This window comes from Streptomyces sp. NPDC041796 (assembly GCF_055590785.1).
Genome location: NZ_JBVJAH010000010.1, coordinates 162,242 through 218,837, shown reverse-complemented (window position 1 = coordinate 218,837; position 56,596 = coordinate 162,242). Strand labels below are relative to the sequence as shown.

Here is a 56,596-nt window from a genome sequence, read left to right as displayed (position 1 = left end):
GGCCGCCGGTCCCCCGCCTCGGCGGTGAGCCAGGCGACCGGCCGGCGCAGCCCGGCGGCCCAGTCGGCGGCCAGCAGGGTCTTACCGGCTCCGGCCGCGCCGTTGAGCAGGGTCAGCGGGGTGTCGAGCGCCTGGTCGAGGTGGTCGACGAGCCGCTGCCGCCGCAGGAAGGTGGTCGGCCTCGCCGGGAGGGCGAACCGGGTGCGCAGAAACGGGTCTCCGAGGGGATCGGAGGAGGGAACGGTCGGTCTTCCGGTGTTGTCGTAGGTCTCGGCCACGGCGCTCATCACCCCCTGTCCGCCAGGGTCACGTCATGGGCAACGCGCTCTGCTCCCAGCATCCCAGCCTTCCCGCCCCGGCGCGCGGCACGCCGTGGCGGGACGGCTCGTACCGCCTTCACCTGCGCATACGCCAGGTCCACCGAGGCGCGTCCGCCCCGCGTGCGCCCGTCACCCGCCGCTCGGCCGGAAGGCGTGGAGCGTGTCCCCACCCGCCTGGATGACGCCGTAGCTGCTCTCCGGAACCTCGTTCCAGGCGCCGGGGAGGTCGCCCAGCGGTTCGGAGACGACGAGACGGGTCTCTGCGGAGATCTGCCGCAGGAACGAGGCATCCGGGTGGAGCGCCCGCAGGGAATCCACCTTGGTGCTGAAGTACAACGACCGCGAGTGTCCCTCGCTGGAGTACCGGAAGGCCCATACGCGTTCGCCGTCGGACACCGCGACGGTCATCTGCAGCGGGTGCTCGACGCCGTGCGCGCGCCCCGTCGTCTCCACCAGGCCCGCCATCCGCGCCACGGCCCCGGGCGGGTCCTCCGCCAGGCCGAACGTGAGGGCCAGGAAGAACATGAGCTCGGAGTCGGTCGACCCCTCGATGTCGGAGTACAGAGCCGGATCGACGGCCATGGCGAGCTCCCTGCGGAGCAGGGGGAAGCCGTTGATCATCCCGTTGTGCATCCACATCCAGCGTCCGTGCCGGAAGGGGTGGCAGTTGCTCTGCTGTACGGCCGTCCCGGTCGAGGCCCTGATGTGCCCGAAGAACAGACCGGAGCGGACGTGGTCGGCGACCTCCTGCAGATTGCGGTTGTTCCACGCGGGGCCGACGTCCCGCAGCACCGCCGGGGTGTCCGTGTCCTGCGTGTACCAGCCGATGCCGAAGCCGTCACCGTTGGTCGTCTCCACGCCCAGACGGGAGTGCAGGCTCTGGTCGATCAGGGAGTGTTCCGGCTGGAACAGGACCTGGCTGAGAAGGACGGGCGTACCCGAGTAGGCGATCCAACGGCACATCGCGGATCCCCCGTTCCTGTAGCGGGAGTTGGCAGGAGCCGTGCTTCCGGCCGGCCCGACGGCGCGGTCTCTGACCTCGCCGCGCGCCCCGGATGCGGCATACAAAAAGACCGGCGGCGTCGTTGTGCGAGCAATCTCAGTATCGCGTGGCGCCACCCCTTCGGCACGCCGGTCGCGACCGCCCTCCGCCGTCCGGTGAACCGACGACGATCTCGATCGCCCGCGGCGCCACTCCGGCGGGCGGCCGGCGGGAGACCACAGCGGGAGGCCACCGGCCATGGACGCCGGAAGACCACCTACGAAAACTCGTAGGTGGTCTTCTCGCTGGTGCCCCCGGCAGGATTCGAACCTGCGACACCCGCTTTAGGAGATCATCCGGCCGATCTGCTGGCCAGCGGTGAGGTTTGCCTGCCTCCTGCGTATGGTGTGCGACCGGTCCTACAGGTACGGCAACGTGCGCTGGTGTTGCCGTCAGAGACTGCCGTCACTCCACTGCTTCGCCCGGCCCGCTCTAACCTACCGATCATTGCCATGGCCTGACATGGGGCCCTGACACTCCCACAGCGGATTCCAGAAGCGTCGCGGCACGTCGACGGGAATGGGGTCTGGTGCAAGGTACTGCCGTTCTGCACTCGGATCCACCGTTCTGGCCCCCACATTGCCTACTTAGCGAGGGCAGAGCGGTTGCACCACCGAGAGCGCGCGTCACAGCGCTGCTCACGATCCGCTAAACGCTCGTGCTCAAACGTTAGAGAGCTCGCTCCCAATGGGCGGCTCATCCGCCTCGGCTACGGCCGGCGTGATGTGGTGGAGGCCCGTTGCAACTTCGAGCGTGGATGATCAACGTGCGCTGATCTCCATCGTGGAGCACTGTGGAGGAAGGGGATGCGAACCCGACAAGAAATCGCAGATTCAACAAATCTGGTGATCTCATGGCGACGGTAGTGGTCCAACTTCCAGGTTCCGACCTCAAAGTGGCGCTAGAGATAGATGACACCGCCGAAGTATGGGACGGCGGCTGGGTAGAAGTAGGCGTAGCCGACCGACTCCTGGACTCCGGAGTCGATGCCCTTAAGCGAGGGATACTCGCCGCATCGAATTTGGCACAGATAGCCAAAGAGCAGATGACCGCGAGCGCTCTTAGTTATGAATCGGCGGAACTTTGCTTCGGTATTACTTTCATCGGCGGGGCTGACGTCAAGCTGGTGAAGGGGGAGGCGCAGGCTTCCCTAAACTTCACCGTTCACTGGAGCGGAAGCGAGAATGCGTAATCGCAGCAGCGGATTCGTAACTGTTGCACGCCAGCACGAAGCGAAGCATCGCGGGTGCGGGATTTACACGGTCAACGGTTATATCTTTACGGCGCTCCACGTCATCGAAAAGATACTCGATCGACCTGTTCAGTCATCCGACCGAGATGTCGCGCAGGTAGACATAAGGTTTCCATACGCGGATAGCCCCGCAGTTACCCAGGCGGCCACCCTCGTAAGATGGGAATCCGAGCATGACGATGTGGCGACGCTGCAACTTGACGGGCGAGGTCCCGAGGGCGTCGAGCCCTGCCGCTTGGCTGCCGACGTCGAAGACCTCACCGGACGTGAGGTGCGAATACAGGGCTGGACTGAGGTGTCCGGTCCAGTTTTCGTGTCGAGTGTGATTCTCGGCCAGCGGCCCTACTTTAGATATCAACTTGACAATTCTAAAATGACGGGCTTTTCCGTGAGTGAGGGGTTCAGTGGCGGCCCGGTATGGCTTGATAGGGCCGGAGGGGAGGCTTTGGTTGTCGGTATGATGGTGCGCGTAAACAGGGCTGCCCATGGCGTATCTGAAATGCTCTCAAGTGAGAGGATGGTTCAGCATTTTCCACCGATCGGAATCAAAAGTGCAAAGTTGCTATGGTTTCGAGATGAGGCCGTCCATTCCCTGCTTAGAGACCTGGCTAGACTGGAGAAGGATGGCCTACCAGAGGAAACAGGCAGTGCTGTTGATGAAGCATTGAATCTAATGTACCTAGAATTCTCCGATCTCGATGAACTCGCAGGATGGAGTATATCGCCTGGTCGGCGGATGCGGGATCTTCGCGATGGCTATCGCATATGGAACTCAAAAGCAAACCGCATGGAGCGTCGTGCGGTTTATGACGTCCTCGTCGAAAGAAAGGATGCGCTGCGATCGGAACTTGCCCGCTTTCGCGGTTTGATGGTTCAATATGGAGACATGGACAGGGTTGTCGATAGATCGGTTGAGCATCTTGGGCATCTTTCCAATAGTTACCCCCGTGTATTCCCTGAGACCGCCAAAATGGCAGAATGCTATAGCGGCATGTACGCCCACCTGTCAGCCGCTCAGTGAGCCGTGGTTAAAACCGCCCGGGCCCCCAAGTGAAGCGCCTCACTTGTTACCGTTGCGGGGCGCCATTTGCTGCGGCGTCGCCAGGTCGAAACGGAGCTAGCCCCCGGGAGAGGGCTCGTGAAGGTGCTACCTCTGAGTTCGTAGCGACGTTGTCGCCATTGTGAGCCATTCCCACACATTGGGCCGCGTTGGCCACAGGTCGGCCAAAGCAGCCCATGCACGGCCTATGCGGAACCCAGGGCTTCGGCCACCGCGGCCATGGCGGTTACGACCACATCGGCGCCCGCACGAGACCCGCTTTGCGCCGCGTTCGTCTTGGCCATCGCCATGGGCCTGCGGCGCGGGGAACTGGTGGGCCTGCGCTGGTCGGACGTGGACCTGGACAACCGGGTGTTGCACGTACGCCAGCAGACGCAGCGCCAGCGCGGCACGCTCTATGACGACGACCCCAAGAGCCGCCGCCAACGCGTCTTTCCGATGCCCGCGTTGTGCGTCGCGCCGCTGCGCCGGCACCGGCTTTAGCAGTGGTAAGCGTCCGCACGCACCGGTCTCACATGGTCGGAGAAGGGCTACGTGTTCGCCACGAGGGACGGTCGGCCGGTGGATCCCCGGAATGTCTACCGGTCGTTCACGCGGGTGGCTGCCGATGCGGGGCTGCGGGTGGTCCGGCTGCACGACGCCCGGCATGGTTGCGCCACGCTGCTGACGGCGGCCGGCGTCGCGCCGCGCGTGATCATGGAGATCCCCGGCCATAGCCAGATCAGCATCACGATGGACGTGTACACGCACGTCGTGCACGACCCCCAGCGGGAGGCGATCAGCCACATGGACCGCCTGCTCAGGCGCCGGCGACCGGCCGCCTGAGGGACGACTGCCGTCAAATGGTGCCGTCAAAAAGGCCCGGACCATGATCGGTCCGGGCCGTTTTGCCTGGTGCCCCCGGCAGGATTCGAACCTGCGACACCCGCTTTAGGAGAGCGGTGCTCTATCCCCTGAGCTACGGAGGCGGGAGGCGGGACCCAGTTGAGGAGCGCTGAGCCGCCGCGGACAGTGTAGCGGGTGGGTCGCGGTCGACACGGGGGGTATTCGGGCGTCTGCTCCGGCGAGGACGAGCCGGCCGGGTGGGAAGCGGGCGGCCGGGGTGCGGTGCCGGGGCTCGTGGGGCCGGCGGTCAGGCGTCCGCCGGCGCCGGGCCGTCGGCGGGCGTCGTCACCGCGACGCGTACCGCGCCGGTGGCCCCGGCGGCGACCTGGGCGACCGTGCCGTCCGCGGGGTGCCGGGCGACGACGGCGGGGGTGCCCCCATGCGTCGGGAGGTGGCGCACGCTCCATCCGGCCCTCCCGAAGTACGCCCGCGCGCGTGCCAAGGCCCGTACCGCCTCGTCCTCCCGCAGCGGCTCGGTCGACCAGGTGTGATGGACCGAGGTCCCGGACTCGTCGTGGACCGTGCTGAGACCCTCCCCGGGCTGGGTGGGCGCCGAACCGAGCCGCAGGGCGTCGTAGATCCGGCTGGAGTGGCCGAGGGCGCGGTGCCGAGCGGGGTCGTCGTCCCGCGGGTCCGTCAGTGCGGCGGGTTCGGCCGAGGCGGCCGCCGAGGACTTCCCCGGCGGGAGGAAGCAGGGCGACTTCACGGCGAGGGAGGCGAGGCCCTCGCCCTTGGCGCGGTCCACGACGCCGGTCACGGCGTCCAGCCAGAAGTCGTCGGGCTCCGTACGCATGTAGACCGACGGAAAGGGGCCGGCCCAGTCGTCCTCACCGGACGAGTTGTACGTGTAGCCCTGTTTCAGCCAGGCGTCTCGGGCCTGCCGCACCAGCTTGTGGGCCTCGGACCCGGGAACACCGGTCAGTTTGTAGGCGACGGTCACCTGCACCCGGTCGTCCGGGCCGTGATCGTCCCTGGCGATGCAGGGGCCGACGGGCTGGGGGCCGATGCGCTCCAGTGTGGGCTTGGGGGACATGCCGTCCACCGCCTGGTGAATGATCTGCTCTGCCCGGTCGATCGCCTGCTGCTCGTTCATGGTGACCTGCTTCGGTGCTTCTCCGCCGGTTTCCTGTCCGTCTTCCTGCCCCCCGCACGCGGTGACCCCGGCCATCATGGTCAGCAGTGCGGCGGCCGCGATCACTGTGCGCCGATTCACGGCCGTCCTCCGGTGACGATCTTCGCCAGGCTGCCGAGGGGCTTTTCGTCCCAGTACTGGGAGTGAGCGGGCATGGTCTCCCAGTTCGCGCCCGGATGCTTACCGGCGGGGACGTCGAAGACCACGCCGCCGAAGTCGTCGGAGACCGGGTCGGTTCCGTGGACGATCGAGTGGTCGTCGAACAGCTCCATGTACGCCTTCGGGTTGAGAGGGGCCAGGGGGCCCGCCGGGGGCGGGGCGAGGTTGATGAGGTCGTTCTTGGCCGTGGCCGCGAAGACGTGGTCCGGCGGGATGTTCAGGTCTTTCGCGTGATCCACGCCCACGCCCGGGCTGCCCACCATGATCGCGTTGTCGACGGGCAGGTCGATGTGGGTTCGCATCGTCTGGCCTGCCACCAGGGACCCGTAGCTGTGACCCAGAAGTGTCTGGTTCACGTCCCGGTGGTTGGCTTCCTCGATGCCCTGCAGGAAGTTGCCCAGCGGCTCCTCCGCCTTGTCCGCCCACTTGGTCTCCGTCGCATCGGTGAAGATGCCCTGCGGGGCGTCGTAACCGAGCCACACGATCGATGCCGTCGAGTGGGTGGGATCCTGGCGCTCCGCTCGCAACTGGAGTGCCTCCGCCCTGCCGATGTCTCCGTCGATCGACTCGAGTTTGGCGAACGTCCCGGGCACGTACGTCACCACGTTGTCGGCGGTGTCCGGATTTCCGATGGAGACGATGGCGCGTCCCATGTTGTTCCCGTCGAACCCGAGCAGATAGGGGCGATTGCTCTCGCTCGTGTAGCTGTCGAACCGCTTCTGTATGTCGTCCATGCCCTTGTAGCCGTTTTCGAGCTGCTGCTTCTTCTCGTTCCACTCCTTCCACTCCTCGGTCGGCACCATCGCGCCCTTCACCTCACGACCGGTGACGGGGCTGATGTAGGGCCTGTAGTGCTCGGGTTCCTTCTTGAGCCAGGCGTCGTACTCCACTTGCCTGGCGGCGCGTTGTTCCGCGAGCACGGTGCGGTTGGCGTCGTCGCGTACGGCGGAGGGAAGGCCGTCGAGCGCCCCGACACTCGCGGGGTGCATGGAGACGTAGGCGGCGCGCTGCTCCTCCGAGAGGCCCTTCCACCAGTTGGCGTTGTCCTGGGGCCAATCGTTCTTGGGCGGTGCTTTGATCGTGTCGAGGTAGGCGTCGGCCGCCTGGCGCACGCCCCCCGTGTCCGACGTGACGTCCGTCCAGTCCGCGGCGGACACGGTGAGGTCGTCATCGGCCTTGAGCGCCCGCACCTTCGGCCCCCACTTGGCGTCCGCGTCCGTGGCTTCCTTCAGCGCGTCGGCGATCCGGTTGGCGTACCCCATCGCCTTGCCGTAATGCGGGTTCGGGTGGATGTTCGCCGCCTGGCGCTCGATGGCGTCGGAGGTCTGGTCGCCTCCGGCGCTCCCGGTCACCGTGCCACCGTCGGTGTCCTTCTCGTCCCCCGGCTTCCGACCCGCCGGATAGGTGACCGAGCCGTCCGCGGTCACGGTGCAGCCGTCCGCCTGGGCGTCGGCGATCGCCGCGTTCAGCTTCCGCTTGGCGGCTTCCATGTCGTACGCGAACCCGTTCAGGGCCGTGCTGACCACACCGCATTCGGTCCGGGTGTAGTGGAAGTTCTTCGCCAGGGCTTGGAGCTGCTTCTGCGCCGCGTCCGCCGCCTCGCCCTTCAGCGTCCTCCGCATGCCGGCGGCGACGGTGTTCTCGATGTGCTCCTGCGCCGCTTCGGCCATGCTGCCCATGGAGCGGTATCCGTCGGCGGCGTCCTCGAACTCCGAGGGCTTGAGGGCCTTGAGGGTGGCGTAGTCCATTCCGCCGTCACCGGTCCTTCGCCCGGCCGCCGACGGCGTCCGTGTCCGCGTACGTGAGCTTCAGCTTGTCCATCTCGCCCTTGACCGCCGAATCGGTCCTCAACAGGTCATGGCCCACCTGGTCCAGGATCTTCTGGAGTGAGCCGCACCTCTCGCGGACGCTTTCGGCGTACTTCTTCCATGAGGCGTACACGTCCTTCTGCGCTGCCGCGGTGAGGCAGCCCGTGGTCGCGCCGAGGCCCGCCTGACCGTCCTCCAGTGTGGTCAGCGCGGTGCTGACGCTCCGGCGAAGGGAGCCCACTCCTTCACCGGCCGTGGTCCATGCCTTCTTGCTGGACGCCAGGCCGCCGGTCACGGCGCTGGGCCCGGTGCCGGGCTCGACCGGAACCTGGTTGAGCCGCATGGCCACGGGCTGCCGATCGGACACGTCGGCTTTGATCTGTTCCCACTCGTCCCACGCCATGCGCAGCCCTCCCCCGCGGATCTTTCCGGCCAAGAAGATCACATCGCACGAGCATCACGCGCCCCACCCCATACCGGGCGCCTCATGAGTACGTGTACGTGGGCGAATGAGTACGGGTCCTCTGGTCAGGGGCTGAACGGCGCGAGGTGGCCGGTTCCGACCGGGGGCGGGGGACGGGGCCGTAGCGTAGAGGGCGTTCTTTTTGCTGCGGGAGAGGGAGGGTGGACGCGTGGCACAGCTCAAGCAGGAGCGGGCCGTGCAGACCCGGTTGGCGCTGATACGGGCGGCGGCCGAGGTGTTCGACGAGCACGGGTACGCGGGGGCCGGCATCAACAAGATCCTCAAGCGGGCGGGGCTGACCGCGGGGGCGCTCTACTTCCACTTCGGGTCGAAGGAGGGGCTCGCCAAGGCGGTGATGAACGCCCAGCAGGAGAGCATCGAACCGTTGCTGGAGTCGGAGGGGCTCCAGCGGCTGGTCGACATCACGCTCGTGTGGTCCCACCGGTTGCTCGAGGACCCGCTGCTGCGGGCCGGCGTGCAGCTGTCGATCGACCAGGAGCGGCTCGCGGAGGGGGCGCCGTTCGAGGGCTGGCGCGAGCTCATGGCCGGGCACCTGCGTCGGGCGCGGGAGCTGGGTCAGCTGCGCGAGGGGGCCGATCCGGAAGGGATCGCCCGGTTCCTGGTGGGCGCGTGCACGGGCGTACAGCTCTACTCGCGGCAGGTGGACGGCCGCAAGGAGCTGCCCCGGCGCGTGAAGGAGATGTGGGACTGCCTGCTTCCCGGGATCGCCGCACCCGGCACCGTGCAGGACTTCGACACCGGTGTCGCACGCGGTGAGCGGCTGTGCCGCCGGGGAGGTGAGGTGGCGTGACGCGGGACGGACGGACGTCGCGGCCCGTCGTGGCGGTCACCGGCGCCACCGGGACCGTCGGCAGGCTCGTCGCCCACGGACTCGCCGCCGGCGGGGTCGTGGGTGGGGGCGTGGACGGGCGCGTGGACGGACGCGTGGACGGGGGTGCCGACCGAGGCGGGCACGGGGTCGTCGACGGGGTCGCGAACGGGGGTGCCGACCGGGGCGGGCACGGGGTCGTCGACGGGGGCGTGGACGTACGGCTTCTGGTGCGGGATCCGGACAAGGCCGCGCGGCAGGGGCTGCGCGGACAAGCTGTGCGTGCCGACTTCGGCGACCCAGGCGGACTCAGGGACGCACTGAGGGGCACGGACGTCGTCCTCGTCATCACGGCCGACCCGTTGCGGCCGCAGCACGACGAGAACGTCCTCGCCGCCGCCCGTGCCGCCGGTGTGCGCCGGGTCGTCAAGCTCTCCGCCCTCGCCGTGCTCGACCCCGACGCCCAGGACGTGCTCACCCGCTGGCAGCGGGACAACGAGGAGCGGCTGCTCGCCTCGGGGCTCGCGTGGACGCTGCTGCGCCCCCGGGCCTTCATGTCGAACGCCCTCGGCTGGGCCGCCTCCGTACGGGAGGAGGGCACCGTCCGGGCCCTCCACGGTTCCGGGCGCAACGCCTGCGTCGACCCGCGTGACGTCGCCGACGCGGCGGTACGGGCGCTCCTCGACCCCGCGTGCGCCGGGCGGAGTTATGCCCTGACCGGCCCCGAGGCGCTGTCCGCCCGGGAGCAGGCCCGGGTGCTGGGCGAGGTGCTGGGACGACCCCTGCGGTTCGTGGAGTTGACGGAGGATCAGGCATTGGAGCGGTGGCGGGCCAGGTGGCCCGAGCCGCTGGTCCAGGCCCTCCTGGAGGGCGCCAGGCGGCAGCGTGACGGGGCGAAGGCCGCCGTGGCCGACGGCGTGCGGGAGGCCACCGGGCACGCCCCGCGCGGCTTCGCCGACTGGGCGCGGGCGCACGCGGAGGCGTTCGGCGGCGTTGCCGGGGCGGGGGTCGCCACTGGCGCGGGGGGCGCGTAACGCGCGGGCACCTGGGCGGGGCCGGCCGGTGGGGCGTACCGGTGGGGCGTACCGGTGGTGCGTACCGCCCGCCGGTGAGGGCGCGGAGCGAGGCGTCACGCTCCGGTGCTGCTGGGCTAAAGAACCGCGTAGATGGTTTGTTTGACCGGGGGTCAGGGTGGCAAACTGGCCCCTGGGACCGAGCTTTGGCTGAATGGGCGTTGTTCGAGCGCCCCGTTGACAAACCAAGAGGTTGGTTTCTAGGTTGGTTCTACTGTCGTGCCCGGCGAGAGGGGTGGGGGCTGTGGCGAAACAGGAGAGGGCCGAGCGGACCCGGGCGAATCTGATCCGGGCGGCCGCCGCGGTGTTCGACCAGGTCGGGTACGAGCGGGCCACACTCGCGGTGATCAGCGATCACGCGCAGGTCACCAAGGGCGCGCTGTCGTTCCACTTCGCCGCCAAGTCCGAGCTCGCCCGCGCCGTCCAGGTCGAGGCGTGCGCCACTTCGGGCGCCGCCCTGAAGTTGTGTGCGGAGCGCCCGGGGCCGGCTTTCCAGTCCGTCGTCGACATGACGTACACCCTGGTCGGATTGCTCGAGAGCGACGTGGTCACCCGGGCCGGCGTGCGGCTGGCCCGTGAGCTGGAGACACCTGAGGACCCGTCAATGCACTGCCATGTCAACTGGCTCGGCAGTCTGTTCAGAGCCCTGCGGCGCGCCGAGAGTGACGGCACGGCGCTGCCCGGGGCCGACGCCCGCTCCGCCGCCGCGCTCGTGATGTCGGTGATCGTGGGGGCCGAGACGATGGCCCGTACGCGCGCCGACATGGCCTTCGGCGAGGGGCTGCCCGGGCCGCGCGAGACGGCGCAGGAGTGGCTGGCCCGTATGTGGCTCGTCGTACGGCCCGTCCTGGCCCCTGCGGCATGAGGGCGGTGGCGGACCCGGGCTGGACCCGGGCTGTGCGTGCGGCGGACCCGGGCTGGACGCGGGGCGTCCGAGCGGCGGATCCCGGCTGGACCCGGGCTGTGCGTGCGGCGGACCCGGGCTGGACGCGGGGCATTCGAGCGGCGGATCCCGGGTGGACGTGGCGTGTGTGCGCGAGCGACCCGGGGTGGACGCGGCGTGTGTGCGCGGGCGACCCCGGGTGGACGCGCCGTGTGCGTGCGGGGGATCGCGGGTGGACGCGGAGTGTTTCCGCCGCCGACCCGGGGTGGACGAGATAAGTGGTGGATACACGAACCTTGACGGGGTGCGGTCGGGGCGCATAGCGTCGCCGGGAGGGACTGAGCAGGCGCTTAGGAAGAGGCGATCGTGCCGCACACCGATCCGTCCACGCACCACTCGGCGACGGCCGCCGCCGGGCCCGCCGATGCGGGACCCGACGCGAGGCACCTCGCGGTCCTCACCGCGCCCGGCGCGCCGTTCGCCGTGGTGACGGCCGAGGACGGACGGCGCGTGTACGCCGCCGGGCCGCGCACGCTGCGGGAGTTCGTCGAGGTCACCTGGGCGTACGGCGAGCGGCCGTTCCTCGTCGCCGAGAACCGGACGTACACCTACGGGGAGTTCTTCGCCGCCGCCTCCGCGCTGGCCCGCAGGTTCACCGACGTGTACGGGCTGCGCCCCGGAGACCGGGCCGTCGTCGCCATGCGCAACCACCCGGAATGGCAGGTCGCCTTCTGGGCCGCCCAGTTGGCCGGACTCGTCGCCGTACCTCTCAACGCCTGGTGGACGGAGGACGAGTTCACCTACGCCCTCGACGACTGCCGCCCGCGCGTGCTGCTCGTCGACGGGGAGCGGGTGGAGCGGGTGCGGGGATGGGTGCGCCGCAACCCGGTGGCGGCCTTGGTCTTCCACGGGGAGGCCGAGGAAGGGTTCGAGCGGTACGAGGACCTCCCCGTCGCAGATCCCGCGCTCGGCCCGCCCGACGTGGAGGTCCGGCCCGAGGACGACGCCACCATCATCTACACCTCCGGCACCACCGGGCGGCCCAAGGGGGCCGTCGCCACACACCTGGCCCAGGCCGGCGCCGCGACGAACCCCCGGTTCCACGCCGCCGTCGCCGCCCTGGAACGCGGGCAGATCCCCGGGCAGGGCCCGGCACCCGTGTCGCTGACGACGTTCCCCTTCTTCCACGTCGCCGCGTTCACGTCGTTCTACGCGGTGATGGCGGCGGGCGGCACGCTCGTCCTGATGCGCAAGTGGGACGCCGACAAGGCCCTGGAACTCATCCACACGCACGGAGTGACGCACTACGCCGGGGTGCCGACCACCGCGCTCCAACTGCTGGAGGCGGCCGGCGACAGGGGTCTCGGGACACTCGCCCACCTCAACACCGGAGGCGCCGCCGCACCGCCCGGACTCGTCGCCCGCTGCCCCGAGGGCGTCGAGCCCCGCAACGGGTACGGGCTGACCGAGACCAGCGGCGGTGTCATGGCCAACTTCGGCGCGTCCTACCGCCGCTTCCCGGGCAGCGTGGGGCGGCCCAGCCCCGTCACGGAGGTGCGGATCGCCGCCCCGGACGGGCGCCCCCTGCCCGACGGCGAGGTCGGTGAACTCTGGCTGCGCGGCCAGTCCCTGGTGCGCGGCTACTGGGACGACCCGGAGGCGACGGCCGCCGCGTTCACGCCCGACGGCTGGCTGCGCACCGGTGACCTGGCCACCGTGCACGACGGGCGGGTCAGCGTCGTGGACCGGCTGAAGGACATGGTGATCAGGGGTGGTGAGAACGTGTACTGCGTGGAGGTCGAGGCCTCGCTGTACGAGCATCCCGACGTGGCCGACGCGGCCGTGCTCGGTGTGCCCCACCCGGTGCTGGGCGAGGAGGTCGCGGCCGTGGTGCGGCTCCGGGAGGGAGCGACGGCGGGGGCCGAGGAGCTGCGGGCGCATGTGGCGCGGGGTCTCGCCGCCTTCAAGGTGCCGGCCCACGTCCTCGTACAGGACGGCCCGCTGCCGCGGAACGCCACGGGCAAGGTGCTGAAGCGGGACCTGCGGGAAGAGGTTGAGATGAAGCTGCAGGGCGGCTTCAGGCGCGGGTGACGCGGATCCGGTAGACGCCCGTTTCCGGGTCCTCGGACAGCACCGTGATCCGTACGCCGCTCTCGCGGTCGGTGAAGGACTCGCCGGGGCGGTAGGGGGCGTCCGACAGTTCGGCGTGCACGTTCGGGCGGCGTGTGCAGCCGCCGCTGTCACGGTCGCTGTCCACGACGGTGACCGGCCCGTGCCCGGTGTCCACGTCGGCCTGGACGTGGTAGACCAGCACACCCGGCTCGCACACCGCCTCGTCGTTGCCGTCCCGGGTGCGGACCTCCACGGCGTACCCGGACTCGGGGGTGAGCGGGACGAAGGCGAGCTTCGGCCCGCCCTTCCTGGCCAGCGGCGTGAGCGTGTACTCGCGGGTGCCGGACGCGGAGGCGCAGCGCACCTGGCCGTCGTCGAGCCAGCCCAGCTTCCACTTGTGCCAGGCCAGCAGGTCGTTGTTGGCGCCCCAGTCCTCGGACATGATGTCCCAGTGCCCCACCGCGGCGCCGCCCTCGGCGGTGTACAGGTCGGGCAGCCCGAAGACATGGCCGTTCTCGTGCGGCAGGACCCGGTAGCCCGTTTCGTGGTACGAGCCCGAACCGTCGTCCTGGCGGCTGTAGACGAACGAGGTGTTGGCGAGCGGCGTGCCGTCGGCGTGCGGGGCCTCGCCGTTGCCGGAGAAGGTGACGGACAGGACGGTGTCCAGCGCCGAGGGCCCCGCGTTGGGTGTGACCAGGACGTTGATCAGGTCGTAGTCGGCGAAGTCGACCTTGGGGTCGGCGGCCGTCACGATGTCCTGGACGAGCTGGCGGTAGCCGGGTTCGTACGGTGAGCCGCGCTCGATCCCGTACGAGCCGAACGGCATCGGCATCCGCAGCCAGTCCTTCAGCGGGGCCTCGGGGCGGTAGCGGAGCCGCCCGTAGGAGCTGGTGCGGAACCAGTCGGTGGTCTGGGGGAAGAACTCGGCGAACCGGCTCATCGCCGGGCCCTCGCCGGGGGCGTCGGGAAAGTCGACCATCAGGGTCAGGGCACGGACCTCGCCCGTCGAGCGCGCGTAGCCCGGGCCCGTGGGTATGCCCTCCGAGAGCTGGATCCCCAGGGTGGTCGTGATCCGGCACGGTGCGAGTCCCGGTTCGTCGGCGGCGGAACGGGCGGCGATGGGGCCGGCCGAGGCGCGGGTGGGGTCGGGGAGGGTCGAGCTCGCCGTGACCAGGCCGGCCATGGCGAGGGTGGTGGCGGCCGCCCCGAGGGCGGCCGGTCTGCGTATCCGCCGGCGGGTCTGCTGCATGCGTGCTGATCGCCTTCGGTCGGCGGCAGCCGGCCGGGTCCGACTGCTCTCCGTCCGATCAGCCTCTGCCGGGCCGGGTGCGGGCGCCCGCCGGGTGCGCCCGATCGTGGGTTACTCGCGAGGAGCTGAGTGGCGCAGCTCACAGAGGAAACGGGAGTAAGCGGGGATGGGCTCCCCGTTTAGCCCTATGTCGCAGCCAAACGGGGAAGCCGTCCCCGGTTGTGCGCCGAAGAGAGGGAGCGAACCGTGACGACCACGAGCGCGGGCAGGACTACCGGTACGGGCGGCCCGGCCTCCGGTACCGGCATGCGCCCGGGCGCGGTCCCCGCGGCGGGCACCACCGCCGTCACGGGCACGGTCCCCGGGACGGGCACCGCCTCCGTCATGGGCGCGTTGGGCGCGACGCGCGCGGCCCCCTCCGCGGGCGCGGGCGCCCCGGCGGACACGGCCACCCCGGCGGGCGCGCCGACTCCGGCGGACACGGCCACCCCGGTGGGCACGCCGACTCCGGCGGGCGCGGCCCCCTCCGCGGGCACGGCCACCCCCGCAGGCGCGGCCCCCGCCGAGCCCTCGCGCAGGCCCCAGGCCGCACCCCGGGGGGCCCGCGCGGCTCGTCCGCGGGCGGACGCCCTGCGCAATCGCGAGCGGATCGTGACGGCGGCCCGCGAGATGTTCGTGGAGTTCGGGCCCGACGTGCCGTTCGACGAGGTCGCCCGCCGCGCCGGAGTCGGCAATGCCACGCTCTACCGGCACTTCCCGGACCGGGGCGCACTCGTCCACGAGGTCGTCCTGTCCGTCATGTCCCGTACCACCGAGCGGGCCCTGGAGGCGGCCGCCGAGGAGGCCGACACCTTCCAGGCGCTGCGCCGCTTCACCCACGCCGCCGCCGACGAGCGGATCGGCGCCCTGTGCCCGATGATCTCCGGCGTCTTCGACCAGGACCACCCCGAGCTGCTCGCCGAACGCGGGCGCCTGGAAGAGGCCGTACAGGCGCTCTTCGACCGGGCGCAGGCGGCCGGCCGGCTGCGCACCGACGTCGCCGTCGGTGACCTGCTGATCGGCCTCTCCCAGCTCACCCGGCCGCTGCCGGGCTCCGCATGCCCGAATTTCGACCGGTTCGTCCACCGTCATCTGCAGCTGTTCCTGGACGGCCTGGAGACGCCCGCGCGCTCCGAGCTCCCCGGCACCGCCGCGACCCTGGAAGACCTGCGCCGCGAGCCGTAGGTCTGCCGGGGTTCCCCGACCTCCCCTTCCACCCGCACGTCCGTCCTTACGCCCGTTTTCCGCCCTTCCGAGTCCCTAGGTGGCTGCTCCCATGCCAAAAACGTCCTCCGGCCCCGCGCCCCTCGACCTCACACCCGATCCCAGCCGCTGGAAAGCACTGGTCTTCATAGCCCTGGCCCAGCTGATGGTCGTGCTCGACGCGACGATCGTGAACATCGCGCTGCCCTCCGCCCAGCAGGACCTGGGCATCTCGGACGGCAACCGGCAGTGGGTCATCACCGCGTACGCCCTCGCCTTCGGCGGACTGCTGCTGTTCGGTGGCCGCATCGCCGACCTGTGGGGCCGCAAGCGCACCTTCGTCGTCGGCCTGCTGGGCTTCGCCGCGGCCTCCGCGCTGGGTGGCGCTGCCACCGGTGAGGCGATGATGCTCGGCTCGCGCGCCCTCCAGGGCGCCTTCGGCGCGCTGCTCGCGCCCGCCGCGCTGTCCCTGCTGGCGGTGATGTTCACCGATGCCAAGGAACGCGCCAAGGCGTTCGGCATCTACGGCGCGATCGCCGGTGGCGGTGGCGCCGTGGGCCTGATCCTCGGCGGTGTCCTCACCGAATACCTCGACTGGCGCTGGACGTTCTTCGTCAACATCCCCTTCGCCGTCGTCGCCGCCGCGGGCGCCTACTTCGTGATCCGTGAGCCGGCCGGTGGCCGCAACCGGTCGCCGCTCGACATCCCCGGCGTCGTCCTGTCCACCCTGGGCCTGGTCTCCCTGGTGTACGGCTTCACCCGCGCCGAGTCCCACGGCTGGTCCCACGAGACCACCATCGGCCTGTTCGTCGCCTCCGCCGTCCTGCTCGCCGCGTTCGTCGCCGTCGAGGCGCGGGTGAAGTCGCCGCTGCTGCCGCTGCGCGTCATGACCGAGCGCAACCGGGCCGGTGTCTACCTCTCCCTCGGGCTCGCCATCATCGCGATGTTCGGCCTGTTCCTCTTCCTCACCTACTACCTCCAGGTCGTCAAGGGCTACTCGCCGGTGAAGACCGGTTTCGCCTTCCTGCCGATGATCGCCGGCATGATCACGGGCTCGACGCAGATCGGTGCCCGCCTGATGACCCGCGTCGCGCCCCGGCTGCTGATGGGCCCCGGCTTCCTCGCGGCCGCCACCGGCATGCTGCTGCTGACGCAGCTTGAGGTGGGTTCGTCGTACGCCGGGCTCATCCTGCCCGCGCAGCTCCTGCTGGGTCTCGGCATGGGTACGGCCTTCATGCCGGCCATGTCCCTGTCGACGCACGGCGTCGAGGCCCGCGACTCCGGCGTGGCCTCCGCGATGGTGAACACCTCGCAGCAGGTCGGCGGCGCGATCGGTACGGCACTGCTCAACACCATCGCCGCGTCGGCGACCACCGCGTACATCACCGACCACGCGGCCGCCGCGACCACTCCGCAGGCGCAGAAGCTGCTCCAGCTCCAGGGCATGGTGGAGGGATACTCCGCCGCCATCTGGTGGGCCGTCGGCATCCTGCTGGTGTCCGCCGTGATCGCGGTCACCTTCATCAACACGGGCCGTCCGGGCGCCGGTTCGCAGCCGGTCGCGGGCGGTGGTGACGCGGACCGCGTCGAGGACGAGGTGAAGATCCCCGTCATCGCGCACTGAGGCGTACGGGCCTGCGGGCCCACGGGCACACGGGCGTGACCCAAGGGGCGTTCCCCGCCACCGACGTGGCGGGGAGCGCCTCTTCCCGCACCCGCCTCTCCCCGTACCCGCCCCTTCCTGCACCCGCCGCTTCCCGTACCGGCCTCTTTCCGTACCCCAATTTCTGCTTATGCTTTCGGCTGTGTTCGACTCCCGGTACATCAAGACCTTCCATGAAGTGGTCAGGACCGGTTCCTATACGGCGGCCGCCCGTGCCCTCGGCTACACACAGCCGGCCGTCAGCCAGCAGATGAAGGCGCTCGAACGGGACGTCGGCACACCGTTGTTCACCCGTGTCGGGCGGGGCCTCAGACTCACCGAGGCGGGGGAGGCCCTCACCCGGCACACCGGGACGATCCTTGACAGCCTGGCCGCCGCCCAGGAGCAGATCGACGCCATAGCGAGGCTGCGCTCCGGCCGGGTGCGCGTGTGCGCCTTCCCCAGCGCCGGAGCGACGATCCTGCCCGAGGCGATGGCCCGCATGGCGGCGGAACACCCGGGCGTGAGGGTCGAGCTGGTGGAGAGCGAGCCGCCCGAGTCCTTGCGCATGGTCGCCCGGGGCGAGTGCGACATCACCCTGGCCTTCAGCTATCCGGGCCTGCGGGTCGGCATCCCCGACGAACTCGACGAGTTCAAGCTGCTGGAGGACCCGCTGACGGTGCTCCTGCCCACCGGACACCCCCTGGCCCGCCGCCGGGCCGTGCATCTGGCCGATCTGACGCACGAGCGGTGGATCGCCGGCTGCGCGCGCTGCAACGCCAACTTCCTGCACGCCTGCGCGGAGGCGGGCTTCAGCCCCGACATCGCCTGCACCACGGACGACAACCTGGTGATGCAGAGCCTGGTGGCGGCGGGCGTGGGCATCGCGATGGTCCCCGCGCTGGTCCTGTCGTTCCTCTGCCACGACAAGGTCACCGGGCGGATCGTCGAGCCGCACACACGCCGTCAGGTGTACGCGTACGTCCTCCGCGACCATCTGAGGATCCCCGCCACCGCCCTCATGCTGGAGCAGATCGTCGCGGTGGCCGAGTCCAAGGTCGGCTGCTGAACCCGCCGCACTCATAAGCGCTGCTTGGGTACTTGGCAAAAAACCCTCGTTGGACGTAATGGATTCGCCGGGCGGACGCTGCCGCCATGACGACGACCTCCGTTGCCGCTGCCGGCCCGACCACCGAACGCCTTCGTACCCTCGTCGACGCGATACGCCACGCCGTGGACCGCGGACTGCCGCCCGAACCGACCGCCCGGCTCGTGGCGGATCGCCTCGCCCCGCACCTCGGCGCGCCCGATCTGCTCACCCCGGCGCAGTGCGAGGCCGACCCCGCCCACTACCGACAGCACGTGCTGCACGCCGAGCCCGACGGCAGCTTCTCCGTGGTCGCCATCGTCTGGCTGCCCGGACAGGCCACGCCCATCCACGACCACGTCTCGTGGTGTGCGGCCGGCATCCACCAGGGCGAGGAGCACGAGCGCCGTTACCAGCTCGTCCCGGACGGCACGTCCGCCCGGCTCCTCGCCACCGAGGACGTGGTGAACGGACCCGGGGAGGTCGCCGCCTTCGCCCCGCCCGGTGACATCCACTCCGTACGCAACGGAGGCGACCGCACCGCCCTGTCGATCCACGTCTACGGCGCCGACATCACGCGCCTGGGCACCAGCGTCCGGCGCATCTACCGGCTGCCCGCGGACCGCTGATGGCGCTCGTCGGCTCACGCGTCCGCCCGCTCCGGGCCGGCACGCGGGTGGGTCCAGGTCCCCTGCCCGGGCTCGCGCTCGCCGCTGCCGGGGTCGGCGTGGCCTGGCTGGTGCACCTGGCCGTGCCCGCCGTTCCGATGCTCACCGCCGCCGTCGTCCTGGGCGTCGCCACCGCCCACACGCCCTGGCTGCGCACCCGCGTCCGGGGCCGCTGGCGGCCGGGCCTGACGCTGGCGGCCAAGCGCCTGATGCGTGCCGGTGTCGTCCTGCTCGGCCTGAAGCTGAGCCTCTCCGACGTCCTGGGCCTCGGCTGGGGGACGGTCGCCATGGTGGTCGCGGTCGTGGCCGCCACCCTCGGCGGTACGTGGTGGCTGGGGCGCCGCCTCGGTCTGCCGGGCGACCAGCCGGTGCTCATCGCCACCGGGTACGCGATCTGCGGCGCGTCGGCGATCGGCGCGGTCGGCGCGGTACGGGACAGCGACGAGGACGATGCCGCCACGTCGGTCGCCCTGGTGACCCTGTGCGGCACGCTCGCCATCGCGGTACTCCCGCTGCTGCACGGCCCGCTGGGGCTGAGCGACGAGCAGTTCGGGCGCTGGGTGGGGGCGGGGGTGCACGACGTGGGCCAGGTGGTCGCCGCCGCGCAGACGGCCGGGCCGGCCGCGCTCGGCGAGGCGGTCCTGGTCAAGCTCATGCGGGTCGCCCTGCTGGCCCCGTTGGTCGCGGCACTGGTGGTGTCGGCGCGGCGGCGGGGGCGTACCGCGCCGAAGGGCGGGCGGCCGCCGCTCGTGCCGCTGTTCGTCGCCGGGTTCCTCGGCATGGTGGTGCTGCGGACGACCGGGTGGCTGCCCGGGCCGGCGCTGGAGGCGGCGGGTTCGGCTCAGGAACTGCTCCTCGCGGCCGCCCTGTTCGGGCTGGGCAGTGCGGTGCACCTGCCGACGCTGTCCCGCACCGGGGCGCGGGTCGCGGCGCTGGGCCTGGCGGCGTGGGTGATCGTCGCGGCGGCGTCGTACGCGGGCGTCCTGCTGGTCACGTAGGGGCGCGGGGGTCAGCGCAGCCAGGGCAGGTCGGCGTCCCGGCCCGACGGCTGCAGTGCCTCGGCCATGAGCCGCATGATCTCGCCGAGCTGGTCGACCTGCTCCGGACTGAGCCGGTCGAAGAGCGCCTGGCGTACGGCGGCGACATGGCCGGGCGCGCTCCGCCTGAGCACCTCGTACCCCTGGTCGGTCAGGTAGGCGTTCTGGCCGCGCTTGTCGGAGGGGCAGTCCTCGCGGCGTACCCAGCCGTTCTTCTCCAGCCGGGCCACGGCGTGCGACAGCCGCGACCGGGTGATCTTGGCGTCCTTGGCGAGTTCCGTCATCCGCATACGGCGGCGGGGGGCCTGGGAGAGCTGGACGAGCAGTCCGTAATAGATGTGCGGCATCCCGGCGTCGCGCTGGAGCTGCCGGTCGAGATGGTCCTCCAGGAGCGTGGTGGCGTGCAGGTACGCGCGCCAGACGCGCTGCTCGTCGTCGCTGAGCCAGTGCGGCTCCCCGCGCCCGCCGTTCGGTGCCGTATCCATGTATCCCACTCTACGTCTTCTTGAAAGTTGAACAAATGGCCGCTAAGGTCGTGCTCGAGGCTGTTTTAAGTTTCAAGTAACTTGATTTAAGTTTCAAGTAAGTAGGATGGAAGAACACGTCAGGAGCCGCCGCCATGACCGCCTTCGTGGACCCCGTACAGCGTGGGACGGCGCGGATGCCCGCCCTCTACCTCTCGCACGGCGCGCCGCCGCTCGCCGACGACCCCGTCTGGCCCGGCCAGCTCGCCGCCTGGTCCGACCGCCTGCCCCGGCCCTCCGCGATCCTGATGGTCTCCGCCCACTGGGAGGAGGCGCCGCTCGCGCTCGGCGCCACCGAGACGGTCCCGCTCGTGTACGACTTCTGGGGCTTCCCCGATCCCTACTACCAGGTGCGGTACGCCGCTCCCGGCGCGCCCCGGCTCGCCGAGTCCGTCCGCAAGCTGCTGCGTGCGCCCGGCGCGCCCGTGCAGGACCTGCCCCACCGCGGGCTGGACCACGGCGCGTACGTCCCGCTCGTCGAGATGTACCCGGACGCCGACGTGCCGGTCCTCCAGATGTCCCTGCCCACGCTCGACCCGGCCCGGCTCATGGACATCGGGCGGAAGCTGGCCCCACTGCGCGACGAGGGCGTACTGATCGTCGGGAGCGGCTTCTTCACCCACAACCTGGCGGCGCTGCGGCACGAGGGCGTACCCGGCTGGTCGGCCGAGTTCGACGACTGGGGGCGGCGTGCGCTGGAGGAGCGGGACGTGGACGCGCTGCTGGACTTCGCGCACGCCTCACCCGCCGGCACGCTCGCCCACCCGCGGACCGAGCACTTCGCGCCCCTGTTCGTCACGCTGGGCGCCGCCGACGCGGCCGGTGACCTGAGCGGCGGGCGCAGTGTCATCGACGGGTTCTGGATGGGGCTGGCGAAGCGGTCCGTCCAGTTCGGGTAGGACTGGCTACAGGGCCTTCTCGTACCAGGCCACGTCCCAGTACCGCCCGAACTTCCGGCCCACTTCCCCGAAGGTGCCGATGTGCCGGAACCCGAAGCGCGCGTGCAGGCGCACCGACGGCTCGTTCGGCAGCGCGATCCCGGCGTAGACGCGGTGCACGTCCTCCTCGGCCAGCGCCTCGAAGAGCTGCTTGTAGAGCAGCGCCCCGATGCCGCGCCCCGCCGCGTCCGGGGCGAGGTAGACGCTCACCTCGACCGATGTCGAGTACGCGGGCTTGGGCCGGAAGGGGCTGGAGGTGACGTAACCGAGAACCGTTCCCGGGTCGCGGGCGTCGCGAGCAACCAGCAGGCGGTGGGGGCCGTCTTCCGGGTGGGAGTGCAGCCATGGGCGGCGTTCTTCGGGGGTGAAAGGGGCTGTGTCGAATGTGATGGCCGTCTCACGGACGTAGTGGTTGTAGATGTCCGTGAGGGTGGTGAGGTCGTCCTCCCGGCCCGGCCTGACCTGCACCTCTTCGCAGTCCTGCGACATCCGCTCCCCCTCCGTGGCCGGACAGGGTACTGCAAGATCACGGAAATCGACGGGGGTCATGGGAATTCTGTCCGGATTCCAGTCGTTGTTTCCGTCGGATGCAGGGCACCCGGGAGGGTGTCGCGACCTACTCAGCAAGGGAGCTCGCATGGCAACCCGTGCCGTCGCCCGTCGTCAGTCCGCCTCGAGTGAGACCAGGACCACGGACCGGGCAAGCAGCGTTCGCGCCGTGGGCGGGGAGATCGCCGACCGCGACCTGGTCGGCATGTACCTCGACGAGATCGCGCGCACGCCCCTGCTCGACGCCGCCAAGGAGGTGGAGCTGTCACAGACCATCGAGGCGGGTGTGTACGCCCAGCAGATCCTCGACGGTGACGTGGATTCCGAGGCCTCGGGCGCGTCCCGTGAGGAGCTGGAGCGCCTGGTCGCGGAGGGCGAGCGCGCCAAGGACGTCTTCATCCGGTCGAACCTGCGTCTCGTGGTGGCGGTCGCCCGCCGTTACCCGCGCAGCGGCCTGCCGCTGCTCGACCTCATCCAGGAGGGCAACGCGGGCCTGGTGCGCGCGGTGGAGAAGTTCGACTACACCAAGGGCTTCAAGTTCTCGACGTACGCGACGTGGTGGATCCGCCAGGCCATCACCCGGTCGATCGCCGACCAGTCGCGCACGATCCGCCTCCCCGTGCACCTGGTGGAGGAACTGGGCCGCATCCGGCGCGTACAGCGGGAGTTCAACCGCGAGCACGGCCGCGACCCGGAGCCCGCCGAGGTCGCCGCCGAGCTCGGCTCCAACGCGGAGCGGGTCATCGACGTCCTGGACTGGGCGCGCGACCCGGTGTCGCTCAACATGTCGGTGGACGACGCCGGCGAGACCCAGTTCGGCGACCTCCTGGAGGACACCTCCGCGGTCTCGCCCGAGCAGTCGGTGCTGACGCTGCTGCGCAGCGAGGAACTGGACGACCTGATCGGCAAGCTCGACAACCGGACGGCGTCGATCATCCGCATGCGGTACGGCATCGAGGACGGCCGTGAGCGGACGCTGACCGAGGTCGGCAAGGAGCACGGCCTGACGCGCGAGCGGATCCGCCAGATCGAGAAGCACGCGCTGCTGGAACTGAAGCGCATGGCCCGCGACACGGGCTTCGACGCGGCGGCGTAGGCACTCGGGCCCTCCGGGGACTCGTCCCCGGAGCCCCTGCGCGCTCAGGCCGCGACCGAGCGGGTCAACCGCCGGAGCCCCGCGGGTTCAGGTGCCGAGCGGGTCAACCGCCGGAGCCCCTGCGGGTTCAGGCGACCGAGCGGGTCGGCCGGGCGCCCTGGGTGCGGTGCCGTGGCGCGTCCGGCCCGTACCGCGCGGGCTCAGGCCGCGACCGAGCGGGTCAGCCGGGCGCCCAGGGTGCTGACGTAGCCGACCAGCGCGTCCGGCCCGTGCACCGTGAACTCGCAGTCCACCAGGGCCAGCCGCAGCGCCAGCCACTCCACGGAGTCCGCCGACCGGGCGCGCAGCCGGCAGGTGTCCGGGCCCGTGGGGGCCGGGACCAGGTGGGCGGGCAGGCGGGCGGTCACGAAGGCCGCGGGCGCCTCGAAGGTCACGTCCACGTCGTGTTCCTGCGTACGGGTCTCCGAGTGGCCCAGCAGCCGCGCCGCGTCGCCGGTCGGCAGTTCGCGCGGCGTGAACCTGGCGCCCGTCGCGAACGGGTCGGTGACCCGGTCGACGCGGAAGGTCCGCCAGTCCCCGCGCTCCAGGTCGTACGCCACCAGGTACCAGCGGTGGCCCGTCGACACCAGGCGGTACGGCTCGACCTGCCGTTTCGACTCCGTCCCGTCGCCCGCGCGGTACCCGAACCGGAGGCGCTCGTGCGCGGTGACCGTCGCCGCGAGTGTGGTCAGCGTCGAGGGTGCGACGGTCGCGCCGTCGCCGCGCGTCAGCGGGATCGTCGCGTTCTGGAGGGTGGCGACCCGGTGCCGCAGCCGCGACGGGAGCACCTGCTCCAGCTTGGCCAGTGCCCGTACGGCCGCCTCCTCCACGCCCTCGATGGCATGGCCGGCCCCGGCGCGGAGCCCGACGGCGATCGCCACCGCCTCCTCGTCGTCCAGCAGGAGCGGGGGCATCGCGGCGCCCGCGACCAGCCGGTACCCGCCGACCGAGCCACGGCTCGCCTCGACCGGGTAGCCCAGATCCCGCAGCCGGTCGACGTCGCGGCGGATCGTCCGGGGGCTGACGCCGAGTCGCTCGGCCAGTTCGCTGCCCGGCCACTCGCGGGGCGTCTGGAGGAGCGACAGCAGATTGAGGAGTCGTGCCGGGGTGTCCGTCATGCCGTCCAGGATGCGTGTCCATTAGGACATGAGCTGACCTATACGCGGACTAGTTTTGTCGCATGATCTCCACCACCACTCCCACGGACACCGCCGTGCCCCAGAACGACCGGCGGCGATGGCTGGCCCTCGCCGTCGTCATGACCGCCGCGTTCATGGACCTCGTCGACGTCACCATCGTCAACATCGCGATCCCGAGCATCGAGCGGGACCTCGCGGCCTCGTTCGGCGCGATCCAGTGGATCACGGCGGGTTACGCGCTGGCCTTCGCCGCCGGGCTCATCACGGGCGGGCGCCTCGGGGACATCTACGGGCGCAAGCGGCTCTTCCTCGTCGGCATCGCCGGCTTCACCGCCGCCTCCGCGCTCTGCGGCTTCGCCGCCAGCCCGGAGATGCTGGTCGCTTCCCGGCTGCTGCAGGGAGCGATGGCCGCGATGATGGTCCCGCAGGTGCTGGCGATCATCCATGTCACCTTCCCGGCGCACGAGCGCGGCAAGGTCTTCGGGATGTTCGGCGCGGTGGTGGGGCTCGGGGCCGTTTCCGGGCCGCTGCTGGGCGCGCTGCTGACCCAGTGGAACCTGTTCGGGCTGGAGTGGCGGCCGATCTTCCTGATCAACCTGCCGGTGGGCATCGCCGGGCTGATCCTGGGCCGCAGGTTCATCACCGAGTCGCGCGCCGACAAGGCGACCCGGCTCGACCTGGTGGGCGTCGCGCTGGTCACGCTCGGTCTGCTGATGCTGATCTACCCGCTGACGCGCGGCCGTGAGCTGGGCTGGCCGCTGTGGGGCCACCTGTGCATGGTGGGAAGCCTGGTGGTGTTCGGGGCGTTCGTGGCGTACGAGAAGTACAAGACGCGCAAGGACGGCTCACCGCTGGTGGAACTGTCCCTGTTCAAGGTGAAGAGCTTCGCTGCCGGTATCGCGGTGCAGCTGACCTTCGGGGTCGTGATGGGCGTCTTCTTCCTGGTCTGGACGCTGTACATGCAGATCGGGCTGGGCTGGAGCCCGCTGAAGGCCGGCCTGACCGGTGTGCCCTTCTCCATCGCGGTGTCCGCCGCGGCCGGGATGTCCGTACAGAAGCTGGTCCCGCGCTTCGGGCGGAAGGTGCTCCAGGCGGGCGCGTTGACGATGGTCGCCGGGGTGCTCCTCTACATCTGGGAGGCCGGGCGGTACGGGACGGGCATCGAGCCCTGGCAGATGGCCGCGCCGCTGATCGTGATGGGCGTGGGCATGGGTCTGATCGTGGCGCCGCTGACGGACGCCGTGCTGTCGGACGTGCCGCGCGAACACGCCGGTTCGGCGTCCGGGCTGATCAACACGACCGGGCAGATGGGCACGGCGCTGGGCCTGGGGCTGGTCTCGGTGGTGTTCTTCGGGGTCATCGACGAGGAGCGCCTCGCGCCCGGTGAGGTCGGAGCCGCGTTCGCGGACGCGTTCCAGGGCTCGCTGTGGTGGGTCGTGGCGGTCCTCGCGCTGATCTTCGTCGTGATGTTCGCGCTGCCGGGCCGGCCGAAGCAGCACATGGAAGGCGCAGCAGCCGCCGACGCGGTGCCGGCCGATGAGCCGGAGCCGGTGCTCGCGCACTGAGGCACGGCCGCGCGGTGAGCCGGCGGTGCGGCGGTTCGGCCCGCGGGGGTGAGGGCCCGTGCGGCGGTTCGGCCCGGGCGGTGAGCCGACCCGTGCGGCGGTTCGGCCCCGCGCGGACAGCCGGCCCGGATCCAGGGGTGCATGACGTCCTGGATCCGGGCCTTCCGTTTGCCCGGATGTGTTTACTTCCCCTGAATGCGGGCGTAGCCTGCTGGTGAAACCACAAATTCGGGCATTGATCGGACTCAAAACCACATGTACGCACCGGAGCGCCAACAGCTGATCCTGCGCCTCGCCCGCGAGGGCGGCCGGGTCGACGTGCTCTCCCTCGCCGAACAGCTCCAGGTCACGGCCGAGACCATCCGTCGCGACCTCAAGGCCCTGGACCGGGCCGGGCTCGTCCGCCGGGTGCACGGCGGGGCCATCCCGGCGGGGCGGCTGGATTTCGAGCCCGACCTCGCCGAACGCGAGTCCACCGCCGCCGACGAGAAGGACCGCATCGCGCGCGCCGCGCTCGCCGAGCTGCCCGAGGACGGCAGCGTCATCCTCGACGCCGGCTCCACCGTGGCCCGCGTGGCCGCCGGGCTGCCCCCCGAGTGCGGGCTCACCGTGGTCACCCACGCCCTGCCCGCCGCCTTCCGGCTCGCCGACCACCCCGGCATCGCCCTCCACCTGGTCGGCGGACGCGTCCGGCACCGTACGCGCGCCGCCGTCGACGCCTGGGCCCTGCGCGCGTACGACGAGATCCGCGCCGACGTGCTCCTCCTCGGCACGAACGGGTTCTCCGTCGAGTACGGGCTCACCACCCCCGACCTCGCCGAGGGAGCCGTGAAGCGCGCCATGGTCGCCGCCGCCCGCCGCGTGGTGCTGCTCGCCGACTCGGCCAAGCACGGCAAGGAGCACTTCGCCCGCTTCGGCGACCTCACCGACGTGGACCTGCTCATCACGGACACCGGACTCAGCCCCGAACACGCGGCCGCCATCGAGGCGGCCGGAACGGAAGTCGTACGCGCATGATCCTCACCGTCACCCCCAACCCGTCCCTGGACCGGACGTACGAAGTCCCGGTCCTCGAGCGCGGCGCGGTGCTGCGCGCCGCCGGCGAACGCATGGACCCGGGTGGCAAGGGCGTCAACGTCTCCCGCGCCGTGGCGGCGGCCGGCCACCGTACCGTCGCCGTCGTCCCGCTGGGCGGCGCACCCGGCGCGCTCGTCGCCGAACTGCTGGCCGACGAGGGCATCGAGGTGGCACCCGTGCCACTGAAGGGCCACACCCGCTCCAACATCGCGGTCGCCGAACCCGATGGCACGCTCACGAAGATCAACGCCCCGGGGCCCTGGCTGACCCCCGGCGAGTCGGAGGCGATCCTGGCGGCGGTCGGCGCCTACTCACCCGCCGCCGACTGGGTCGCCTGCTGCGGCAGCCTGCCGCCCGGCCTCGGACCGGAGTGGTACGCCGATCTCGTCACCCGTGCCCACGGGTACGGCTCGCGGATCGCCCTCGACACCTCCGGACCGTCGCTGCTGACCGCGCTGCGCGCCCGCCCCGACGTGGTCAAGCCCAACGCCGAGGAGCTCGCCGCCGCCGTCGGCCGCCCCCTCGCCACCGTGGGCGACGTGCTGAAGGCGGCGGAGGAACTGCGCGACGCGGGTGCCGGCACGGTGCTCGCCAGCCTCGGCGCGGACGGGCAACTGCTGGTGTCCGAGGCCGGTGCCCTCTACGGGTACGCCGCCGTCGACTCCGTACGCAGCAACGTCGGCGCGGGAGACGCGTCCCTGGCGGGGTTCCTCGCCGCGGGCGGTGAAGGCCCGGACGCCCTGGCGGCGGCGGTGGCACACGGCGCGGCGGCCGTGCGGCTGCCGGGCAGTGAGATGCCCACGCCCGCCGACCTGGACCTGTCGGCGGTCACCGTCACCGCCGACGTGCCCCTCGACCGAGACCTGAGCGAGTAAGGGAACCCGGGATGAGCGACATGATCACCGCGGACCTGGTCGATCTCGACCTGGCCGCGCACACCAAGGAAGAGGCGGCCCGTTCGCTCGCCGAGCGCATGGCGGGGCTCGGCCGGGTGACCGACCTCGACGGCTTCCTGGCCGACGTGGCGGCGCGCGAGGCGCAGATGCCGACCGGGCTGGACGGCGGTATCGGCATCCCGCACTGCCGGAGCGCCCACGTCACGGAACCGACGCTCGCCTTCGGCCGCTCGGGCCAGGGTGTCGACTTCGGCGCCCCGGACGGCCCGGCGGACCTGATCTTCCTGATCGCCGCCCCGGCCGGCGCGGACGACGCCCACCTGACGATCCTCTCGTCCCTGGCCCGCCGCCTGATGGACCCCGACTTCACCTCCGCGCTCCGCACGACGGCGTCCCCGCCCGAAGCCGCCGCCCTGATCCGCGGCGACGCCCCGCCCCAGGACCCCGCCCCCGAGCGCCCCGAGGCCGCCGCACCGGCGGAGGGCCCCGCGCGGGCCGGCTCCGCCCTCGAGGCCGCCGCGCCCGCGACGGCTGAGGACGTCGCCTCCGGTGGGGCCCCTGCCGGAGCGGGGAGCGCTCCCTCCGAGGGTGAGTCGAGGGCGGCCACCGACGTCGACGCCGCTGTGCCGGGCGACGTCACCGGGGACGGCGCCGCCGCGGGCCCCGCCTCCGGCGGCGGGCCGTCCGGGCCGGAGGGCCGTGCCGCCGGGGGGCCGGGGGGAGCCCCCGGAGGTGAGGAGGCGCCGGTGACCTTCCGGATCGTGGCGGTGACGTCGTGCCCGACCGGCATCGCGCACACCTACATGGCGGCCGAGTCCCTGGAGAGCGCCGGGCGGGACGCGGGAGTCGAGGTGGTGGTGGAGACCCAGGGTTCCGCCGGGTTCACCCGGCTCGACCCCGCCGTCGTCGCGGCAGCCGACGGCGTGATCCTCGCGCATGACGTCCCGGTCCGGGAGAAGGAACGGTTCGCCGGGAAGCCCACCGTCGACGTCGGCGTCAAGGCCGGGATCAACCGGGCCGCCGAGCTGATCGCCGAGGTCCGGGGCAAGGCCGAACGAGGCGAGGTCACCACCACGGCACCCCCGGGCACGCCCGTCGAGAACGCGGGCGAGCCCGGCGAGGGCTACGGCACCAAACTCCGCAAGTGGCTGATGTCGGGCGTCAGTTACATGGTGCCGTTCGTCGCCGCGGGTGGGCTCCTCATCGCCCTCGGCTTCGCCATCGGCGGCTACACCGTCAAGGACGCCCCCTCCGTCGCCGGGTACTTCGCCTGGGGGCAGGCCGACAGCTGGGCCGCGCTCCTCTTCCAGATCGGTGCCCTGGCGTTCAGCTTCCTCGTTCCCGTCCTCGCCGGTTACATCGCGTACGGCATGGCCGACCGCCCCGGGCTGGTGCCCGGATTCGTGGGCGGCGCCGCCGCGCTGGCCATCAACGCCGGGTTCCTCGGCGGCCTGGCCGCCGGTCTGATCGCGGGCGGGGTCGTGCTGGCGATACGGCGGATCAGGGTGCCCGGCCCGCTGCGCGGCATCATGCCCGTGGTCGTCATCCCCCTCATCTCCTCCGCCGTCGTCGGCTTCCTGATGTTCCTGGTGATCGGCAAGCCCATCGCGTCGCTCCAGAAGGCGCTGACCGACTGGCTGTCGGGACTGTCCGGCGCCAACGCGGTCGTCCTCGGCGTGATCCTCGGCCTGATGATGTGCTTCGACCTGGGCGGGCCGCTCAACAAGGTCGCCTACGCCTTCGCCATCGGCGGGCTCGCCGACCCCAACGAGGGCTCGCTGAAGGTCATGGCCGCCGTGATGGCCGCCGGCATGGTGCCGCCGCTGGCGATGGCCCTGGCCACGGTGGTGCGCGGCAAGCTGTTCACCAGGGCCGAGCGGGAGAACGGCAAGGCGGCCTGGGTGCTCGGCGCCTCGTTCATCACCGAGGGCGCGATCCCCTTCGCCGCCGCCGACCCGCTGCGCGTCATCCCCTCGGCGATGGTGGGCGGCGCCGTCACCGGCGCCCTGTCGATGCTCTTCGAGTGCACCCTGCGCGCCCCGCACGGTGGCGTCTTCGTCGTCCCGCTGATCGGCAACCCACTGCTCTACCTGGTCGCGATCGTCGCCGGCACCCTGGTGAGCGCCGCACTCGTCCTGCTGCTCAAGGGCCACGCCCGCAAGGCGTCCACCCCCGCCTCGGCGGCGGACGAGCCGGGGGAGACGCACGAGAAGGTCGCCGTCGCGGCCTGACACCGACGGACCCGGTCCGTCAGCGCACGCGCCCCCGCACCCGCGCGCGGAGCTCCATGGCCTCGCGCGCGGCCGACTCGTCCTCGTAGACCTCGCACATGTGCCTGCCGTCAGGCGTCGCCGTGTGCTCCACCTCCCAGAGGCTCATCTCACTGCCGTCCAGCAGCAGGAACGCGTGCTCGTACAGCGTGAACCCGGCGTCCTTGCCCAGCACGCTGAACTGGCGGCCGAAGACCTGCTTGATGTGGTGGGCGAACGCGCCCCGCAGCCGCGCGGCCACCGCCTCGCCGGGCCGGTCCTCGTTCTCCGCGCGGCGCAGCACCCGGCGGGCGTGGTCGGCCGAGTCGTCCGGCATGTACACCGTCGGGGCAGGCGCCATCGGCCGGGCCAGCAGCGCGCCCAGCAGCTCCAGGTCCGCGTCGAGGTCCATGTGCAGGTCCACGGCCAGGTCGTCGTCCGGTTCGGGGAAGCCGACGGGCAGGCGGGAGGCGGCGAGGCGTACGTCGGTCTCGTCCGCGTACAGCTCGTGCTGCTCGGTGCCGGTGCGCCCGGTGTTGTGCACCAGCTCCCACAGCGTCAGCGACGATCCGTCTGCCAGCAGGTACGTGTGCCGGTACGTCGCCCGGTGGAGCGCCGCGCTGTGGTGCGACGAGTGCAGCGAACTGGCGTGCGCCAGCGCGGAGTCCAGTCGCTCGACCAGCGCGTCGGGCAGGTCGAAGGAGTTGAGCGCCCGCCCCAGGAGGCGCTCGACGTGCATCTCGGTCGTCTCGTCGTTCGGAACGTTCAAGAGGGGTCTCCAGGCCGTCGCCGCGTGTCACTCGATGCTTGCTTAAGGTAGTGCCTGGGTCTGACAACGCGTCCGACTTCCCCAAAACGAGGGGCGCGCGGCACGAGTTCCCGCGCGCCCCGTCCAACTCGGTGTCGGCCCCCCTCAGTCGAGGCGGTACAGATCCCGGTACGCGGGGAAGTCGCCACCCGGACCCGAAACCGACTCGGCGGCCAGCACCGCCCGCACGATCGCCCTGGTCACCACGGTGGCACCGGCCGCCAGTACCTCGTTCAGCGCGAGCGGGCCGTGCGTGTCCGGCAGGGGGCGCTCGCCCGTCGCGAGGGTGAACACGGTGTCGCCGTCGTTGAGCAGGTGGACCGGCCGCACGGCGCGCGCGATCCCGTCGTGCGCCGTCCCCGCGAGCTTCTGCGCCTGCGCCCTGGTCAGTTCCGCGTCCGTACCGACCACCGCCAGCGTCGTGTTCAGCGGCGGCCAGTCGTTGCGCTCCAGCGCCTCGGCCAGCCGCCGTGCCGCCGCCGCGTGCACCTGTGGGGCGGGCAACTCCATCGGCCCGTCCCCGTACGCCCCGTACAGCGCCCCCGTCAGCGGATCGACCGCCGAGCCCACCGCGTTGGCCACGACCAGCGCGCCGACGGTGATCCCGCACGGCAGGACCGTACTGGCCGTACCGACCCCGCCCTTCATCCCACCGATCACCGCCCCGGTCCCGGCTCCGACGGCCCCGCACTCCACAGGGGCGCGGGGGCCCGCCGCGTCCGCCGCCTCCACCGCCGCGCGCCCCGTCGACGCGTCCGGGCGCGCCTTCCAGTCGCCGCCCCGGCCCAGGTCGAACACGCACGCCGCCGGAACGACCGGCACCACCTGCGACGGGTCCGGCCCCACGCGCACGCCCCGCCCGCGTTCCTCCAGCCAGGCCATCACGCCGGCCGCCGCCTCCAGCCCGTACGCGCTGCCGCCCGTCAGCACCACCGCCTCGATGCGCTGAACCAGGTTCCGCGGGTCGAGCGCGTCCGTCTCCCGGGTGCCGGGGCCGCCGCCGCGCACGTCCACCGCCGCGACCGCCCCGCCCTCGGGCGCCAGGATCACGGTGGTGCCGCTGAGCGCGTTGTCCCCCGGTACGCGCGCGTGGCCGACCCGGAGCCCGGCCACGTCCGTCAGTGCGTCATTCATCCTCCTTGCGTACCACGCGCCGTACGGGCGGTGAGCAGGACCCCGGCGGCGACGGCCGCCGCCGCGACGAATCCGGCCGTGAGGACACCCCAGCGCCCGGCGAACGTGGAGAGCAGGATCCCGAGCGCGGCGCACGGCAGCACGAGCTGCTGAGCGATGCCGACTTTGAAGTAGCGGGAGTGCAGCGTCCACAGCAACAGCAGGAACAGTGCCGACGGCAGGGTCACCGCGGCCGCCGCGGCGGTCGCCGACAGGTGGGCCTTGCCGACGGCCTGCTCGACCGCGACCTCGATGCCCGCGCCGATCGCGGCCGCCGACGCCTGGATCAGATAGTGCCCGTAGCCCCAGAGGAACGCCTGCCGGTTGGACAGCAACCGCTGGTGGGCCGGGACGATGAAATAGATCCACCAGGCGGCGAAGATCAGCAGCAGCCCGCCGGCCGCGATGGGCAGCAGGTCGCCCAGCGCGTCGTTCTCCTCCACGCCCGTCTTCACGGCGACGGTCGCCGCGGCGATGGTCTCGCCGAGAACGATGATGGTGAACAGCCCGTACCGCTCGGCGATGTGGTGCGCGTGCCAACTGGAGGCGTAGTCCTTCTCCGCCAGAGGCGGTACGGACAGTTCGGCCACCACCATCACGAGGAAGACCCACGGGCGGCCCTCCTCGGGCACGAACACCAAGGCGGTCCAGCCGAGCTGGCAGAGCGTCACCCCTGCCGCGTACCGCAGCGCCATCGTGCGCTCCGCCCCGGTCGCGGCCCGTGCGGCTCGCAGCCACTGCGAGGCGAGGGCGAGCCGCATCACCACGTACCCGAGCCACACGACGAAGAAGTCCTGCTCCTCGAAGGCCTGGGACACCCCGGCGGCGAGGATCAGGACGCCGGAGATCTGGACGAGGGTCACCACGCGGTAGAGGGTGTCGTCGTTGTCGTACGCCGAGGCGAACCACGTGAAGTTCATCCACGCCCACCAGATGGCGAAGAACACCATCGCGTACCGGGCGATGCCGTCCCCGGCATGGCCCTCGGCGACGGCGTGCACGAGCTGGACGCCCGCCTGCGCGACCGCCACGACGAAGCACAGGTCGAAGAAGAGCTCCAGGGGTGTCGCGGTGCGGTGCGCCTCGTCGCGGCTGCGGGAGACCAGGGGCCGCAGGGGGCCGGGGGAAGGGGTGGTCATCCCACCAGAACAGCAGAGGCGCCGCCGCCGGGCGCCATCCGTGGGAAGCGATCACCCCCGAAGTCCCCACAACGGGCGAACCGTGATGGACGCACCTACGGTGGCCGCGTGACCACACCCCCCGACCACCCGCCCCGGGGCGCCGCCCCCACCCCGGCGGACCCGGCCGGCCCCCCGGCCCCCGGCGCGCCGCCCGAGGACGAGCCGGAGCCCGGTGACGCCCCGGCCCCCACGGGCGAGCCAGGCCCTGGCGCCCTGCCCGCCCCCACGGGCGAGCCCCCGCCCGGCGCCCCGCCCGCCCCGACGGGCGCCCCGGCCCCCGGCGCGCCGCCCGCCCCGACGGACGCTCCGGCCCCCGGCGCGCCTCCCGAGCCCGAGCCCGGCCCCGAGGACGAGCCGGAGGACGAGCCCACGCCCGAGTCCGGCCGCTGACAACCGGCGTACGCTGGGACCATGAGGACCGCCCCCGCCCCCGGACCGCGAGACGCGAAGAGCGAATCGGCGCCGGAGGAAGAGAAGAACCCGCAGAATCCGAGGAACACACCGAGTCCGGACAGCGCGGACAGCCCGAACAGTCCGAGCAGTAGTCCGGCCAGTCCCAAGAAGAGGACACCGGCGCTGATCTTCGACGATCCGCTGGACCAGCCATCCGCGGACGATACGGACCGTGGGTGGGGCGAGCGGCCTCCGGGCGGCGCCGACAGCGCCGCCGATCTCGCGCGATTCCTCGACGAGAAGCCGCCGCACCACCTCTGAGCCGGCTGCCCTACGGAGCGCCGCGCTCCGCACCGCGCTGCGCGACGAGGGCGTCGCGGATCTCCTTGAGCACCTCCAGTTCGGTGACCTCCAAGGTCTCCTCCACGCCCCTCTTCTCCTTCTCCAATGCCGCACGGCGCGCCAGGTACCTGGCCATGGGGAGCACCATCAGGAAGTAGACGACGGCCGCGGTGATCAGGAAGCTGAGGGTGGCACTGAGCACCGAGCCCCACAGGATGGCGACGCCCTGGACGACCTCGCCGCTGTCGTTCACCTGGCACGGGGCCTTCAGGCAGGACCGGTAGCTCTCCAGGTTCTTGGTGCCGAAGGCGCCGACGACGGGGCTGATCACTCCTTTGACGATCGCGTTCACGATGTTGGTGAAGGCGGCTCCGATCACCACGGCGACCGCCAGGTCGATCACATTCCCGCGCATGAGGAAGGCCTTGAAGCCTTCCAGCAGGTTCTGATTCTTCTCCTGGCTCACCACGGTGCCCTTCGTCGCATGTGCAGTCGGCGGAGTCATTACGCCCGTCAACGGGCACAACCGTCCAATCCGTACACACGGACAGGTGAGGTGGCAGCCCCTCAGTACGACGGGGGCGTGCCGGCCGGCTCAGCACAGCGTCACGGCCAGACGGGACGTCGCCCCCGCGCCCGCCAGCGCGGTGGCGGTGGCGCGCGGGACGGACAGCACGACCAGCGCACCGCCGTCCGCCGACTCACCACTCGCGCGCGGCACCTTCTCCACGCGAGCGCCTCTGGCCACCACGCGGGCGTCGTCACCGTCCGCCGAGGGCGAGAGGGGTGAGGCGATCACGTCGACGCGGTCACCGGGCCGCAGCAGGCGGACGGTCGCGCCGTCCGCGATCCGCACGGGGGCGGACACCACCTCGACCGGCTTCCGCTCCCGCTCGGGCGCCGCGGCGGCCTGCGGTCTGTCCGTCTCGGCGGGCCCGCGGGACCCCGAGGCCGAGGCGGCCAGCGCCGCGGCGGTCATGGCGAGACCTGCCGCCATCGCACGCCGCCTGCGCCGCACGGCCCGCCGCAGCCGGTGACGGCCGCCGCGCACCCGCAGCGGGGCGAACTGCGGCACCCCGCAGGTCTCGGGCACCGGCGCCGGGGCGGCCCAGCGGGCGCCGGGCGGGAGGACAGCCGAGCCTGCCGGAGCCGGAAGCGCAGAAGTGTGCGGGGGGTGCGCCCCCGCGCCAGGAAACGAACGGGGAACAGGAAACGAACCGGGAACAGCGAGATGACGGGACGTCATGGCAACCACCGCCTGCCGTGAGAGACCGGGACCGGGCATCAGCTCCGCCGGCTTTCGCCGACGCCCCTCACGATCCCGCGTCCCCGCCGATCCCGCCCGAGCCTGTGGACAACCCCCGCGGTGGGGAAAACCCCGTCACCCCCCGGAGCGCCCAGCGGCCAAGGCCTAGGTCAAGGCCACCGCCAAGGCCACGGCCTAGGTCAAGGCCAAGACCACCGCCGAGGTCAAGGCCAAGGCCACCGCCAAGGCCAAGGCCTAGGTCAAGGCCAAGGCCACCGCCGAGGTCAAGGTCAAGGCCACCGCCAAGGCCAAGACCACGGCCACGATCACGGAAGCCGGATGCCCAGGTCCCAGCCGTCGTGCGCGTGGGTGCACAAGCAGGAGCGGCTGCCGGTCTCGGGCAGCCCGGCGACCGCGTCGAAGAGCACCTCCCGCAGCCGGCCCACGTTCTCGCCGAACACCCTCAGTACCTCGGTGTGCGAGACGCCGTCGCCGGTTTCGGCGCCCGCGTCCAGGTCCGTCACCAGGGCCATCGAGGTGTAGCAGAGCCCCAGCTCTCGGGCGAGGTAGGCCTCCGGGTGCCCCGTCATGCCGACCACCGACCAGCCCATGGCGGCGTGCCACTGGGACTCGGCGCGGGTGGAGAAGCGCGGGCCCTCTATGACGACCATGGTCCCGCCGTCCACCGCTTCCCAGCCCCGTCCGTGCGCCGCGGCGAGGGCCACCTTGCGGCCGTCGGGGCAGTACGGGTCGGCGAAGGAGGTGTGCACGACGTTCGGCACGGTCCCGTCCGGCAGGGGTTCACCGTCGAAGAACGTCTGTGTACGGGTCTTCGTCCGGTCCACCAGCTGGTCCGGCACCAGCAGCGTGCCGGGCCCGTATTCGGGGCGCAGGCCGCCCACCGCGCACGGCCCGAGGACCTGGCGTACGCCGACCGACCGCAGGGCCCACAGGTTGGCCCGGTAGTTGATGCGGTGCGGCGGCAGGTGGTGGCCGCGACCGTGCCGGGGCAGGAAGACGACCCGGCGCCCGGCGAGCTCGCCGAAGAACAGCGCGTCGCTCGGGCTTCCGTACGGGGTGGTCACCGGGACCTCGGTGACGTCCTCCAGGAAGGAGTAGAACCCCGAGCCGCCGATGACGCCGATGTCCGCGCGCATGTCCGCGCCGGTGCCTGCAGTCGCTGCGTTCGCCATGCGGCTCACCCTAACGGGGCCCCGATGCACCGAGGACCCCGCCGTGGGAAACGGCAGGGTCCAGGGGGAAGCCGGATCCGGATCAGGCGGCGGAGCTGGAGCTTCCGGCCGCGCTCGAGGAAGCGGGCTTGGAGTCCGACGAAGAGCTGGACGCCGAGGAGCTCGACGAGGACGAGCTCGACGACGAGCTGCTCGAGCCCGACGACTTCGAGGCGGGCGAGCTGCTCGACGAGGCGCCGCGGCTGTCATTGCGGTAGAAGCCGGAGCCCTTGAAGACAATGCCGACGGCCGAGAACACCTTCTTCAGGCGTCCCTGGCAGCTCGGGCACTCGGTCAGGGCGTCATCGGTGAACTTCTGCACCGCCTCGAGGCCCTCGCCGCACTCGGTGCACTGGTACTGGTAGGTCGGCACTTGTCTTCCTCCTGGCACTCTCACTCAATGAGTGCTAACGACAGTCCATACTGACGTATTCCGCGGGATCAGTCCACCGTCACGGGTACGCGGTGACCGACGCCACGTGCCACGGTCCGGGTCGCCGGACGTGCCCCGAGGCGCGACCGGAGGGCCAGCAGGGTGGCCAGCGCCAGTGCGGTACCGGCCAGCGGGACCAGGAAACCGGCGCTCGCGCCGTACCCGTCCGCGAGCCGTCCGGCCACCGTCACGGCGGCCGCCTGGCCCAGCGCGACGGCGCCCGTCAGCCAGGTGAACGCCTCGGTCCGGGCGGACGCCGGGACCAGGGACTCGACCAGCGTGTAGCCGCTGATCAGCGCGGGAGCGATGCAGAGGCCGACGACCAGGCCGAGCGCGCCCAGCAGCACCACGGAGTGCGCGGACCACAGGAGCGAGGCGGCGACGGTGAGGCCCGCGTACCCGAGGATCAGCCGGCGGCGGGGGCCCGACTTCCAGGCGATGGCGCCGACGGCGATGCCGGCCAGCATGTTGCCCGCGGCGAAGAGGCCGTACAGCAGGCCGTTCATGCCCGGCTGCCCGATCTCCTCGGTGAACGCGGTCAGCGAGACCTGCATGCCGCCGAAGACGGATCCGATGCCCAGGAAGGCGATGGCCAGGACGCGTACGCCGGGCACCGACAGGGCGGAGACGCGCTCCACGCGCGCGTGGGCGGGGTTGTGCCCGTGCGCGGGCTGGGTGCGGCGCTGGGCGGCGAAGAGCAGGCCGCCCGCCAGCGTCAGTGTCGCCTCGGCGATCAGGCCGGCGGCCGGGTGGACGCCGGTGCACAGCGCGGTGGCGAGGACGGGACCGACGACGAAGGTGAACTCGTCCGTGACGGACTCGAAGGCCGCCGCCGTCGACATCAGGGGCGAGCCCTCCAGCTTCGCGGCCCAGCGGGACCGCACCATGGGCCCGATCTGGGGCACGGAGGCGCCGGTCGGCACCGCCGCCGCGAACAGGGCCCACAGGGGGGCGTCCGCCAGGGCCAGTGCCGTCAGGGCGGACACCGACAGGGTGTGGACGAGGACGCCGGGGACCAGGACGGCGCGCTGTCCGAAGCGGTCGGCGAGCCTGCCGCTCTGCGGCGCGAACAGGGCCATGGACACGCCGGTGAACGCGGCGACGGCGCCGGCGCTGCCGTACGAACCGGTGGTGTGCTGCACCAGCAGGACGATGCCGATGGTCAGCATCGCGAAGGGCTGCCTCGCGGCGAAGCCGGGGAGCAGGAACGTCCAGGCTCCCGGGGTGCGCAGGAGCTGCCCGTATCCAGGACGCGTGACAGCGTCGGACGGAGTGACCGTGGCTGTGTCAACAGCGGAGGGCACGGCCCGTGCCTTTCTGCCGCCTGGTAGCGCTCCCCTGGGTGTCGGGAGCCGCCGAGAGCTGTCCTCTTGCGCGGAACTGCGGTAGATACCGGGCCCCACTGCGAGGGAGCGTCACGGCCGCCATACGGTCGCGCCAGCTCTGCGTCAGGCAGAGTTGGTCGATCAGTGTGCCTTCATGGTACAGGGAGAAGCGGGTGTGGTGCCTGTGAAATTGCCGATACGGGCAGTCGTCACCTCCGATTAACCGTACGTTTCCCTTCCGCTTTCTGCCCGCGGTCTCCTCACCTTCCTCCGTTCCCGCCCGTGCCCAGCCAGTCGGCCAGCTTGCCGCCCTGGGAAACGGCCCGCAGCCGGCGCTCTGCGGCGTCCCGGACCGGGTCCGTCGCCACCACCAGCAGCTCGTCACCGCGCCGCAGCACGGTCGTGGGCCCCGGGACGAAGCTCCGGCCGTCCCGTACGACGAGGGTGACGGCCGCGCCCGGGGGCAGCCGCAGCTCCGCGACCTCCACACCGTGCATCCGGGACTGCTCCGGGACGGCCACCGACAGCAGGTGTCCGCGCAGCCGCTCCAGGGGGGCCGACTCGACGCCCAGGTCGGCGGCCTCCGCCGAGTCGCCCAGCCGCAGCGCCCTGGCGAGCCAGGGCAGGGTCGGGCCCTGCACCAGCGTGTAGACGACCACCAGCACGAAGACGATGTTGAAGATCTTCTCGCTGCCCTCGATCCCGGACACCATGGGGATGGTCGCCAGGATGATGGGCACGGCGCCGCGCAGCCCCGCCCAGGACATCAGGGCCTGCTCCTGCCAGGGGATGCGGAAGGGCAGCAGGCTCAGGAAGACGGACAGCGGCCGCGCCACCACCGTCAGCACCAGCCCGACCATCACCGCCGGCCAGAAGTCGTCGACCAGCTCGTGCGGGGTCACCAGGAGGCCCAGGAGGACGAACATGCCGATCTGGGCGATCCAGCCCAGACCCTCGGCGAAACCACGGTTGGCGGGCGCGTGCGGCAGCTTGGCGTTGCCCAGGACCACCGAGGCCAGGTAGACCGCGAGGAAGCCGCTGCCGTGCGCCATGGCACCGGCCGCGTACGCCACCACCGCGATCGCCATCACCGCGATCGGGTACAGGCCGGAGGCGGGCAGGGCCACGTGCCGCAGTCCGAAGGAGCCGAGGAATCCGACCGCCAGCCCGATGGCCGCGCCGATGGCCAGTTCCATCGCGATCGTGCCGAGCAGCGCGTACCAGCTGTCGACCGGGCCGGTCGTCGAGAAGGCCACCACCAGGATCACGACGGGGGCGTCGTTGAAGCCGGACTCGGCCTCCAGTGTGCCGGTCACGCGTGAGGGGAGGGGCACCTTGCGCAGGACGGAGAAGACGGCGGCGGCGTCCGTCGAGGAGACGACCGCGCCGATGATCAGTGCCTGCCGCCACTCCAGGCCCACCCAGTAGTGCGCCGCCGTGGCCGTGACCCCCACGCTCACCGCGACGCCGGCGGTCGACAGGACGGCCGCCGTGGGCAACGCGGGTTTGATCTCCTTCCACTTGGTTCCCAGGCCACCCTCGGCCAGGATCACCACAAGTGCGGCATAGCCGATCACCTGGGTCAATTCGGCGTTGTCGAAGTGGACATTGCCGATCCCGTCCTGCCCGATGGCGATCCCGATCCCGAGGTACAGGAGCAGGCTGGGGAGCCCGCTCCGGGAGGAGATCCGCACCGCCGCGACGGCGATGAGCAGCACGACCGAGCTGATGAGCAGGAGTTCGTTGAGCTGGTGGACAGTCAGTGGCCGACCCTTTCCTCGTGCGCGCGCCGGAGTGTTCCCGCCGTCGGTACTTCGTTACCTTACCTAATCATTAACGCTTTCTTGATGCCGGTCCGGGGTCGCGGCGCTCGTGAAGAGTCCCCGAGGAGGGGCCCCTTACTGACACCGCGTCCGGGCCGGGTGGGCGCTGCGCCTATGGTTGCTCCAGCACTCCAGGACCAGCCTGCGCCTCGAAGGACAGCGATGCCCGCCAACACCACCGCCGCTTCCACCAAGAAGAAGGGGCGACGTGCCCGTCTGCTCGTGATCGCCCTGGTGCTGGCGCTGGTCGCGGGCGTCGGCTACGGCGCCTACTGGAGCGTCAGCACCGTGCGCGCCCCCTTCCCGCAGACCACCGGCACCCTCAAGCTGGACGGCCTCTCCGGCCCCGTCGACGTGAAACGGGACGACTACGGCGTTCCGCAGATCTACGCCTCCACCGACGAGGACCTGTTCCGCGCCCAGGGCTATGTCCAGGCGCAGGACCGGTTCTGGGAGATGGACGTCCGCCGCCACATGACGGCCGGGCGCCTGTCGGAGATGTTCGGCAAGGAGCAGGTCGACACGGACGCGTTCCTGCGGACCCTGGGCTGGCACCGGGTGGCGCAGGAGGAGTACGACAAGCTCCTGTCGCCCGACACCAAGAAGAACCTGCAGGCCTACGCCGACGGCGTCAACGCGTACCTCAAGGGCAAGGAGGGCCGCGACATCTCGGTCGAGTACGCCGCCCTCGCCTTCAGCAACGACTACGCCATCGAGCCCTGGACGCCGGTCGACTCCGTGGCCTGGCTGAAGGCCATGGCCTGGGACCTGCGCGGCAACATGCAGGAGGAGATCGACCGTTCGCTGATGACCACCAGGCTCAGCGAGAAGCAGATCAAGGACCTCTACCCGGAGTACCCCTACGACCTGCACCGCCCGATCGTCGACGGGGGCGGCGTGGACGAGGCGACCGGGAAGTTCGACCCCTCCGGCAAGGGCGGCAGCCAGGACACGGGCGACGGCCAGGGACAGGGCCAGGGGCAGGGCCTCGGCACGGGCCAGGGTTCGGGTCAGGGCCTCGGTTCCGGCCAGGGCTCCGACAGCCCGCAGGGCGCCACCCAGGGCCTCCAGTCGCAGCTCTCCGCGCTGTCCTCCTCCCTGGAGAAGATCCCCGCCCTGCTGGGCCCCAACGGCAACGGCATCGGCTCCAACTCCTGGGTCGTGTCCGGCAAGTACACGACCACCGGCAAGCCGCTGCTGGCCAACGACCCGCACCTGGCGCCCCAGCTTCCCTCGCTCTGGTACCAGATGGGCCTGCACTGCCGTTCCGTCTCCGACAAGTGCCGTTACGACGTGTCCGGCTACACCTTCTCCGGCATGCCGGGCGTGGTCATCGGTCACAACCAGGACATCGCCTGGGGCTTCACCAACCTGGGCGCGGACGTCAGCGACCTCTACCTGGAGAAGATCACCGACAGCGGTTACCTGTTCGACCGCAAGGAACGGCCCTTCATCACCCGCGAAGAGGACATCAAGATCGCCGGCGGCACGAAGAAGACGATCACCGTGCGGTCGACGAACAACGGTCCTCTGGTCTCCGACCGCAGCAACGAGCTGGAGAAGGTCGGCGACGAGGCTCCCGTGGACGCCGCCGCCCCGGACCGCGGCGACGGCTACGCGGTGGCCCTGCGCTGGACCGCCCTGGACCCGGGCAAGTCCATGGACGCCGTGTTCAAGCTGAACCGCGCCACCGACTTCAAGCAGTTCCGTGAGGCCGCCCGCGACTTCGACGTGCCCTCCCAGAACCTGATCTACGCCGACGCCAAGGGCGCCGAGGGCAACATCGGCTACCAGGCACCCGGCAAGATCCCGGTCCGCCAGAAGGGTCACGACGGCACCATGCCGGCGCCCGGCTGGGACCCGAAGTACACCTGGACGAAGAAGTTCGTCCCCTTCGAGGAGCTGCCCTACGAGGAGAACCCGGAGCGCGGCTACATCGTGACCGCCAACCAGGCCGTGATCGACGCGGACACGTATCCGTATCTGCTCACCGAGGACTGGGGATACGGCTCGCGGAGCCAGCGCATCAACGACCTCATCGAGTCCAAGACCAAGGACGGGGCGAAGGTCTCCACCGAGGACATGCGCACCATGCAGACGGACAACAGCAGCGAGATCGCCAAGCTGCTGACGCCCTACCTGCTGAAGATCGACATTTCCGACCCGCACGTCCGTGAGGCCCAGAAACTCCTCGAGGGCTGGCACTACACCCAGGACGCGGACTCGGGCGCGGCCGCCTACTTCAACGGCGTCTGGCGCAACGTCCTCAAGCTCGCCTTCGGCAACAAGCTGCCCAAGGAGCTGCGGGTCAAGGGCGAGTGCCTGAACGTCCGTCCCGCCGACTCCACCGGGCCGGTCGACGAGCAGGACAGGCTGGTGCGGGAGTGCGGGCAGCGGGACGCCGAGACGGCCCAGCCGGACGGCGGCGACCGCTGGTACGAGGTGGTCCGCCGGATCCTCGAGGACGAGAAGAACGAGTGGTGGAAGTCCGCCCCCAACCGCACGTACCGGCTGGGCACCGACACCCGCGACGAGCTGCTGAAGCGGGCCATGGTGGACGCCCGCTGGGAACTGACGTCCAAGCTCGGCAAGGACGTCAACAGCTGGAGCTGGGGCCGGCTGCACCAGCTGACCCTGACGAACCAGACCCTCGGTACCGAGGGCCCGGGCGTCATCCAGTGGCTGCTCAACCGGGGCCCGTGGAACCTCTCGGGCGGCGAGGCGGCGGTCAACGCCACCGGCTGGAACGCCGCCGGCGGGTACGGGGTGGTGTGGGTGCCGTCGATGCGGATGGTCGTGAACGTCGGCGACTGGGACAAGTCCCGGTGGATCAACCTGACCGGAGCCTCCGGGCACGCCTACAACGCCCACTACACCGATCAGACCGACAAGTGGGCCAAGGGCGAGCTGCTCGACTGGCCCTACGGCAAGCAGGCGGTCGACGCCAAGACCGTCGACACGCTCGTCCTCACGCCGTAGCGGCGGCGCCACCGGAGCCCGAGCGCTCCTAGGCCCGGAAGCGGAGGGTGACCTCCGGGGTCACCACCGCGTGCACGGGGTGGTCGTGCGGTTCCTCCGGGACCCGCTCGACCACCTCGTGTGCGTAGAGGAGCACCACCAGCGCCGGATCGTGCCCGGCCCGCGCGATGCGGGCCAGGACCCGGTCGTACGAGCCGCCTCCCCGCCCCAGCCGCATGCCCCGCGCGTCCACCGCCAGGCCGGGCAGGAGGACCGTGTCGGCTCCCAGGACGGCGTCCACGCCCAGCCGGGGCCCGGAGGGCTCCAGGAGCCCGCGCCGGGCCCGTACGAGCCGCTCGGCGCCCTCGTAGGCGGCCCAGTCCAGGTCGTTGTCCTCCAGCAGGACCGGCAGCAGGACGCGAACGCCCCGCTCGCGCAGTGCGTCGAGCAGCGCGCGCGTGCCCGGTTCGCTCCCCATGGAGACGTATGCGGCGACTGTCCAGGCCCGCCGCAGCTCGGGCAGGTTCAGGGCGACGTCCGCGAGAACCGCGGCGGCCTTCTGGACGTCATCACTGGTCAGGAGGGCGCGCGCGGCAAGAAGTTGGCGCCGCAGAGCGGGCTTTTCGGGCATGTCGCCGGTCACGATGACGTCACAAAACCTCTCGTACATGGCCGTATGAGTACGAAGTTAACCGGAAGCTAATCTTCCGCCCATACCGACCGGATATGGTGCTCCGCATGACTCAGTCGCACCCCAGGATCAGCAAGGCTGTCATCCCCGCCGCCGGCCTCGGCACCAGGTTCCTGCCGGCCACGAAAGCCACTCCCAAAGAGATGCTGCCTGTGGTCGACAAGCCCGCCATCCAGTACGTCGTCGAAGAGGCCGTGGACGCCGGCCTGTCCGACGTACTGATGATCACCGGCCGCAACAAGCGGCCGCTCGAGGACCACTTCGACCGCAACTACGAGCTCGAGGAAGCCCTCATCAAGAAGGGCGACCAGGAGCGCCTCGCCAAGGTCCAGGAGTCCAGCGACCTGGCCACCATGCACTACGTCCGCCAGGGCGACCCGCGCGGGCTCGGCCACGCCGTCCTGTGCGCCGCCCCGCACGTCGGCAACGAGCCCTTCGCCGTGCTCCTCGGCGACGACCTCATCGACCCGCGCGACCCCCTGCTGTCCCGCATGGTCGAGGTCCAGGAGCGCGAGGGCGGCAGTGTCATCGCCCTGATGGAGGTCGAGCCGTCCCAGATCCACCTCTACGGCTGCGCGGCCGTCGAACCCACCGGCGACGCCGACGTCGTGAAGGTGACCAACCTGGTCGAGAAGCCCGATCCGGCGGAGGCGCCCAGCAACTACGCCATCATCGGCCGGTACGTCCTCGACCCCGCCGTGTTCGGGATACTGCGCGAGACCGCCCCCGGCCGGGGCGGTGAGATCCAGCTGACCGACGCGCTGCAGAAGCTCGTCGCCGACGAGTCGGCGGGGGGCCCGGTGCATGGTGTCGTCTTCAAGGGCCGCCGCTATGACACCGGCGACCGCGGCGACTACCTGCGGGCCATTGTCAGACTCGCGTGCGAACGTGAGGATCTGGGACCGGACTTCCGGAACTGGCTTCGCAGTTACGTCACCGAGGAGATGCAGGGACTGTGAGTACGACCTGGTCGGTGGACGAGCACCTGGAGGACATCCTCCAGGCGGTCCACCCGCTCGATCCCATCGAGCTGCAGCTGCCCGACGCCCAGGGCTGTGTCCTGGTCGAGGACGTCATGGTGCCCGTCGCCCTGCCGCCCTTCGACAACAGCTCCATGGACGGGTACGCGGTACGGGTCGCCGATGTCACCGGCGCCACCGAGGAGTTCCCGGCGGTGCTCACGGTCATCGGTGACGTGGCGGCGGGCAGCGAGGGTCTGCCCACCGTCGGCCCCGGCCAGGCCGCCCGCATCATGACCGGCGCCCCGCTGCCGCCCGGCGCCGAGGCCGTCGTCCCGGTCGAGTGGACCGACGGCGGCACCGGCGGCGCGCCCGCCACCGGCATGCGGGCCGCGAGCGCCGCCCCCGAGGGTGCCACCGGCGAGGTCCGCGTCCACCGCCCCGTCGAGGCCCGCGCTCATGTACGCGCGCGGGGCAGCGACGTCCAGGCCGGCGACCTGGCCCTGGAGGCGGGCACGGTCCTCGGCCCGCCGCAGATCGGCCTGCTCGCCGCCATCGGCCGCGGCACCGTGCGGGTGCGTCCCCGCCCGCGCGTGGTCGTGATCTCCACCGGCAGCGAACTGGTCCAGCCCGGCGAGGAGCTGGGCCAGGGCCGGATCTACGACTCCAACAGCTTCGCCCTGGCCGCCGCCGCGCGGGACGCGGGCGCCATCGCCTACCGGGTCGGCGCCGTCACCGACGACGCCACGACACTGCGTGCCGCCATCGAGGACCAGCTCATCCGTGCCGACCTGCTGGTCACCACCGGCGGGGTCAGTGTCGGCGCGTACGACGTCGTCAAGGAGGCCCTCTCCTCGGTGGGCGACGAGGACGAGCCGGGCAGCGGCATCGACTTCCGCAAGCTCGCCATGCAGCCGGGCAAGCCGCAGGGCTTCGGCTCCATCGGCCCGGAGCACACCCCGCTGCTGGCCCTGCCCGGCAACCCGGTCTCCTCCTACGTCTCGTTCGAGCTGTTCGTCCGCCCCGCGATCCGCGCCCTCATGGGCCTGGCCGACGTGCCCGACTCCCAGCGGCCACGCGTGCGTGCCACGCTCGCCGCCGACAAGCCGCTGTCCTCACCGGCCGGCAAGCGCCAGTTCCTGCGCGGCACGTACGACGCCGAGGCCGGCGCGGTCACCCCTGTGGGCGGCGCCGGGTCCCACCTGATCGCCGCCCTCGCGCACGCGGACGCCCTGCTCGTCGTACCGGAGGACACCACGACGGTCGAGCCGGGCGACGACCTGGACGTGGTCCTCCTCGGCTGAGAGCCCCGCTGTGGCGGTACCGTGTCTGCCGCTGTGCCTTCCCGGGGGACCACCCCCGGCCCTCGCCGGCGCGACAATGGCCGTGCGGGGCAATCGGCGCCGGAACACGCGAGGCGGAGTTCAGCAGTGAGTACGCAAGGCAGCCTGACGCACATCGACGAGTCGGGGGCGGCCCGTATGGTCGACGTCTCCGAGAAGGACGTCACCGCCCGCACCGCCCGCGCCACCGGCCGGGTCCTCGTCTCGCCCCGGGTGATCGAGCTGCTGCGCGGCGAGGGTGTCCCCAAGGGCGACGCCCTCGCGACCGCCCGTATCGCGGGCATCATGGGCGCCAAGCGCACCCCCGACCTCATCCCGCTCTGCCACCCGCTGGCCGTCTCGGGCGTGAAGCTGGACCTGTCGGTCGCGGACGACGCGGTCGAGATCGCGGCGACCGTCAAGACCACCGACCGCACGGGCGTCGAGATGGAGGCCCTCACGGCCGTGTCGGTGGCCGCGCTGACCGTCGTCGACATGATCAAGGCCGTCGACAAGGCCGCCGTCATCACCGACGTACGGGTGGAGGAGAAGACGGGCGGCAAGTCCGGCCACTATCGGCGCGCCGAGGCGGAAGGGGCGCAGGCATGACGCCCCGGGGCGGACACGTCCACGGCGCACACGCCCACGAGCCGGAGCGCGCCGCCGCGCCGCACGCCTCCGAGCACGGCCCCACCCCGCACGCCCCCCGGCAGGAGCACGCCTCCCCGCCGGAGCATGCTTCCCGGCCCGAGGGCGCGCCCACCGGCGGGGCCCCGTACCGGGCCCTGGTCGTGACCGCCTCCAACCGGGCGTCCGCCGGGGTCTACGAGGACAAGGGCGGCCCCATCCTCGCCGAAGGGCTCGCCCGGCTGGGCTTCGGCGTCGACGGACCTCAGGTCGTCCCGGACGGCGATCCCGTCGAGGCCGCGCTGCGCGCCGGGGTCGAGGCCGGGTACGACGTCATCCTCACCACGGGCGGCACCGGCGTCTCGCCCACGGACCGCACCCCCGACGTGACCCGCCGCGTCCTCGACCACGAGGTCCCCGGCATTCCGGAGGCCGTCCGCGCCTACGGCCGCGACAAGGTTCCGACCGCCGCCCTGTCCCGGGGGCTGGCCGGGGTGGCCGGCCGCACCCTGATCGTCAATCTGCCCGGCTCCACCGGCGGCGTCCGCGACGGCCTCGCCGTCCTGGAACGCCTCCTGGTCCACGCGGTCGACCAGCTCCGCGGCGGCGACCACCCCAGACCGTCATGAACCCGGCCTGGCCCGTGACGCTGGCGGACGGCGCCGTCGTCCTGCGGCCGATAAAGCTGCGCGACCAGCGGGACTGGCGCGAGGTGAACCGGCGCAACCGTGACTGGCTGCGCCCCTGGGAGGCGACCATCCCGCCGCCCGCGCCCGGCATCCCGCTCGCCCAGCGCCCCACGTACCGCCAGATGGTCCGCCATCTGCGCGCCGAGGCGAACGCGGGCCGGATGCTGCCGTTCGTCGTCGAGTACGAGGGCCGGCTGGTCGGCCAGCTCACCGTCGCGGGCATCACCTGGGGTTCGATGTGCTCGGGCCATGTCGGGTACTGGGTGGACCGCGAGGTCGCCGGTCGGGGCGTCATGCCGACCTCCGTGGCGCTCGCCGTCGACCACTGCTTCCGCACGGTGGGCCTGCACCGGATCGAGGTGTGCATCCGCCCGGAGAACACCCCGAGCCGCCGGGTCGTGGAAAAACTGGGGTTCCGGGAGGAAGGGCTGCGTCCCCGCTACCTCCACATCGACGGCGCCTGGCGCGACCACCTCGTCTTCGCGCTCACCGCTGAGGAGGTCCCGGAAGGACTCCTGCGCCGCTGGCACAGGATCAGTCGCGGAACGCCACGCTGACCGATCACGTAAATAAAATATGTGTTCGAATTCGGTCGCCGTTCTATCGCAACCGGTCGGAACAATCACAAAAAAATTCAATGAGATCAGCCAGATCGTGCGACACACCGGCCCAATTGGCCGATGGCCGGATGCGAACCCCTCTACGGTGTGAGACGTGAGCAGCAGCGGCCTCATCTACGCAGTCATCGTCGGGGCCTGGGCCGCCTACCTGGTGCCGATGTGGCTCCGCAGGCAGGACGAGCTGAACGAAGCCCGTCCGACGGAACGCTTCAGCACCGCCATCCGGCTCCTGTCCGGACGGGCGGGCATGGAGCGCCGGTACGCCAAGGAGTTGCGCGAGCGCACCGCCGAACAGGCGGCGTCTCCCGACGTCGACCCGGACGCCGAGACCGAGCACCTGAGCTCGGTCGACGTCCGGGCCTTCGCCGCGCCCCCGGACCGTACCGAGGCGCGCCTGGAGGTCCCCGAGGTCCCGCCGGCGAGGCCACGCCCCGCGAGGCGCCCCCGGCCCGCCGGCGCGGCGGCCGAGCGGGCCCGGCGCTCCAAGGTCCTGGCCAGGCGTCGGCGCACCACGGTCGTCCTCTTCCTCGCCTTCACGCTCGGCGCGATCGTCGCGGCCGTCGGCGGCCTGGCGTTCCTGTGGGCCCCCGGGGTCCCGGCCGTGCTGCTGAGCGCCTACATCGTGCACCTGCGCGCCCAGGAGCGCCGGCGTTTCGTGTACGTCATGGACCGGCGCCGTGCCGAGGCCGCCGCACAGCGTCTCCGTGAGAGCCGCCCGCGCGGCCGGCCCGCCCCGGACCACGACGACGACGCGCCCGAGGCCCGCCACCCGCAGCCGGAGCCCGAACCGGCCCCCGCGCTCACCCCGCAGGAGGCCGGGCGCCGCGCGCTGGTCGAGCAGACCGACCACGCCGAGTGGGTGGACCAGCAGCGCGACCACGGCCCGACCCGCGGCGACAGCTGGGACCCGGTCCCCGTGCCGCTGCCCACGTACGTCACCGCGCCGGTCGCCCCGCGCGCGACGGGCGGCGTGGACGTCACCGACCCGGAGACCTGGAGCGCGGCCCGCTCGTCCGCCGCGGAACCCACGCCGCCCCCGGCCACCCGGCAGAACCCTCACCCCAGCCCGCATCCGCCGCGCCGCTCGCACGACCACGGCCGGACGCCGCTCTTCGACCAGTACGCGGACGAGGACCGCCCGCGCGCGGCCAACGAGTGAGGGTGGCGTGACGGGCCTCCCGGCCGCCCGCGAGGAACGGATTTCCAAGCACCCGGATCGGGATGCTAATGTTTCACACGTCGCAAGGGCCTGTGGCGCAGACTGGTAGCGCACCTCGTTCGCATCGAGGGGGTCAGGGGTTCAAATCCCCTCAGGTCCACGCACACACAAGATCCCGTCCGATCATTCCGATCGGGCGGGATCTTGTCGTTGGGGCCCGGGGTGGTCGGTGGGCAGGGGCCCGGAGGATCGTGCCGTGCCGTACGGGGATGGGCCGAATTGGCGGCGGGCGCCGCCCGCCGGAACTCTTGTTCCGTACCGGCGGGTTATGGAAAGCTGTGCAGCCCCGCGGGCCCAACAGGGCTTAATTGAGCGGCAGTTCGAATTCCTGGGCGGTGGCATCCCTAAAGGGAATCGCGCCGACAAGGTATGTACCAATCAGGCTGCGTTCTCCTTCAGCCCCCCATCGCAATGCCCTGAATGGAAATATCCCATGCCCTCTTCCCGTCCCGAGCGTTCCGTCCCGCCGCCGCCCCCTTACGCACCCACCTCGGGAGGGGCGGACGCGGCACTGGCCGCCATGCTGGGCGCGGCGCCCGGCAGCGGGGGCCCGGCCGACTCGTATCCCGCGACCGCCCTGATGGCGCGGCACTGCGGAGCGGTCAGCGACTACGCGGTACTGCTCACCGCATCGCGTACCTACGCCTCGATGGTGGTGTCGGCCGCCTTCGCGCAGGTGCTGGACGAGCTGCGGTACGGCGGCGGAGGCGGCCCGGAGGGGGCGCTGCGGCCGCGGCTGCTGGTGGCCGTGCGCCGGACCGTCGCGGATTGGGCGGGGGACCCCCGTATCGCCGCTCTGCTGACCGGCCTGCCGCGGCCCGCCGGGCCCGCGCCGGACCGGCAGCTCGTCGCCCGGGCGTTCGCGGCCCTGCCGGGAGAGGCGCAGGTGCTCCTCTGGCACCGGGAGGTCGAGGCGGAGGGGATATCCATTCCGGCCGCTTTGCTCGCCATCGATCCCCGCACCGCGACGGCACAACTCGAAGACGCCCGCGAACTGTTCCGTGCCGGTTGTCTGCGCGCCCATTCGGAGCTCGCGGCGGACCCGGAATGCCGTCACTACAACCGGCTGCTCGACATATCGCTGCGCCGCGGCGGCGCGCTGATCCCGGACATTCAGCGGCATTTGGCGAAGTGCCGGCACTGCCGGTACGCGGCGGACCAGTTGCGCCACTCCGACGGGCGGCTGGCGCTGCTGCTGGCCGAGGGCGTGCTCGGCGAGGGCGCCCGCGGGTACGTCGAGTCGCGGCCCGGCCGCTCCCGTGCCCGGACCCGTACCGGTGCGCCTGCCGTGCCGAGGAGGGCGGGCCGGCACTCGCGTGTCGTGCCGGCTGGTGCCGCGCGGCGCCTCGCCGGGGCCGTGCCGGGCGGGGGAGCGCTCCTGGTGGGGCTCGGGCTCCTGATGGCCGGTGCCCTGGCCGCGGCGGCCCTGTCGGGCTTCTGGGCGGAGCAGGGCGGGCCGAGCGCCGGAGCGGTGACCCCTGGCGGCACGGTGACTCCGCCCGGCAGTACCGTCCCCGCGCCGGGTTCCCGGCCCACGACCGCTTCGCCGCCGCCGCCCGAGTCCGCCGGGCACGCCGGCGGAGGCCTGAGCACCCGGCTGCGCAACGCGGAGGCGGGGCTGTGCCTCGACGTCCGGGACGGCCGGCCGCAGGTCGGCACCGAACTGACGCTGGCGCCGTGTTCCGGCTCCCCGACGCAGCTGTGGCGGTACGAGCGGGACGGGCTGCTGCGGAGCGCCGCGGCGCCGGAGCTGTGTCCGAACTCGCAGGAGCGCTCGGGTGTGGTCGTGCTGCGGCTGTGCGCGACGCAGGCCGCCGTGACCGTGCGGTACGACCTGAGCATCCAGGGGCACGTGGTGCCCCGGTGGCACGCGGGCCTGGGTCTGATGCCCACCACCGCCCAGCCGGGCACCACCGTGGTGGTCAAGCTGCGCGACGGGGCGGCGTCCCAGCGCTGGCTGACCGACAACGCTGTCGGAGCCGTCCCCTCGCCCCGGCGGGCGGCCGACGACGCCGGTGCGGCCGGGGACACCGAGGTGGCCGGGGACACCGGGCAGGTGGGAGCCGCGCGCGCCGGGAAGGGCGCGTCACCGGAACGGCCGTCCGGCCCGCCGACGGCCCCTCCCGGGAGCGGAGCGCCGGACGGGGCGCCTCCTGCCGAGCGGTACGACGTGCGTGGCGTCAGCGACCCGTCACCCGGCAGCGGGCCGGGCAGCGGCCCCGGCGCCACGGAGTCCGCCGCTCCGGAGAGCGGTGTGCGTGACCCCGGCACCGCGGAGCTCGCCGGGGTGCCCGCGCCCCTGGAGGGTGCCGGACCGCTCGTCGTGGCCCTGGTCCCCGGCGGCGCGGGGTGATCACCGGCGGGGGTGGCCCCGCCGGTGACGCCGGGCCGGTTACGACACCTGGGCCTTGTCGTACAGGGCCTTGGCCTCGTTGCCGAAGTACGGGCCGAACATCCGGTTCGGCAGGAAGGTGTAGCCGAAGCTGTTCACCGAGACCTGCAGGCCCGTGCCCGTCGCCTCGCTGAATCCGGTGAACCAGGGGCCGCCGCTGGAGCCGCCCGTCATGTTGCAGCCCAGGCTGTGGTCCTGGGAGAAGAGGAAGTCCTTGGAGGAGTTCCCGCTGCAGTAGATCAGCTTCGATCCGTCGTACGGGGACGCGGCCGGGAAGCCGAAGGCGTACATCTGCTTGTTGTAGCCGCCGTTGAACTGGATGCCCTGGGCGCCGGTGACGGCGGTGAGCTTCTGGCCGCCCAGCGGGGCGACGACGGCCGCGCCGATGTCGTGGTTGATGTCCTCGCTCGCCTCCCACTGCGGGGTGGTGAGCGTCTTGGTGGCGGTCCACTGGCCGTAGGGGGCCTGGCCGTTGTTGTACGCGGGGACGAAGACCCAGTTGGTGTGCCAGCTTCCCTGGTACTTCACGCAGTGCCCGGCGGTGATGACCGTGCTGGCGTTCTGGCTGGTCACGGCGTTGCCGGAGCAGGAGGCGGTGCGGCCCTGGAAGGTGAAGAACACCCGGCCGGAGGTCTTCACGACCGCGCCGCCGGCGCTCCAGGCCCCGCCGGCCTGCGGGAAGGCGGTGGGCGCGATCGTGGTCGGTGCGGCACCGCCCGGTTCCGGGGCCCTGAGCTTCTTGACGGCCTGCGGGGTGAGCAGCAGGTCGAGCGGGGTGGCGCCGCGCATCCGCTCGGCGGTCCAGAAGGCCCGTGCCTTGTGCTGTTCGGCGGCGGTGACGGTCCGGGTGTCAGGGGCGGGTGCCGGCCCGGCCGCGGTGGCGGTGGTGGTCGACAGGGCGCCGGTGAGCAGGGCTCCGACGGTCAGCAGGACGCCCATGGCGGTGCGTTGGCCTCTCACGCATGTCTCCTTCTGCCGTGCCCGGGGCGCGGTCGGCGCGGCCGGGCAGGGTGGGGGAACGAAGAGCGGTGCGGATCGACGTGCGTGAGGCAGGGTGCCATGGACGGCGACGCTTTGTCAGGAGCGCGTCACGATGACTTCGGTGGTCCGTCGTCACCCCGGACGCGCCCCGTCACATGAGTGGCTTCGCGAAACAGCGGCTGCTCTCGTACTCCCGGTAGTAGCCGAACTTGGCGCACGGCTCGTATCCGCTGGAGGTGTAGAGCGCGATGGCCTCCGGCTGGGCGTCGCCCGTCTCCAGCACCATGCGGGTGCGGCCGGCGGCACGGGCGTCGTCCTCCAGGGCGGCGAGAATGCGGCGGGCGAGGCCCAGGCCCCGCGCCTCGGGGATCACATACATGCGCTTGAGCTCGGCGTCGCCGTCGGCGTACCCCTCGTCGTTCTCGTCCTGGGTGCGCCAGCCGCCGGTGGCCACGGGGCGGTCCTCGGCGTCGTACGCGATGAGGTACAGGCCCCGCGGCGGACGGAACATCGTGGGGTCCAGCGGTGTGAGGTCGCCCTCGTCGCCGTACCGCTCGGCGTACTCGAGCTGCACCATGTCGTTGAGTTTGCGGGCGTCGGGGTGGTCGAACGGCCGAGGGTGAATAATCATGCGTGGCATCGTACAATCATGCGGAGCGATCTTCGAGGTCATGTCGGTAGGGTGCGCGGATGCTCATTGTGACGTCCGTGAACGTGAACGGTCTGCGCGCCGCCGCCAAGAAGGGGTTCGTGGAGTGGCTGGCCGCCACCGAGGCCGATGTCCTGTGCCTCCAGGAGGTACGGGCCGAGGAGTCCCAGCTCCCCGAGGCGGTCCGCGCGCCCGAGGGGTGGCACACCGTCCACGCCCCGGCCGCCGCCAAGGGCCGTGCGGGCGTCGCCCTCTACACGCGGCGTGAGCCGGATGCCGTACGGATCGGATTCGGATCGAGCGAGTTCGACGGCACCGGCCGTTACGTGGAGGCCGACCTGCCGGGCGTCACCGTCGCCAGCCTCTACCTGCCCTCGGGCGAGGTCGGCACCGAGCGGCAGGACGAGAAGACCCGCTTCATGGGCGCATTCCTGCCCTACCTGAAGGAGCTCAAGGAGCGCGCGGCGGCCGACGGCCGCGAGGTGGTCGTCTGCGGCGACTGGAACATCGCCCACCAGCAGGCCGACCTGAAGAACTGGAAGGCCAACCTGAAGAACTCCGGCTTCCTGCCCGAGGAGCGGGAGTGGCTGACCCGCGTCTTCGACGAGGCGTCGTACGTGGACGTCGTCCGCGCCCTGCACCCCGACCAGGAGGGCCCCTACTCGTGGTGGTCCTACCGCGGCCGGGCCTTCGACAACGACGCGGGCTGGCGCATCGACTACCAGGTCGCGACGCCCGGCCTCGCCGCTCGCGCGGTCAAGGCCTGGGTGGAACGCGCCGCGACGCACGGCGAGCGGTGGAGCGACCACGCGCCGGTGACGGCGGCGTACGACCTGTAGGGCAAGCGGGACGGCGTGATCCGGAAGTGAGGGTCTGTCACTGCTTGTGTGGCGAGCCCTGGTTCGGGGGAACCTTCTGGCAAGGTAAGGCGATGTGCGCATCACCGCCGTACGAACGCCGCTGAAGCCCGTCCTGGTCGCGGCGCTCATGTGCGGACTGCTGATCGCCGCCACCGTACCGACGTCGGCCGCCGTCCCGGTTCCCGCTTCCGAGATCCCCGCCGGGACGCCCGACGTCCTCCTCACCGACCAGGCCTCCAAGCGCATCCTGCTCCTCGACGGCCGGCGGCGCGGCTGGGACCCGGAGGCTGATCCGGCCGTCGTGAAGTGGGCGTTCTCGCCGGTCGGGGACGCCCGGTACGCGGACCTGGAGCCGGACGTCAGCTGGGTGCATCCGAGCGAGGCCAAGGTGCGGACCTGGCGCGGCAGGACGTATGTGCTGACCGTGGCCTCGTACGGCTTCGCGGCGGTGGTCTCCTACCCGTCCGGCGGGCGGTACTGGGGTGCGACGCTCTCGCCGGGCACCATCCGGGACAACCCGCACAGCATCGAGCTGCTGCCGGACGGCAACGTCGCCGTCGCGGGCAGCACCGGCGGCGTCGTACGGCTCTACGCGGCCGCGGCCTCCCGGGGGCGGTCCGGAGTGCCGTACGTGACCTACCCGCTGAAGGACGCCCACGGGCTCCAGTGGGACGCGGGACGGCGGGTGCTGTGGGCGCTGGGCGGCGACCGGCTGGTGGCGCTGAGGGTGGGCGGCACGACGGCCGCGCCCACTCTCGACGAGGCCTTCGTGGCGCGGCTGCCGAGCCCGCACGGCCACGACCTGGGGCAGGTGGCGGGCGACCCGGACCGGCTGTGGGTGAGCAGCGGCTCGGCCGTGTACCAGTACGTGAAGAGCACCGGGGAGTTCCTGCGGGACTTCCCCGGCGCGGCGGGAATCAGCCGGGCGCGGGTCAAGGCGGTGGGGGACGACCCGGTGACCGGCCAGGTGATCTCGACGGTGCCGGAGCCGGGCCTGGGGGAGAGCTGGTGGACGCGCACGGTGGCGGTGCACCGCCCGGCCGGGACCTACCGGCTGGTGAACGGGGGCATCTACAAGGCCCGGTGGTGGCGGCCTTCCTGGAGCGCGCGGAGCTGACGGTCCAGGGCCATCGAGACCTCCGCCTCCACCACGCTCTTGGCGAGCGGTCGCAGCCGTACGAGGTCGGCGTCATCGTCCATGTGGTCCCGCAGCAGCTCGGTGAAGAGGCCGGCAAGGGCGTCCGCGTGTTCCCGGACCCGGCCGGCGGCGGAGAGGACCGCAGCGAGCGGGACGCCCTCCTCGACGAGCGCGGCCGAGACCTCGAGCAGGCGGCGGCTGACGTGGACGATCTCCTGGCCGTCGGTGGCCAGGTAGCCGAGCTCCAGGGCGGCGGCGAAGTTCTCGGGCGTGACCTGGTCGCCGAAGTGGTCGGCCAGTTCCTCGGGGGTCAGCCGGACCGGCTCCTCCTCCGTCGGTTCGCCGAGCCCGAGCACCTCGCCGACGTCGCGTCCGCTCTCGAAGGCGGCGGCGAGGTCGGCGATGCCGTTGAGGGTGTGGCCGCGCTCCAGCAGGGCGGCGATCGTCCGCAGCCGGGCCAGGTGGTGGGGCCCGTACCAGGCGATGCGACCCTCGCGGCGGGGTGGCGGTATCAGGCCGCGCTCGCGGTAGAAGCGCAGGGTCCTGGCGGTGATGCCGGCTGCTTCGGCCAGCTCCTCCATGCGGTACTCGCGGGTGTCGGCGCTCTGCCGGCCGGGCCCCGCCTCGTGGGGGTGGGTCGTTCCGTGCGCGGTACGGCTGCCGCGCCAGCCGCTCCTCCGGCCGCCCGCAGGTTCGTCCGCCCGCCCGTCCGCCCGTCCGTTCGCCCGCTGGTTCGTCACGTCCGCAACCCTATGTCGTACCGCCGGTAACTTCCTTCGTCCGACCCCTACCGCTCGGTAAGGACCTGCTCTACTCTCCACAACAACCGTGCCAGTGATTGCTGGCAGAGTTTGCGGATCTCGGAATTCCGATGCGGAGGCGGCATGAGCCAGCACGAGCATGTACGAGTGGCGGTGATCGGATCCGGATTCGGTGGCCTCGGAGCCGCGGTCCGGCTGCGCCGCGAGGGGATCACCGACTTCGTCGTCCTTGAGCGGGCCGACTCCGTCGGCGGCACCTGGCGCGACAACAGCTACCCCGGCTGTGCCTGTGACGTACCGTCACACCTCTACTCGTTCTCCTTCGCGCCCAACCCCGACTGGCCGCGCACCTTCTCCGGGCAGCGGCACATCCGCGCCTACCTGGAGCATGTCACCGACACGTTCCGGCTGCGCCCGCACATCCGCCTGAACCACGAGGTGCTGATGATGCGCTGGGACCACGACGAGCTCCGCTGGGAGATCGAGACCTCCGGCGGGACACTCACCGCCGACGTCGTCGTCTCCGCGACCGGGCCGCTGTCCGACCCCAAGATCCCGGACATCCCCGGGCTCGCCGCCTTCGAGGAGGCGGGTGGCAAGGTCTTCCACTCCGCCCGCTGGGACCACGACTACGACCTGACCGGCAAGCGCGTCGCCATGATCGGCACCGGTGCCTCCGCCATCCAGATCGTGCCCGCGATCCAGCCCAAGGCCGGCAGGCTGACGCTCTTCCAGCGCACCCCGGCGTGGGTCATGCCC

At 71.6% G+C, this 56,596-nt stretch carries 52 protein-coding genes, 2 tRNA genes and 1 pseudogene (2 of these 55 cut by a window edge); 32 read left to right on the top strand and 23 right to left on the bottom strand.

Going from position 1 to position 56,596, the window contains the following annotated elements:
• Both ACZ6C1_RS21985 and ACZ6C1_RS21980 read right to left on the bottom strand, forming a co-directional pair.
• Positions 1–287, bottom strand: partial view of a winged helix-turn-helix domain-containing protein gene (locus ACZ6C1_RS21985; protein ID WP_469242872.1) — the start only. 2,392 nt of this gene lie to the left of the window's left edge; only the first 287 of its 2,679 coding nucleotides appear in the window; the start codon lies at positions 285–287; the stop codon falls past the left edge of the window.
• 162 nt (positions 288–449) lie between these two features.
• Entirely contained in the window at positions 450–1,283 is an 834-nt protein-coding gene (locus ACZ6C1_RS21980) for a class II glutamine amidotransferase (RefSeq protein ID WP_469242871.1), read from the bottom strand.
• Between the two features lie 872 nt (positions 1,284–2,155).
• Between ACZ6C1_RS21980 and ACZ6C1_RS21975 the strand changes: the two genes are divergently transcribed.
• The 3 genes and pseudogenes from ACZ6C1_RS21975 to ACZ6C1_RS21965 all read left to right on the top strand — a co-directional run.
• Positions 2,156–2,554 carry a CU044_2847 family protein gene (locus ACZ6C1_RS21975; RefSeq protein WP_469242870.1) on the top strand — a complete coding sequence of 133 codons (399 nt, stop codon included), beginning with the start codon at positions 2,156–2,158 and terminating at the stop codon, positions 2,552–2,554.
• Positions 2,547–3,635 (top strand): S1 family peptidase, encoded by a 1,089-nt coding sequence (locus tag ACZ6C1_RS21970; RefSeq protein ID WP_469242869.1) that lies wholly within the window; start codon positions 2,547–2,549, stop codon positions 3,633–3,635. Before ACZ6C1_RS21975 ends, ACZ6C1_RS21970 begins: the two co-directional genes overlap by 8 nt.
• A 279-nt stretch (positions 3,636–3,914) precedes the next feature.
• Positions 3,915–4,499 (top strand): annotated as a pseudogene (locus tag ACZ6C1_RS21965) (tyrosine-type recombinase/integrase); the annotation flags it as partial.
• A gap of 67 nt (positions 4,500–4,566) precedes the next feature.
• Here the strand turns inward: ACZ6C1_RS21965 and ACZ6C1_RS21960 are convergent.
• From ACZ6C1_RS21960 to ACZ6C1_RS21945, 4 genes are all read right to left on the bottom strand, one after another.
• Positions 4,567–4,642 (bottom strand) — tRNA-Arg (locus tag ACZ6C1_RS21960).
• A 164-nt stretch (positions 4,643–4,806) separates the two neighbouring features.
• Positions 4,807–5,772, bottom strand: coding sequence for a hypothetical protein (locus tag ACZ6C1_RS21955; RefSeq protein ID WP_469242868.1), 966 nt, complete (start codon positions 5,770–5,772; stop codon positions 4,807–4,809).
• Positions 5,769–7,598: an alpha/beta hydrolase gene (locus ACZ6C1_RS21950; protein ID WP_469242867.1), complete on the bottom strand. Its 1,830-nt coding sequence runs from the start codon at positions 7,596–7,598 to the stop codon at positions 5,769–5,771. Before ACZ6C1_RS21950 ends, ACZ6C1_RS21955 begins: the two co-directional genes overlap by 4 nt.
• Positions 7,599–7,605: 7 nt before the next feature.
• Positions 7,606–8,061, bottom strand: a complete 456-nt coding sequence (locus tag ACZ6C1_RS21945; protein WP_469242866.1) for a hypothetical protein — start codon at positions 8,059–8,061, stop codon at positions 7,606–7,608.
• A 229-nt stretch (positions 8,062–8,290) separates the two neighbouring features.
• On the opposite strand from ACZ6C1_RS21945, the gene ACZ6C1_RS21940 reads away from it, so the two are divergent.
• The 4 genes from ACZ6C1_RS21940 to ACZ6C1_RS21925 all read left to right on the top strand — a co-directional run bounded on the left by ACZ6C1_RS21940 (position 8,291) and on the right by ACZ6C1_RS21925 (position 12,997).
• Positions 8,291–8,932 carry a ScbR family autoregulator-binding transcription factor gene (locus ACZ6C1_RS21940; protein WP_469242865.1) on the top strand — a complete coding sequence of 214 codons (642 nt, stop codon included), beginning with the start codon at positions 8,291–8,293 and terminating at the stop codon, positions 8,930–8,932.
• Positions 8,929–9,984 (top strand): NAD(P)H-binding protein, encoded by a 1,056-nt coding sequence (locus ACZ6C1_RS21935; RefSeq protein WP_469242864.1) that lies wholly within the window; start codon positions 8,929–8,931, stop codon positions 9,982–9,984. Before ACZ6C1_RS21940 ends, ACZ6C1_RS21935 begins: the two co-directional genes overlap by 4 nt.
• Positions 9,985–10,267: 283 nt before the next feature.
• Positions 10,268–10,888, top strand: coding sequence for a ScbR family autoregulator-binding transcription factor (locus tag ACZ6C1_RS21930; RefSeq protein ID WP_469242863.1), 621 nt, complete (start codon positions 10,268–10,270; stop codon positions 10,886–10,888).
• Between the two features lie 384 nt (positions 10,889–11,272).
• On the top strand, positions 11,273–12,997 hold the full coding sequence (locus ACZ6C1_RS21925; RefSeq protein WP_469242862.1) for a class I adenylate-forming enzyme family protein: 1,725 nt from the start codon (positions 11,273–11,275) through the stop codon (positions 12,995–12,997).
• Here ACZ6C1_RS21925 and ACZ6C1_RS21920 read toward each other — a convergent pair.
• Positions 12,984–14,267, bottom strand: coding sequence for a M6 family metalloprotease domain-containing protein (locus ACZ6C1_RS21920; RefSeq protein WP_469242861.1), 1,284 nt, complete (start codon positions 14,265–14,267; stop codon positions 12,984–12,986). The genes ACZ6C1_RS21925 and ACZ6C1_RS21920 overlap by 14 nt on opposite strands.
• A 630-nt stretch (positions 14,268–14,897) precedes the next feature.
• Between ACZ6C1_RS21920 and ACZ6C1_RS21915 the strand changes: the two genes are divergently transcribed.
• From ACZ6C1_RS21915 to ACZ6C1_RS21895, 5 genes are all read left to right on the top strand, one after another.
• Positions 14,898–15,491, top strand: a complete 594-nt coding sequence (locus tag ACZ6C1_RS21915; protein ID WP_469242996.1) for a TetR/AcrR family transcriptional regulator — start codon at positions 14,898–14,900, stop codon at positions 15,489–15,491.
• 91 nt (positions 15,492–15,582) lie between these two features.
• Complete coding sequence (locus ACZ6C1_RS21910) at positions 15,583–17,133, top strand: MFS transporter (RefSeq protein ID WP_469242860.1); 1,551 nt, start codon at positions 15,583–15,585, stop codon at positions 17,131–17,133.
• Positions 17,134–17,314: 181 nt separating this feature from the next.
• Entirely contained in the window at positions 17,315–18,220 is a 906-nt protein-coding gene (locus tag ACZ6C1_RS21905; RefSeq protein WP_469242859.1) for a LysR family transcriptional regulator, read from the top strand.
• An 86-nt stretch (positions 18,221–18,306) separates the two neighbouring features.
• On the top strand, positions 18,307–18,867 hold the full coding sequence (locus tag ACZ6C1_RS21900; protein WP_469242858.1) for a cysteine dioxygenase family protein: 561 nt from the start codon (positions 18,307–18,309) through the stop codon (positions 18,865–18,867).
• Positions 18,867–19,904: a YeiH family protein gene (locus tag ACZ6C1_RS21895; protein WP_469242857.1), complete on the top strand. Its 1,038-nt coding sequence runs from the start codon at positions 18,867–18,869 to the stop codon at positions 19,902–19,904. Before ACZ6C1_RS21900 ends, ACZ6C1_RS21895 begins: the two co-directional genes overlap by 1 nt.
• A gap of 11 nt (positions 19,905–19,915) precedes the next feature.
• On the opposite strand, the gene ACZ6C1_RS21890 is transcribed toward ACZ6C1_RS21895, so the two are convergent.
• A complete protein-coding gene (locus tag ACZ6C1_RS21890) occupies positions 19,916–20,428 on the bottom strand; it encodes a MarR family winged helix-turn-helix transcriptional regulator (protein ID WP_469242856.1) in 513 nt (170 codons plus the stop codon).
• 134 nt (positions 20,429–20,562) lie between these two features.
• On the opposite strand from ACZ6C1_RS21890, the gene ACZ6C1_RS21885 reads away from it, so the two are divergent.
• A complete protein-coding gene (locus tag ACZ6C1_RS21885; RefSeq protein ID WP_469242855.1) occupies positions 20,563–21,366 on the top strand; it encodes a dioxygenase family protein in 804 nt (267 codons plus the stop codon).
• Between the two features lie 6 nt (positions 21,367–21,372).
• On the opposite strand, the gene ACZ6C1_RS21880 is transcribed toward ACZ6C1_RS21885, so the two are convergent.
• The gene (locus ACZ6C1_RS21880; RefSeq protein ID WP_469242854.1) at positions 21,373–21,894 is read right to left on the bottom strand and encodes a GNAT family N-acetyltransferase; all 522 of its coding nucleotides are present in this window, start codon (positions 21,892–21,894) and stop codon (positions 21,373–21,375) included.
• A 148-nt stretch (positions 21,895–22,042) separates the two neighbouring features.
• On the opposite strand from ACZ6C1_RS21880, the gene ACZ6C1_RS21875 reads away from it, so the two are divergent.
• Positions 22,043–23,050 carry a sigma-70 family RNA polymerase sigma factor gene (locus tag ACZ6C1_RS21875; protein WP_469242853.1) on the top strand — a complete coding sequence of 336 codons (1,008 nt, stop codon included), beginning with the start codon at positions 22,043–22,045 and terminating at the stop codon, positions 23,048–23,050.
• A gap of 200 nt (positions 23,051–23,250) precedes the next feature.
• On the opposite strand, the gene ACZ6C1_RS21870 is transcribed toward ACZ6C1_RS21875, so the two are convergent.
• Positions 23,251–24,207, bottom strand: a complete 957-nt coding sequence (locus ACZ6C1_RS21870; RefSeq protein ID WP_469242852.1) for a helix-turn-helix transcriptional regulator — start codon at positions 24,205–24,207, stop codon at positions 23,251–23,253.
• Positions 24,208–24,269: 62 nt separating this feature from the next.
• Here ACZ6C1_RS21870 and ACZ6C1_RS21865 point away from each other — a divergent pair, with 62 nt between their 5' ends.
• The 4 genes from ACZ6C1_RS21865 (at position 24,270) to ACZ6C1_RS21850 (ending at position 29,997) form a co-directional block, all read left to right on the top strand.
• Positions 24,270–25,793, top strand: a complete 1,524-nt coding sequence (locus tag ACZ6C1_RS21865) for an MFS transporter (RefSeq protein ID WP_469242851.1) — start codon at positions 24,270–24,272, stop codon at positions 25,791–25,793.
• 255 nt (positions 25,794–26,048) lie between these two features.
• Positions 26,049–26,810, top strand: coding sequence for a DeoR/GlpR family DNA-binding transcription regulator (locus ACZ6C1_RS21860; protein ID WP_469242850.1), 762 nt, complete (start codon positions 26,049–26,051; stop codon positions 26,808–26,810).
• Positions 26,807–27,745 (top strand): 1-phosphofructokinase, encoded by a 939-nt coding sequence (gene pfkB / locus ACZ6C1_RS21855; protein ID WP_469242849.1) that lies wholly within the window; start codon positions 26,807–26,809, stop codon positions 27,743–27,745. The genes ACZ6C1_RS21860 and pfkB overlap by 4 nt, the downstream gene beginning before the upstream one ends.
• 11 nt (positions 27,746–27,756) lie before the next feature.
• Positions 27,757–29,997: a PTS fructose transporter subunit IIABC gene (locus ACZ6C1_RS21850; RefSeq protein ID WP_469242848.1), complete on the top strand. Its 2,241-nt coding sequence runs from the start codon at positions 27,757–27,759 to the stop codon at positions 29,995–29,997.
• 19 nt (positions 29,998–30,016) lie between these two features.
• Here ACZ6C1_RS21850 and ACZ6C1_RS21845 read toward each other — a convergent pair whose 3' ends face one another.
• The 3 genes from ACZ6C1_RS21845 to ACZ6C1_RS21835 form a co-directional block, all read right to left on the bottom strand.
• On the bottom strand, positions 30,017–30,754 hold the full coding sequence (locus ACZ6C1_RS21845; protein ID WP_469242995.1) for a DUF6227 family protein: 738 nt from the start codon (positions 30,752–30,754) through the stop codon (positions 30,017–30,019).
• A 174-nt stretch (positions 30,755–30,928) separates the two neighbouring features.
• A complete protein-coding gene (locus ACZ6C1_RS21840) occupies positions 30,929–31,957 on the bottom strand; it encodes a P1 family peptidase (RefSeq protein ID WP_469242847.1) in 1,029 nt (342 codons plus the stop codon).
• A complete protein-coding gene (locus ACZ6C1_RS21835; protein ID WP_469242846.1) occupies positions 31,954–33,135 on the bottom strand; it encodes a low temperature requirement protein A in 1,182 nt (393 codons plus the stop codon). The genes ACZ6C1_RS21840 and ACZ6C1_RS21835 overlap by 4 nt, the downstream gene beginning before the upstream one ends.
• 108 nt (positions 33,136–33,243) lie before the next feature.
• Between ACZ6C1_RS21835 and ACZ6C1_RS21830 the strand changes: the two genes are divergently transcribed.
• Both ACZ6C1_RS21830 and ACZ6C1_RS21825 read left to right on the top strand, forming a co-directional pair.
• Positions 33,244–33,567, top strand: coding sequence for a hypothetical protein (locus tag ACZ6C1_RS21830; RefSeq protein ID WP_469242845.1), 324 nt, complete (start codon positions 33,244–33,246; stop codon positions 33,565–33,567).
• A 21-nt stretch (positions 33,568–33,588) separates the two neighbouring features.
• Positions 33,589–33,891, top strand: coding sequence for a hypothetical protein (locus ACZ6C1_RS21825; protein ID WP_469242844.1), 303 nt, complete (start codon positions 33,589–33,591; stop codon positions 33,889–33,891).
• 10 nt (positions 33,892–33,901) lie between these two features.
• On the opposite strand, the gene mscL is transcribed toward ACZ6C1_RS21825, so the two are convergent.
• The 6 genes from mscL to ACZ6C1_RS21795 form a co-directional block, all read right to left on the bottom strand.
• Entirely contained in the window at positions 33,902–34,417 is a 516-nt protein-coding gene (gene mscL / locus ACZ6C1_RS21820) for a large conductance mechanosensitive channel protein MscL (protein ID WP_469242843.1), read from the bottom strand.
• Between the two features lie 90 nt (positions 34,418–34,507).
• Positions 34,508–35,005 (bottom strand): hypothetical protein, encoded by a 498-nt coding sequence (locus tag ACZ6C1_RS21815; protein WP_469242842.1) that lies wholly within the window; start codon positions 35,003–35,005, stop codon positions 34,508–34,510.
• Positions 35,006–35,484: 479 nt separating this feature from the next.
• Positions 35,485–36,351 (bottom strand): S-methyl-5'-thioadenosine phosphorylase, encoded by an 867-nt coding sequence (locus tag ACZ6C1_RS21810; protein ID WP_469242841.1) that lies wholly within the window; start codon positions 36,349–36,351, stop codon positions 35,485–35,487.
• Between the two features lie 82 nt (positions 36,352–36,433).
• Entirely contained in the window at positions 36,434–36,763 is a 330-nt protein-coding gene (locus ACZ6C1_RS21805) for an FmdB family zinc ribbon protein (RefSeq protein WP_469242840.1), read from the bottom strand.
• 68 nt (positions 36,764–36,831) lie between these two features.
• Positions 36,832–38,127, bottom strand: a complete 1,296-nt coding sequence (locus ACZ6C1_RS21800; protein WP_469242839.1) for an MFS transporter — start codon at positions 38,125–38,127, stop codon at positions 36,832–36,834.
• Between the two features lie 281 nt (positions 38,128–38,408).
• Positions 38,409–39,866 carry a potassium/proton antiporter gene (locus ACZ6C1_RS21795; protein WP_469242838.1) on the bottom strand — a complete coding sequence of 486 codons (1,458 nt, stop codon included), beginning with the start codon at positions 39,864–39,866 and terminating at the stop codon, positions 38,409–38,411.
• Between the two features lie 267 nt (positions 39,867–40,133).
• Here ACZ6C1_RS21795 and ACZ6C1_RS21790 point away from each other — a divergent pair, with 267 nt between their 5' ends.
• Complete coding sequence (locus ACZ6C1_RS21790) at positions 40,134–42,950, top strand: penicillin acylase family protein (protein ID WP_469242837.1); 2,817 nt, start codon at positions 40,134–40,136, stop codon at positions 42,948–42,950.
• Positions 42,951–42,978: 28 nt separating this feature from the next.
• On the opposite strand, the gene ACZ6C1_RS21785 is transcribed toward ACZ6C1_RS21790, so the two are convergent.
• Positions 42,979–43,560: a 5-formyltetrahydrofolate cyclo-ligase gene (locus ACZ6C1_RS21785; protein ID WP_469242994.1), complete on the bottom strand. Its 582-nt coding sequence runs from the start codon at positions 43,558–43,560 to the stop codon at positions 42,979–42,981.
• Between the two features lie 107 nt (positions 43,561–43,667).
• Here ACZ6C1_RS21785 and galU point away from each other — a divergent pair, with 107 nt between their 5' ends.
• The 8 genes from galU to ACZ6C1_RS21745 all read left to right on the top strand — a co-directional run bounded on the left by galU (position 43,668) and on the right by ACZ6C1_RS21745 (position 51,409).
• On the top strand, positions 43,668–44,579 hold the full coding sequence (gene galU, locus ACZ6C1_RS21780; protein WP_469242836.1) for a UTP--glucose-1-phosphate uridylyltransferase GalU: 912 nt from the start codon (positions 43,668–43,670) through the stop codon (positions 44,577–44,579).
• Positions 44,576–45,883: a molybdotransferase-like divisome protein Glp gene (glp, locus tag ACZ6C1_RS21775; protein ID WP_469242835.1), complete on the top strand. Its 1,308-nt coding sequence runs from the start codon at positions 44,576–44,578 to the stop codon at positions 45,881–45,883. Before galU ends, glp begins: the two co-directional genes overlap by 4 nt.
• Before the next feature lie 126 nt (positions 45,884–46,009).
• Entirely contained in the window at positions 46,010–46,510 is a 501-nt protein-coding gene (moaC, locus tag ACZ6C1_RS21770; RefSeq protein ID WP_469242834.1) for a cyclic pyranopterin monophosphate synthase MoaC, read from the top strand.
• 176 nt (positions 46,511–46,686) lie between these two features.
• Positions 46,687–47,157, top strand: coding sequence for a MogA/MoaB family molybdenum cofactor biosynthesis protein (locus tag ACZ6C1_RS21765; RefSeq protein WP_469242993.1), 471 nt, complete (start codon positions 46,687–46,689; stop codon positions 47,155–47,157).
• A gap of 14 nt (positions 47,158–47,171) precedes the next feature.
• A complete protein-coding gene (locus ACZ6C1_RS21760) occupies positions 47,172–47,774 on the top strand; it encodes a GNAT family N-acetyltransferase (RefSeq protein ID WP_469242992.1) in 603 nt (200 codons plus the stop codon).
• Between the two features lie 157 nt (positions 47,775–47,931).
• Positions 47,932–48,996: a divisome protein SepX/GlpR gene (gene sepX / locus ACZ6C1_RS21755; protein ID WP_469242833.1), complete on the top strand. Its 1,065-nt coding sequence runs from the start codon at positions 47,932–47,934 to the stop codon at positions 48,994–48,996.
• A gap of 86 nt (positions 48,997–49,082) precedes the next feature.
• A tRNA-Ala gene (locus ACZ6C1_RS21750) sits at positions 49,083–49,156 on the top strand.
• Between the two features lie 333 nt (positions 49,157–49,489).
• The gene (locus ACZ6C1_RS21745) at positions 49,490–51,409 is read left to right on the top strand and encodes an RICIN domain-containing protein (protein ID WP_469242832.1); all 1,920 of its coding nucleotides are present in this window, start codon (positions 49,490–49,492) and stop codon (positions 51,407–51,409) included.
• Positions 51,410–51,448: 39 nt separating this feature from the next.
• Here ACZ6C1_RS21745 and ACZ6C1_RS21740 read toward each other — a convergent pair whose 3' ends face one another.
• A complete protein-coding gene (locus ACZ6C1_RS21740; protein WP_469242831.1) occupies positions 51,449–52,408 on the bottom strand; it encodes a trypsin-like serine peptidase in 960 nt (319 codons plus the stop codon).
• Between the two features lie 172 nt (positions 52,409–52,580).
• Positions 52,581–53,060 carry a GNAT family N-acetyltransferase gene (locus ACZ6C1_RS21735; RefSeq protein ID WP_469242830.1) on the bottom strand — a complete coding sequence of 160 codons (480 nt, stop codon included), beginning with the start codon at positions 53,058–53,060 and terminating at the stop codon, positions 52,581–52,583.
• Positions 53,061–53,119: 59 nt separating this feature from the next.
• On the opposite strand from ACZ6C1_RS21735, the gene ACZ6C1_RS21730 reads away from it, so the two are divergent.
• Together ACZ6C1_RS21730 and ACZ6C1_RS21725 are read left to right on the top strand one after the other, a co-directional pair.
• A complete protein-coding gene (locus ACZ6C1_RS21730; RefSeq protein ID WP_469242829.1) occupies positions 53,120–53,917 on the top strand; it encodes an exodeoxyribonuclease III in 798 nt (265 codons plus the stop codon).
• Positions 53,918–54,011: 94 nt separating this feature from the next.
• Positions 54,012–55,055, top strand: a complete 1,044-nt coding sequence (locus tag ACZ6C1_RS21725; protein WP_469242828.1) for a DUF6528 family protein — start codon at positions 54,012–54,014, stop codon at positions 55,053–55,055.
• On the opposite strand, the gene ACZ6C1_RS21720 is transcribed toward ACZ6C1_RS21725, so the two are convergent.
• Entirely contained in the window at positions 55,010–55,657 is a 648-nt protein-coding gene (locus ACZ6C1_RS21720) for a MerR family transcriptional regulator (RefSeq protein WP_469242991.1), read from the bottom strand. The genes ACZ6C1_RS21725 and ACZ6C1_RS21720 overlap by 46 nt on opposite strands.
• A 303-nt stretch (positions 55,658–55,960) precedes the next feature.
• On the opposite strand from ACZ6C1_RS21720, the gene ACZ6C1_RS21715 reads away from it, so the two are divergent.
• On the top strand, positions 55,961–56,596 hold the 5' portion of the coding sequence (locus ACZ6C1_RS21715) for a flavin-containing monooxygenase (RefSeq protein ID WP_469242827.1). The gene runs 870 nt beyond the window's last position; 636 of the gene's 1,506 nt are visible here — the first part of the coding sequence; the start codon lies at positions 55,961–55,963; its stop codon lies beyond the right edge, outside the window.

Coding starts and splice junctions, on each gene's coding strand:
- ACZ6C1_RS21875 (WP_469242853.1), top strand. CDS start 22,043: ATGGCAACCCGTGCCGTCGCCCGTCGTCAGTCCGCCTCGAGTGAGACC.
- ACZ6C1_RS21970 (WP_469242869.1), top strand. CDS start 2,547: ATGCGTAATCGCAGCAGCGGATTCGTAACTGTTGCACGCCAGCACGAA.
- ACZ6C1_RS21895 (WP_469242857.1), top strand. CDS start 18,867: ATGGCGCTCGTCGGCTCACGCGTCCGCCCGCTCCGGGCCGGCACGCGG.
- ACZ6C1_RS21845 (WP_469242995.1), bottom strand. CDS start 30,754: ATGCACGTCGAGCGCCTCCTGGGGCGGGCGCTCAACTCCTTCGACCTG.
- ACZ6C1_RS21850 (WP_469242848.1), top strand. CDS start 27,757: ATGAGCGACATGATCACCGCGGACCTGGTCGATCTCGACCTGGCCGCG.
- mscL (WP_469242843.1), bottom strand. CDS start 34,417: ATGACTCCGCCGACTGCACATGCGACGAAGGGCACCGTGGTGAGCCAG.
- ACZ6C1_RS21810 (WP_469242841.1), bottom strand. CDS start 36,351: ATGGCGAACGCAGCGACTGCAGGCACCGGCGCGGACATGCGCGCGGAC.
- ACZ6C1_RS21720 (WP_469242991.1), bottom strand. CDS start 55,657: ATGGAGGAGCTGGCCGAAGCAGCCGGCATCACCGCCAGGACCCTGCGC.
- ACZ6C1_RS21950 (WP_469242867.1), bottom strand. CDS start 7,598: ATGGACTACGCCACCCTCAAGGCCCTCAAGCCCTCGGAGTTCGAGGAC.
- ACZ6C1_RS21730 (WP_469242829.1), top strand. CDS start 53,120: ATGCTCATTGTGACGTCCGTGAACGTGAACGGTCTGCGCGCCGCCGCC.
- ACZ6C1_RS21860 (WP_469242850.1), top strand. CDS start 26,049: ATGTACGCACCGGAGCGCCAACAGCTGATCCTGCGCCTCGCCCGCGAG.
- ACZ6C1_RS21835 (WP_469242846.1), bottom strand. CDS start 33,135: ATGACCACCCCTTCCCCCGGCCCCCTGCGGCCCCTGGTCTCCCGCAGC.
- ACZ6C1_RS21890 (WP_469242856.1), bottom strand. CDS start 20,428: ATGGATACGGCACCGAACGGCGGGCGCGGGGAGCCGCACTGGCTCAGC.
- ACZ6C1_RS21745 (WP_469242832.1), top strand. CDS start 49,490: ATGCCCTCTTCCCGTCCCGAGCGTTCCGTCCCGCCGCCGCCCCCTTAC.
- pfkB (WP_469242849.1), top strand. CDS start 26,807: ATGATCCTCACCGTCACCCCCAACCCGTCCCTGGACCGGACGTACGAA.
- ACZ6C1_RS21785 (WP_469242994.1), bottom strand. CDS start 43,560: ATGCCCGAAAAGCCCGCTCTGCGGCGCCAACTTCTTGCCGCGCGCGCC.
- ACZ6C1_RS21790 (WP_469242837.1), top strand. CDS start 40,134: ATGCCCGCCAACACCACCGCCGCTTCCACCAAGAAGAAGGGGCGACGT.
- ACZ6C1_RS21900 (WP_469242858.1), top strand. CDS start 18,307: ATGACGACGACCTCCGTTGCCGCTGCCGGCCCGACCACCGAACGCCTT.
- ACZ6C1_RS21945 (WP_469242866.1), bottom strand. CDS start 8,061: ATGGCGTGGGACGAGTGGGAACAGATCAAAGCCGACGTGTCCGATCGG.
- ACZ6C1_RS21840 (WP_469242847.1), bottom strand. CDS start 31,957: ATGAATGACGCACTGACGGACGTGGCCGGGCTCCGGGTCGGCCACGCG.
- ACZ6C1_RS21865 (WP_469242851.1), top strand. CDS start 24,270: ATGATCTCCACCACCACTCCCACGGACACCGCCGTGCCCCAGAACGAC.
- ACZ6C1_RS21870 (WP_469242852.1), bottom strand. CDS start 24,207: ATGACGGACACCCCGGCACGACTCCTCAATCTGCTGTCGCTCCTCCAG.
- ACZ6C1_RS21880 (WP_469242854.1), bottom strand. CDS start 21,894: ATGTCGCAGGACTGCGAAGAGGTGCAGGTCAGGCCGGGCCGGGAGGAC.
- ACZ6C1_RS21910 (WP_469242860.1), top strand. CDS start 15,583: ATGCCAAAAACGTCCTCCGGCCCCGCGCCCCTCGACCTCACACCCGAT.
- ACZ6C1_RS21920 (WP_469242861.1), bottom strand. CDS start 14,267: ATGCAGCAGACCCGCCGGCGGATACGCAGACCGGCCGCCCTCGGGGCG.
- ACZ6C1_RS21735 (WP_469242830.1), bottom strand. CDS start 53,060: ATGATTATTCACCCTCGGCCGTTCGACCACCCCGACGCCCGCAAACTC.
- ACZ6C1_RS21885 (WP_469242855.1), top strand. CDS start 20,563: ATGACCGCCTTCGTGGACCCCGTACAGCGTGGGACGGCGCGGATGCCC.
- ACZ6C1_RS21825 (WP_469242844.1), top strand. CDS start 33,589: ATGAGGACCGCCCCCGCCCCCGGACCGCGAGACGCGAAGAGCGAATCG.
- galU (WP_469242836.1), top strand. CDS start 43,668: ATGACTCAGTCGCACCCCAGGATCAGCAAGGCTGTCATCCCCGCCGCC.
- ACZ6C1_RS21980 (WP_469242871.1), bottom strand. CDS start 1,283: ATGTGCCGTTGGATCGCCTACTCGGGTACGCCCGTCCTTCTCAGCCAG.